Origin of the sequence: Streptomyces iakyrus, from assembly GCF_000717055.1 — a bacterium.
Taxonomy (GTDB): Bacteria; Actinomycetota; Actinomycetes; order Streptomycetales; family Streptomycetaceae; genus Streptomyces; species Streptomyces iakyrus.
In genome coordinates this window covers 1-57260 of the sequence record NZ_JNXI01000034.1, presented here as the reverse complement: position 1 = coordinate 57260, position 57260 = coordinate 1, and the positions used below count along the sequence as shown (strand labels likewise).

Annotated in this window: 48 protein-coding genes and 1 pseudogene (1 of these 49 running past the window's edge); 22 read left to right on the top strand and 27 right to left on the bottom strand. The window is 71.8% G+C overall.

What is annotated here, in order from left to right:
• Positions 1 to 792, bottom strand: the start of a protein-coding gene (locus OO68_RS37880) for an MMPL family transporter (protein WP_033313955.1). The gene continues 1422 nt to the left of window position 1, outside the view; the window shows 792 of its 2214 coding nt (coding positions 1-792); the start codon lies at positions 790 to 792; the stop codon falls past the left edge of the window.
• A 162-nt stretch (positions 793 to 954) separates the two neighbouring features.
• On the opposite strand from OO68_RS37880, the gene OO68_RS37875 reads away from it, so the two are divergent.
• From OO68_RS37875 to OO68_RS37865, 3 genes are all read left to right on the top strand, one after another.
• Positions 955 to 1656, top strand: coding sequence for a TetR/AcrR family transcriptional regulator (locus OO68_RS37875; protein ID WP_033313954.1), 702 nt, complete (start codon positions 955 to 957; stop codon positions 1654 to 1656).
• Between the two features lie 85 nt (positions 1657 to 1741).
• A complete protein-coding gene (locus tag OO68_RS37870) occupies positions 1742 to 1981 on the top strand; it encodes a heavy-metal-associated domain-containing protein (protein ID WP_033313953.1) in 240 nt (79 codons plus the stop codon).
• Positions 1982 to 2166: 185 nt separating this feature from the next.
• A complete protein-coding gene (locus OO68_RS37865; RefSeq protein ID WP_033313951.1) occupies positions 2167 to 4407 on the top strand; it encodes a heavy metal translocating P-type ATPase in 2241 nt (746 codons plus the stop codon).
• 626 nt (positions 4408 to 5033) lie between these two features.
• Here OO68_RS37865 and OO68_RS37860 read toward each other — a convergent pair.
• Together OO68_RS37860 and recD2 are read right to left on the bottom strand one after the other, a co-directional pair.
• Positions 5034 to 6323 carry a citrate synthase gene (locus tag OO68_RS37860; protein ID WP_033313950.1) on the bottom strand — a complete coding sequence of 430 codons (1290 nt, stop codon included), beginning with the start codon at positions 6321 to 6323 and terminating at the stop codon, positions 5034 to 5036.
• A 179-nt stretch (positions 6324 to 6502) separates the two neighbouring features.
• A complete protein-coding gene (gene recD2 / locus OO68_RS37855; protein WP_033313949.1) occupies positions 6503 to 8782 on the bottom strand; it encodes an SF1B family DNA helicase RecD2 in 2280 nt (759 codons plus the stop codon).
• A 540-nt stretch (positions 8783 to 9322) separates the two neighbouring features.
• Between recD2 and OO68_RS46590 the strand changes: the two genes are divergently transcribed.
• Together OO68_RS46590 and OO68_RS37850 are read left to right on the top strand one after the other, a co-directional pair.
• The gene (locus OO68_RS46590; protein WP_157851227.1) at positions 9323 to 9493 is read left to right on the top strand and encodes a hypothetical protein; all 171 of its coding nucleotides are present in this window, start codon (positions 9323 to 9325) and stop codon (positions 9491 to 9493) included.
• An 80-nt stretch (positions 9494 to 9573) separates the two neighbouring features.
• Positions 9574 to 10086 carry a GNAT family N-acetyltransferase gene (locus OO68_RS37850; RefSeq protein WP_033313948.1) on the top strand — a complete coding sequence of 171 codons (513 nt, stop codon included), beginning with the start codon at positions 9574 to 9576 and terminating at the stop codon, positions 10084 to 10086.
• 165 nt (positions 10087 to 10251) lie between these two features.
• On the opposite strand, the gene OO68_RS37845 is transcribed toward OO68_RS37850, so the two are convergent.
• The 7 genes from OO68_RS37845 to OO68_RS37810 all read right to left on the bottom strand — a co-directional run bounded on the left by OO68_RS37845 (position 10252) and on the right by OO68_RS37810 (position 19676).
• A complete protein-coding gene (locus OO68_RS37845) occupies positions 10252 to 10569 on the bottom strand; it encodes a hypothetical protein (protein WP_245237373.1) in 318 nt (105 codons plus the stop codon).
• A 124-nt stretch (positions 10570 to 10693) separates the two neighbouring features.
• Complete coding sequence (locus OO68_RS37840) at positions 10694 to 12880, bottom strand: bifunctional polysaccharide deacetylase/glycosyltransferase family 2 protein (RefSeq protein WP_033313946.1); 2187 nt, start codon at positions 12878 to 12880, stop codon at positions 10694 to 10696.
• A 957-nt stretch (positions 12881 to 13837) separates the two neighbouring features.
• Positions 13838 to 14227, bottom strand: coding sequence for a D-ribose pyranase (gene rbsD / locus OO68_RS37830; protein ID WP_033313944.1), 390 nt, complete (start codon positions 14225 to 14227; stop codon positions 13838 to 13840).
• A complete protein-coding gene (locus OO68_RS37825) occupies positions 14224 to 15126 on the bottom strand; it encodes a ribokinase (protein WP_033313943.1) in 903 nt (300 codons plus the stop codon). The genes rbsD and OO68_RS37825 overlap by 4 nt, the downstream gene beginning before the upstream one ends.
• A gap of 74 nt (positions 15127 to 15200) precedes the next feature.
• Positions 15201 to 17150 (bottom strand): ABC transporter permease/substrate-binding protein, encoded by a 1950-nt coding sequence (locus OO68_RS37820; protein WP_033313941.1) that lies wholly within the window; start codon positions 17148 to 17150, stop codon positions 15201 to 15203.
• A complete protein-coding gene (locus tag OO68_RS37815; RefSeq protein WP_033313940.1) occupies positions 17140 to 18660 on the bottom strand; it encodes a sugar ABC transporter ATP-binding protein in 1521 nt (506 codons plus the stop codon). The genes OO68_RS37820 and OO68_RS37815 overlap by 11 nt, the downstream gene beginning before the upstream one ends.
• Positions 18657 to 19676 carry a LacI family DNA-binding transcriptional regulator gene (locus OO68_RS37810; protein ID WP_033313939.1) on the bottom strand — a complete coding sequence of 340 codons (1020 nt, stop codon included), beginning with the start codon at positions 19674 to 19676 and terminating at the stop codon, positions 18657 to 18659. The genes OO68_RS37815 and OO68_RS37810 overlap by 4 nt, the downstream gene beginning before the upstream one ends.
• Before the next feature lie 228 nt (positions 19677 to 19904).
• Here OO68_RS37810 and OO68_RS37805 point away from each other — a divergent pair, with 228 nt between their 5' ends.
• Both OO68_RS37805 and OO68_RS37800 read left to right on the top strand, forming a co-directional pair.
• Complete coding sequence (locus OO68_RS37805; protein ID WP_033313938.1) at positions 19905 to 20270, top strand: cupin domain-containing protein; 366 nt, start codon at positions 19905 to 19907, stop codon at positions 20268 to 20270.
• 104 nt (positions 20271 to 20374) lie between these two features.
• Positions 20375 to 21022, top strand: coding sequence for a dihydrofolate reductase family protein (locus OO68_RS37800; protein ID WP_033313936.1), 648 nt, complete (start codon positions 20375 to 20377; stop codon positions 21020 to 21022).
• Positions 21023 to 21029: 7 nt separating this feature from the next.
• On the opposite strand, the gene OO68_RS37795 is transcribed toward OO68_RS37800, so the two are convergent.
• Positions 21030 to 21830, bottom strand: coding sequence for an MBL fold metallo-hydrolase (locus OO68_RS37795; protein WP_033313935.1), 801 nt, complete (start codon positions 21828 to 21830; stop codon positions 21030 to 21032).
• 86 nt (positions 21831 to 21916) lie between these two features.
• Between OO68_RS37795 and OO68_RS37790 the strand changes: the two genes are divergently transcribed.
• The gene (locus tag OO68_RS37790) at positions 21917 to 22510 is read left to right on the top strand and encodes a CGNR zinc finger domain-containing protein (protein WP_033313934.1); all 594 of its coding nucleotides are present in this window, start codon (positions 21917 to 21919) and stop codon (positions 22508 to 22510) included.
• Between the two features lie 252 nt (positions 22511 to 22762).
• Positions 22763 to 22963 carry a DUF397 domain-containing protein gene (locus OO68_RS37785; RefSeq protein WP_033313933.1) on the top strand — a complete coding sequence of 67 codons (201 nt, stop codon included), beginning with the start codon at positions 22763 to 22765 and terminating at the stop codon, positions 22961 to 22963.
• A gap of 235 nt (positions 22964 to 23198) precedes the next feature.
• Here the strand turns inward: OO68_RS37785 and OO68_RS37780 are convergent, their stop codons facing one another.
• Both OO68_RS37780 and OO68_RS37775 read right to left on the bottom strand, forming a co-directional pair.
• Positions 23199 to 24002 carry a sugar phosphate isomerase/epimerase family protein gene (locus OO68_RS37780; protein WP_033313932.1) on the bottom strand — a complete coding sequence of 268 codons (804 nt, stop codon included), beginning with the start codon at positions 24000 to 24002 and terminating at the stop codon, positions 23199 to 23201.
• An 11-nt stretch (positions 24003 to 24013) separates the two neighbouring features.
• Positions 24014 to 24979 carry a bifunctional helix-turn-helix transcriptional regulator/GNAT family N-acetyltransferase gene (locus tag OO68_RS37775; protein WP_051814963.1) on the bottom strand — a complete coding sequence of 322 codons (966 nt, stop codon included), beginning with the start codon at positions 24977 to 24979 and terminating at the stop codon, positions 24014 to 24016.
• A gap of 224 nt (positions 24980 to 25203) precedes the next feature.
• On the opposite strand from OO68_RS37775, the gene OO68_RS37770 reads away from it, so the two are divergent.
• On the top strand, positions 25204 to 25776 hold the full coding sequence (locus OO68_RS37770) for a dihydrofolate reductase family protein (RefSeq protein ID WP_033313930.1): 573 nt from the start codon (positions 25204 to 25206) through the stop codon (positions 25774 to 25776).
• A 110-nt stretch (positions 25777 to 25886) separates the two neighbouring features.
• Here OO68_RS37770 and OO68_RS37765 read toward each other — a convergent pair whose 3' ends face one another.
• A complete protein-coding gene (locus OO68_RS37765; protein WP_033313929.1) occupies positions 25887 to 26936 on the bottom strand; it encodes a LacI family DNA-binding transcriptional regulator in 1050 nt (349 codons plus the stop codon).
• Between the two features lie 338 nt (positions 26937 to 27274).
• On the opposite strand from OO68_RS37765, the gene OO68_RS37760 reads away from it, so the two are divergent.
• From OO68_RS37760 to OO68_RS37750, 3 genes are read left to right on the top strand one after another with little or no spacing between them, the layout of a single operon-like run.
• Entirely contained in the window at positions 27275 to 28426 is a 1152-nt protein-coding gene (locus OO68_RS37760; RefSeq protein ID WP_033313928.1) for a Gfo/Idh/MocA family protein, read from the top strand.
• Entirely contained in the window at positions 28423 to 29574 is a 1152-nt protein-coding gene (locus tag OO68_RS37755) for a dihydrodipicolinate synthase family protein (protein ID WP_033313927.1), read from the top strand. The genes OO68_RS37760 and OO68_RS37755 overlap by 4 nt, the downstream gene beginning before the upstream one ends.
• Before the next feature lie 32 nt (positions 29575 to 29606).
• The gene (locus OO68_RS37750) at positions 29607 to 30404 is read left to right on the top strand and encodes a sugar phosphate isomerase/epimerase family protein (RefSeq protein ID WP_051814964.1); all 798 of its coding nucleotides are present in this window, start codon (positions 29607 to 29609) and stop codon (positions 30402 to 30404) included.
• 1369 nt (positions 30405 to 31773) lie between these two features.
• Here OO68_RS37750 and OO68_RS44850 read toward each other — a convergent pair.
• The gene (locus tag OO68_RS44850) at positions 31774 to 32853 is read right to left on the bottom strand and encodes an EamA family transporter (RefSeq protein ID WP_078625726.1); all 1080 of its coding nucleotides are present in this window, start codon (positions 32851 to 32853) and stop codon (positions 31774 to 31776) included.
• A 145-nt stretch (positions 32854 to 32998) separates the two neighbouring features.
• Here OO68_RS44850 and OO68_RS37740 point away from each other — a divergent pair, with 145 nt between their 5' ends.
• The 3 genes from OO68_RS37740 to OO68_RS37730 all read left to right on the top strand — a co-directional run bounded on the left by OO68_RS37740 (position 32999) and on the right by OO68_RS37730 (position 36851).
• Positions 32999 to 33916, top strand: a complete 918-nt coding sequence (locus OO68_RS37740; RefSeq protein WP_033313972.1) for a LysR family transcriptional regulator — start codon at positions 32999 to 33001, stop codon at positions 33914 to 33916.
• A 332-nt stretch (positions 33917 to 34248) separates the two neighbouring features.
• Positions 34249 to 36072, top strand: a complete 1824-nt coding sequence (locus OO68_RS37735; RefSeq protein WP_033313922.1) for a glycoside hydrolase family 3 protein — start codon at positions 34249 to 34251, stop codon at positions 36070 to 36072.
• A gap of 113 nt (positions 36073 to 36185) precedes the next feature.
• Positions 36186 to 36851: a hypothetical protein gene (locus tag OO68_RS37730; protein ID WP_033313921.1), complete on the top strand. Its 666-nt coding sequence runs from the start codon at positions 36186 to 36188 to the stop codon at positions 36849 to 36851.
• 28 nt (positions 36852 to 36879) lie between these two features.
• Here OO68_RS37730 and OO68_RS37725 read toward each other — a convergent pair whose 3' ends face one another.
• From OO68_RS37725 to OO68_RS37710, 4 genes are all read right to left on the bottom strand, one after another.
• Positions 36880 to 37425 (bottom strand): DUF4760 domain-containing protein, encoded by a 546-nt coding sequence (locus tag OO68_RS37725; RefSeq protein WP_051814961.1) that lies wholly within the window; start codon positions 37423 to 37425, stop codon positions 36880 to 36882.
• A gap of 97 nt (positions 37426 to 37522) precedes the next feature.
• The gene (locus OO68_RS37720; protein WP_033313918.1) at positions 37523 to 38959 is read right to left on the bottom strand and encodes a S28 family serine protease; all 1437 of its coding nucleotides are present in this window, start codon (positions 38957 to 38959) and stop codon (positions 37523 to 37525) included.
• 94 nt (positions 38960 to 39053) lie between these two features.
• Positions 39054 to 39326 (bottom strand): RidA family protein, encoded by a 273-nt coding sequence (locus OO68_RS37715; protein ID WP_078625725.1) that lies wholly within the window; start codon positions 39324 to 39326, stop codon positions 39054 to 39056.
• A gap of 18 nt (positions 39327 to 39344) precedes the next feature.
• Complete coding sequence (locus OO68_RS37710) at positions 39345 to 39734, bottom strand: hypothetical protein (RefSeq protein WP_033313917.1); 390 nt, start codon at positions 39732 to 39734, stop codon at positions 39345 to 39347.
• A gap of 46 nt (positions 39735 to 39780) precedes the next feature.
• On the opposite strand from OO68_RS37710, the pseudogene OO68_RS44845 reads away from it, so the two are divergent.
• A pseudogene (locus OO68_RS44845) lies at positions 39781 to 40005 on the top strand (hypothetical protein); the annotation flags it as partial.
• Here OO68_RS44845 and OO68_RS37705 read toward each other — a convergent pair.
• Entirely contained in the window at positions 39933 to 43676 is a 3744-nt protein-coding gene (locus tag OO68_RS37705) for an ABC transporter ATP-binding protein (RefSeq protein WP_106974526.1), read from the bottom strand. The pseudogene OO68_RS44845 and the gene OO68_RS37705 sit on opposite strands and share 73 nt — an antisense overlap.
• Positions 43677 to 43817: 141 nt before the next feature.
• Here OO68_RS37705 and OO68_RS37700 point away from each other — a divergent pair, with 141 nt between their 5' ends.
• Positions 43818 to 44183: a hypothetical protein gene (locus OO68_RS37700; protein ID WP_033313916.1), complete on the top strand. Its 366-nt coding sequence runs from the start codon at positions 43818 to 43820 to the stop codon at positions 44181 to 44183.
• A gap of 12 nt (positions 44184 to 44195) precedes the next feature.
• On the opposite strand, the gene OO68_RS37695 is transcribed toward OO68_RS37700, so the two are convergent.
• Entirely contained in the window at positions 44196 to 45158 is a 963-nt protein-coding gene (locus OO68_RS37695; protein WP_033313915.1) for an esterase-like activity of phytase family protein, read from the bottom strand.
• A gap of 160 nt (positions 45159 to 45318) precedes the next feature.
• Complete coding sequence (locus OO68_RS37690) at positions 45319 to 46170, bottom strand: serine hydrolase (RefSeq protein ID WP_033313913.1); 852 nt, start codon at positions 46168 to 46170, stop codon at positions 45319 to 45321.
• Between the two features lie 315 nt (positions 46171 to 46485).
• Between OO68_RS37690 and OO68_RS37685 the strand changes: the two genes are divergently transcribed.
• Positions 46486 to 47139, top strand: coding sequence for a DUF7691 family protein (locus OO68_RS37685; RefSeq protein ID WP_157852816.1), 654 nt, complete (start codon positions 46486 to 46488; stop codon positions 47137 to 47139).
• Between the two features lie 189 nt (positions 47140 to 47328).
• On the top strand, positions 47329 to 47931 hold the full coding sequence (locus OO68_RS37680) for a hypothetical protein (RefSeq protein WP_033313910.1): 603 nt from the start codon (positions 47329 to 47331) through the stop codon (positions 47929 to 47931).
• A 25-nt stretch (positions 47932 to 47956) separates the two neighbouring features.
• On the opposite strand, the gene OO68_RS37675 is transcribed toward OO68_RS37680, so the two are convergent.
• The 3 genes from OO68_RS37675 to OO68_RS37665 are packed head-to-tail and all read right to left on the bottom strand — an operon-like array spanning position 47957 to position 52133.
• On the bottom strand, positions 47957 to 49642 hold the full coding sequence (locus OO68_RS37675; RefSeq protein WP_033313909.1) for a thiamine pyrophosphate-binding protein: 1686 nt from the start codon (positions 49640 to 49642) through the stop codon (positions 47957 to 47959).
• Positions 49639 to 50619, bottom strand: a complete 981-nt coding sequence (speB, locus tag OO68_RS37670) for an agmatinase (RefSeq protein WP_030838119.1) — start codon at positions 50617 to 50619, stop codon at positions 49639 to 49641. The genes OO68_RS37675 and speB overlap by 4 nt, the downstream gene beginning before the upstream one ends.
• 56 nt (positions 50620 to 50675) lie before the next feature.
• The gene (locus OO68_RS37665; protein WP_033313908.1) at positions 50676 to 52133 is read right to left on the bottom strand and encodes a sodium:solute symporter family protein; all 1458 of its coding nucleotides are present in this window, start codon (positions 52131 to 52133) and stop codon (positions 50676 to 50678) included.
• A gap of 121 nt (positions 52134 to 52254) precedes the next feature.
• Here OO68_RS37665 and OO68_RS37660 point away from each other — a divergent pair, with 121 nt between their 5' ends.
• The gene (locus OO68_RS37660) at positions 52255 to 53733 is read left to right on the top strand and encodes a helix-turn-helix domain-containing protein (RefSeq protein WP_209442663.1); all 1479 of its coding nucleotides are present in this window, start codon (positions 52255 to 52257) and stop codon (positions 53731 to 53733) included.
• Between the two features lie 182 nt (positions 53734 to 53915).
• Positions 53916 to 54704, top strand: a complete 789-nt coding sequence (locus OO68_RS37655; RefSeq protein WP_033313904.1) for a phosphatase — start codon at positions 53916 to 53918, stop codon at positions 54702 to 54704.
• A gap of 84 nt (positions 54705 to 54788) precedes the next feature.
• Here OO68_RS37655 and OO68_RS37650 read toward each other — a convergent pair whose 3' ends face one another.
• Positions 54789 to 55664 (bottom strand): acyl-CoA thioesterase, encoded by an 876-nt coding sequence (locus tag OO68_RS37650; RefSeq protein ID WP_033313902.1) that lies wholly within the window; start codon positions 55662 to 55664, stop codon positions 54789 to 54791.
• Between the two features lie 35 nt (positions 55665 to 55699).
• Entirely contained in the window at positions 55700 to 56857 is a 1158-nt protein-coding gene (locus OO68_RS37645; RefSeq protein WP_033313900.1) for an acyl-CoA dehydrogenase family protein, read from the bottom strand.
• Between the last annotated feature and the right edge of the window lie 403 nt (positions 56858 to 57260).

Below are 57260 nucleotides of genomic sequence, written 5' to 3'. Positions count from 1 at the left end.
GCGATACCGGCGGACGATGAAGAGCGCGTAGTCGATGGCGAGGCCCAGACCGAGGGCCGTGGTGAGGTTGATCGCGAACACGGAGACGTCCGTGAGCTCGGTGAGGCCGCGCAGGACGGCGTTCGTCCCGAGGATGGCGACGATGCCGATGCCGAGGGGCAGCAGGGCCGCGACGGCGCTGCCGAAGACCATCACGAGCAGCACCAGCGTCACGGGCAGGGCGATGAGCTCGGCCCGGGTGAGGTCCTCCTGGATGATCGCCTGCATCTCGTGCCGCACGGCGACCGGGCCGCCGATGCCGGCCTCCACCGGCCCGTGCGTGCCGCGATAGTGGGGTGCGATGCGCTCCAGCGTCTCGCCGGCGGTCTTCTCGTCACCTGTGATGCGGGCGGCTATCAGCGCCTCGTGCCCGTCCTCCGCGCGCAGGGCCGGGGTGCGGGACTGCCAGTAGGAGCCGACTCCGGTGACGCCCCGCTCGCCCGCGAGGCGCTCGGCGAGCCGTTTGGCCTCGGCGGCGACGGCCGGGTCGTCGACGGAGGCCTCGCCCGCGTCGATCAGGAGCAGAAGGTTGGGCTGGGAGCCCGGGAACTCGCGCTCCAGGGCCTTGGTCGCGTAGGTGGACTCGGCGGCCGGATCCTCCCAGCCGCCGGCACCCAACCGGTCGGCGACGCCGCTGCCGGCCAGCACCGCGAGCGCGGTGATCACCAGCGCCACCAGCAGCGACAGCCTGGGCCGGGCGGTGACGAAACGGGTCCAGCCGCCGACGCGCGGTGGTGTGTTGACTTCGGTCATCGTGCGGTGTCCCCTTCACCGTGACCCGTGTCCAGGCGCAGCCTGACAGCACGGGGCTGCCATAGACTGACAAACACGAGAGATCGCTCGCATTTCTGCCGACTCCAGAATGCGAGCGACCACTCGCGTTTGTCAATCGCGTTCTGAGACCTGGGGATACGCGTGCCCGAGAAGACCGAGAAGCCCGCACCGGAGACCGGAGAGGCGACGGCCGCCGAAGCGGCGACGACCGGCGAAGCGGCGACCACCGGCGAAGATCGGCCGCGGCGGCGGCAGGCCCGCGGTGAGCGGCGAATCGCCCAGCTGCTCGAAGCCGCCGCCCGGGTCTTCGCCACGACCGGCTACACGGCCGCCAGCACCAACGCGATCGCCCGCGAGGCCGGCGTCTCCCCCGGGACGCTGTACCAGTTCTTCCCGAACAAGGAAGCGATCGCGATCGAGCTGGGCAGCCGGCTCATGCACGAGATGCGGCAGTCGTACGACGAGGTCCTCACCCCGATCACCTCCGACACGACCCCGCTGGAGGAGGTGATCGCCGGGACCGTCGACCGCTTCATCGAGTTCAACTGCCGCCACCCTGCCTTCTTCGTGCTGATGCACGGCCCCGACATCCCGGGCCGCATCGCCGAGGAGCACGACGCCCTGCACGCGACGCTGGTGGCCCGCGTCGAGACGATCCTGGCCCCGTTCGCACCCGACGCGCCCCAGGCGGCCGTCACCCGCACCGCCCAGATGTGCGTCGGCATCTACAAGGCCGGCCTGGAGCTGATCCTGGCCCACGAGGGCGACGAGCGGGAGGCGTACGTGCAAGAGCTGAAGGGTGCCCTCGTGCGCTACCTGGAGCCGCTCATGGGGACGTCGTGAACTGATACCCCCTAGGGGTACAGTGGGATGTGCGGGTCCCTCAGCGGACCCCACAGCCCCACATGCCTCGACGAGGAGTAACGACATGACCGCCCAGACCGACACCACGGGCCCCGTCACCACCGTCTTCAAGGTGAGCGGCATGAGCTGCGGACACTGCGAGGGCGCGGTCTCCGGCGAGATCTCCCAGATCTCCGGCGTGAGCTCGGTGACGGCCGTCGCCAAGACCGGCGAGGTCACCGTCGTCTCCGCGACCCCGCTCGACGAAGAGGCCGTACGCACCGCCGTCGACGAGGCCGGCTTCGAACTGGCCGGCCGGGCCTGAACCACCCGGGTCCGGCAGGCGACGGAGCCTGAGCCACCCGGGTCCGGCCCGCAGCCGGGCCCGACCCCACCCGGGTGCGGCAGCCGGCAGGTCTGAGACGCGCCGGCCCTGGCACTCGTACCCGTGTACGGGCCGTACGGCCCGTTCCGCTTCCCGGGCGCCCGCATCTCCTGGAGTCAGAGGACATGACCAGCACCACCGCCCAGGCACCGGCCGACCGCGAGCCGGCCCTCGCCGAGGTCGAGCTGCTCATCGGCGGGATGACCTGCGCCTCCTGCGCGGCCCGCGTCGAGAAGAAGCTCAACCGCATGGAGGGCGTCTCCGCCACGGTGAACTACGCGACGGAGAAGGCCCGGGTCGCCTATCCCGCGGGCATCGAGGTCGCCGATCTGATCGCCACCGTGGTGAAGACCGGGTACACCGCCGAGGAGCCCGCGCCCCCGCGGGAGGAGGCTCCCGACGCCGAGACGGAAGACCCCGAGCTGTCGGCGCTCCGCCGGCGCCTCACCGTCTCCGCCGTCCTCGCCCTGCCCGTGATCCTCCTGGCCATGGTCCCGGCGCTCCAGTTCGACAACTGGCAGTGGCTCTCGCTCACCCTCGCCGCACCGGTCGTCGTCTGGGGCGGGCTGTCCTTCCACCGGGCGGCCTGGACGAACGCCCGGCACGGCGCCGCCACCATGGACACGCTGGTCTCCCTCGGCACCCTGGCCGCGTTCGGCTGGTCCCTGTGGGCACTGTTCCTCGGCGACGCGGGCATGCCGGGCATGCGGCACCCCTTCGAACTCACGGTCACGCGCGGGGACGGCGCCCCTTCGATCTACCTGGAGGTCGCTTCCGGCGTCACCGTGTTCATCCTGCTCGGCCGCTACCTGGAGGCCCGCTCCAAGCGCCGCGCGGGAGCCGCGCTCAGGGCGCTGATGGACCTGGGCGCCAAGGACGTGGCCGTCCTGCGGGACGGGCGCGAGGTGCGGATCCCGGCGCAACGGCTCGCCGTCGGCGACCGGTTCGTCGTACGGCCCGGCGAGAAGATCGCCACCGACGGCACGGTCGTCGAGGGCGCCTCCGCCGTGGACGCCTCGATGCTGACCGGAGAGTCGGTGCCGGTGGACGTGACGGCCGGGGACGCGGTCACGGGCGCGACGGTCAACGCGGGCGGACGGCTGGTCGTCGAGGCCACGCGGGTCGGCGCCGACACCCGGCTCGCGCGTATGGCGAAGCTGGTGGAGGACGCGCAGAACGGCAAGGCCGAGGTGCAGCGGCTCGCCGACCGGATCTCCGGGATCTTCGTGCCGGTGGTGCTGCTGATCGCCGTCGCCACGGCCGGGACGTGGCTCGGGCTGACGGGCGACGGCGTCGCCGCGTTCACCGCCGCCGTCGCCGTCCTGATCATCGCCTGCCCGTGCGCGCTGGGCCTGGCCACGCCGACCGCGCTGATGGTCGGCACGGGGCGCGGCGCCCAGCTCGGCATCCTCATCAAGGGCCCGGAGGTCCTGGAGTCCACGCGCCGGGTCGACACGGTCGTCATGGACAAGACCGGCACCGTCACCACGGGCCGGATGACCCTCCAGGAGGTCCACCTGGCCGAGGGAGCCGACGAGAAGGAGGTGCTGCGGCTCGCGGGCGCCGTCGAGCACGCCTCCGAGCACCCCGTCGGCCGTGCGATCGCGCTGGGCGCCGCGGAGAGCGCCGGGCGGCTCCCGGAGGCCGAAGCGTTCGAGAACGTGCCCGGGCGGGGCGTACGCGGGCGCGTGGAAGGCCGTGACGTCGCCGTGGGACGGCTCTTCGACGAACTGCCGCCGGAGCTGGCCCGCGCGCGGGACGAGGCCGAGCGGGCCGGGCGTACGGCGGTCGTGGCCGGCTGGGACGGGACGGCGCGGGCCGTGCTGGCCGTCGCGGACGCGGTCAAGGAGACGAGCGCCGAGGCGGTGCGCGAGCTGCGCGCCCTGGGACTGACGCCGGTGCTGCTGACCGGGGACAACCGCGTGGTGGCCGAGACGGTGGCCGCGGCCGTCGGCATCGAGCAGGTCGTGGCCGAGGTGCTGCCCGAGGACAAGGTCGCCGCGGTACGGCGGCTGCAGGCCGAGGGGCGGGTCGTCGCCATGGTGGGCGACGGCGTCAACGACGCGGCCGCGCTCGCCACCGCCGATCTGGGCCTGTCCCTGGGAACCGGCACGGACGCGGCGATCGAGGCGGGCGATCTGACGCTGGTCCGCGGCGATCTGCGGGTGGCCGCGGACGCGATCCGGCTGTCGCGCCGGACCCTGGCCACGATCAAGGGCAATCTCGTGTGGGCCTTCGGCTACAACGTGGCCGCGCTGCCGCTGGCCGCCGCGGGACTGCTGAACCCGATGATCGCGGGGGCCGCGATGGCCTTCTCGTCGGTCTTCGTCGTCACGAACAGTCTGCGACTGCGGACATTTCGGTGAAGGCGCCCGAATTCAGCCTAAGTTCACGGCGAACGCGATTTGACCCCCTCTGGAGTCCCGGGCCCGGCTCACATAAGCTCTTCACAAGGCTCGCGCATCATCCTTACGCTTGGGCCTCGAACGGCATACCCGGGCTCTTGCGCATCTAACGGACATACGCAAGAGACGCAGATCACAGTGATGTGAACGTAACCATCGAAGGGGTTCGAAGGTCTAAGTTGACGATGTCAGGGAGCGTCTTGGGGGGCGCCGTCTGACATCTGGAGATGTCTTGGGGGACATTTCCGGAGATGCGTTGCCGGGGCACGTACACCGGGAAGCTTTGAGCGGCCCTCCCGGGCGTGCGCTGTCCCGGCAGATCGCACACCACCGCAGTACCGCAGTACGACGAGTTCTGCTCGTTCTGCTCAACAGCGATTCAGGCGCTGTCCTCACAGACGCCCGGCCGGATCCCGTGGGGGGAATCCGTACCGGGACTGGGAAGGCGCCCTGGACGTCGGCCCGTGGGGGGACCGACGCCGGGGCGCCTTCTTCATTGCGTAAGAAATCCCGTGAGAGATCACGCGAAGGCCCCCGCACCCGGCAAGCGGTATACGAGGGCCGAAGCGGTGTCGCGGCTGTGCGGCTCAGCGCTCCTCGACGGGAACGAAGTCGCGCTCGACCACGCCCGTGTAGATCTGGCGCGGGCGGCCGATGCGGGAGCCGGGCTCCTTGATCATCTCGTGCCACTGGGCGATCCAGCCCGGCAGCCGGCCGAGGGCGAACAGGACCGTGAACATCTCGGTCGGGAAGCCCATGGCCCGGTAGATCAGGCCGGTGTAGAAGTCGACGTTCGGGTAGAGGCTGCGCTGGACGAAGTAGTCGTCGGAGAGCGCGTGCTCCTCCAGCTTCAGCGCGATGTCCAGCAGCTCGTCGGACTTGCCGAGCGCGGACAGCACGTCGTGCGCGGCGGCCTTGATGATCTTGGCGCGCGGGTCGAAGTTCTTGTAGACCCGGTGGCCGAAGCCCATCAGGCGGACGCCGTCCTCCTTGTTCTTCACCTTGCGGATGAAGGAGTCGACGTCGCCGCCGGAGTCGCGGATGCCCTCCAGCATCTCCAGCACCGACTGGTTGGCGCCGCCGTGCAGCGGGCCCCACAGGGCGTTGATGCCGGCGGAGATCGAGGCGAACATGTTCGCCTGCGAGGAGCCCACCAGGCGGACCGTGGAGGTCGAGCAGTTCTGCTCGTGGTCCGCGTGCAGGATCAGCAGCTTGTCGAGCGCGGACACCACGGTCGGGTCCAGCTCGTACTCCTGCGCGGGGACCGAGAAGGTCATGCGGAGGAAGTTCTCGACGTAGCCGAGGTCGTTGCGCGGGTAGACGAACGGGTGGCCGATCGACTTCTTGTACGCGTACGCGGCGATCGTCGGGAGCTTGGCGAGCAGCCGGATCGTGGAGAGGTTGCGCTGGCGCTCGTCGAACGGGTTGTGGCTGTCCTGGTAGAACGTGGACAGGGCCGAGACGACCGAGGACAGCATGGCCATCGGGTGGGCGTCGCGCGGGAAGCCCTTGTAGAAGTTCTTGACGTCCTCGTGCAGCAGGGTGTGCTGCGTGATGTCGTTCTTGAACACCGAGAGCTCGTCGACGGTCGGCAGCTCGCCGTTGATCAGCAGGTAGGCGACCTCCAGGAAGGTGGAGCGCTCGGCCAGCTGCTCGATCGGGTAACCGCGGTACCGCAGGATGCCCGCTTCGCCGTCCAGGTACGTGATGGCGGATTTATAGGCGGCCGTGTTGCCGTAACCGCTGTCCAGCGTCACCAGACCGGTCTGGGCGCGGAGCTTTCCGATGTCGAAGCCCTTGTCACCGACGGTGCTGTCGATCACCGGGTAGGTGTACTCGCCGTCGCCGTACCGCAGTACTACAGAGTTGTCGCTCACGTCTTCCCTCACCGACGTTGTGCCTCATCTTCGAGGTTGCCCTGACTGTCTCTACCATCCCCCACTTGGCTCAGGAGAGTGCACTCGGGGTCGACCATCGGGCCTATTGACGGCACTGAGTGCCGCCAACTTGCTCATCCTGCCCCCTGGGTCCCCCTTCCGGAAGTGTCTTGTGACCTTCACGACTCATTTGATCGATCATTTTTTGCGGAACCGAGCCGGAAGTCGAGGGCCGTGCACCGCCGGCCCGCCGAAATCGTGCGCACCGCCTGGCCGATCGCCTTGCGCGAACCGACGAGGACGACCAGCTGCTTCGCCCGGGTGACCGCCGTGTAGAGCAGGTTCCGCTGGAGCATCATCCAGGCGCCCGTGGTGACCGGGATGACGACCGCCGGGTACTCGCTGCCCTGGGAGCGGTGGATCGTCACGGCGTACGCGTGGGCCAACTCGTCGAGCTCGTCGAACTCGTACGGCACCTCCTCGTCCTCGTCCGTGAGCACCGTCAGGCGCTGGTCGACCGGGTCGAGCGAGGTGACCACGCCGACGGTGCCGTTGAAGACACCGTTCTTGCCCTTCTCGTAATTGTTGCGAATCTGGGTGACCTTGTCGCCGACGCGGAACACCCGTCCGCCGAATCTCTTCTCGGGCAGGTCGGGGCGGCCCGGGGTGACGGCCTGTTGCAGCAGGCCGTTGAGGGTGCCCGCGCCGGCCGGGCCGCGGTGCATGGGGGCGAGGACCTGGACGTCACGGCGGGGGTCCAGCCCGAACTTGGCCGGAATGCGGCGGGCGGCCACGTCGACGGTGAGCCGGCCGGCGGCCTCGGTGTCGTCCTCGACGAAGAGGAAGAAGTCCTTCATGCCGTCCGTGACCGGGTGTTGACCGGCGTTGATCCGGTGCGCGTTCGTCACCACGCCGGACTGCTGGGCCTGCCGGAAGACCCGGGTGAGGCGGACCGCGGGGATCGGGCCGCCGTCGGCCAGGAGGTCGCGGAGCACTTCCCCCGCACCGACGCTGGGCAGCTGGTCCACGTCCCCCACGAAGAGCAGGTGTGCCCCCGGCGGGACGGCCTTCACCAGCTTGTTGGCGAGCAGCAGGTCCAGCATGGACGCCTCGTCGACCACCACCAGGTCGGCGTCCAGCGGGCGGTCCCGGTCGTAGGCGGCGTCGCCGCCGGGCTTGAGCTCCAGCAGGCGGTGGACGGTAGAGGCCTCGGCGCCGGTCAGCTCGGACAGGCGCTTGGCGGCCCGGCCGGTGGGGGCGGCGAGCACGACCTTCGCCTTCCTGGCACGGGCCAGCTCCACGATGGAGCGGACCGTGAAGGACTTGCCGCAGCCGGGGCCGCCGGTGAGGACGGCGACCTTCTCGGTCAGTGCCAGCTTGACGGCGGCCTCCTGCTCGGGCGCGAGATCGGTGCCCGTGCGCCCCTTAAGCCAGCTCAGCGCCTTGTCCCAGGCAACGGTCCGGAAGCCCGGCATGCGGTCCTCGCCGGTGCGCAGGAGGCGCAGCAGCTGGGCGGAGAGGGAGAGTTCGGCGCGGTGGAAGGGGACGAGGTAGATCGCGGTGACCGGCTCCCCGCCGTCGGGGCCGGGGACCTTCTCCCGTACGACGCCGGGGTCCTCGCCGTCCTCCGGGGGCTCGGCCAGCTCCGTCAGGCACTCGATGACCAGGCCCGTGTCGACCTGGAGCAGCTTCACCGCGTCCTTGATCAGCTGCTCCTCGGGGAGGAAGCAGTGGCCCTGGTCGGTGGACTGGGACAGCGCGTACTGCAGGCCGGCCTTGACGCGCTCCGGGCTGTCGTGCGGGATGCCGACGGACTGGGCGATCTTGTCGGCGGTGAGGAAGCCGATGCCCCAGACGTCGGACGCGAGCCGGTACGGCTGGTTCTTCACGACCGAGATGGAGGCGTCGCCGTACTTCTTGTAGATGCGCACGGCGATGGAGGTGGAGACCTCGACCGTCTGGAGGAAGAGCATGACCTCCTTGATGGCCTTCTGCTCCTCCCAGGCGTCGGCGATCTTCTTCGTGCGCTTGGGGCCGAGGCCGGGGACCTCGATGAGGCGCTTGGGCTCCTCCTCGATGATCCGGAGGGTGTCCATGCCGAAGTGCTGCGTGATCCGGTCGGCGAAGACCGGGCCGATGCCCTTGACCAGGCCGGAGCCGAGGTAGCGGCGGATGCCCTGGACGGTGGCCGGCAGGACCGTCGTGTAGTTCTCGACGTGGAACTGCTTTCCGTACTGCGGGTGGGAACCCCAGCGGCCCTCCATGCGCAGGGATTCGCCCACCTGCGCGCCGAGCAGCGCGCCGACGACCGTGAGCAGGTCGCCGGCGCCTCTGCCGGTGTCGACCCGGGCGACCGTGTAGCCGTTCTCCTCGTTGGCGTACGTGATGCGTTCGAGTACGCCTTCCAGCATGGCCATACGCCGCTCGCCCGCCTGGGCGGCCCCCGCCTGATCGGTCATGATCCGACGGTACCGCCCGGGTACGACAGTGCGGCGGGGCGGAACAGGCGGGCGGCGGTCCTCGCATAAAGCGACCGGTCAGTATGCGCCGAGGCTTCACCTTTCACGGCCAATTCACACAAGAGCGCGAAGCTTTACAGTTCAAGCATCCGGACCGCCCCTTTTGTGATCCTTTCCCGTGGAAGAATTCAGGGGTTCGTCGAAAGGGGGGGCGGATTCGATTCCGGAGCGACCGTGATGCCGATGCGTTCCCCTGGCCCGAGCGGCCCTCTGCGCGCGTACACCGCGGGCACCCTCCTCGTAGCCCTGTGCGCGGTCGGCACATTGACGCTGCTCGCGATGGCCCCCGCGATCTCCGGCGATCACACGGTCGTGGCTCCGGGGGCTTCCGCTCCGAACGGGAACACCCCCGGCTCTCCCCCGCCGCACCGGGAACCCGCGCCGGAATACCGCCCGCTCCCCAGTCCGGGGCCGGGCTGATTCCGACCCGGGCCCTTTCCTTCTCCCCGCCCCGATATCCCGATACGACGACGAGGAACGATGTCACCCCAGGCCCAGAGCGTCGCCCTGTGGATCATGTCCCTGGCCATCAACATCACGGCGGCGTGCGCGGGGATCGTCTGGGGCTGGGAGGCGTTCGCCCAGTTCCTGCTGCCGGCGTTCGGGTCGGTGGTGGGGGCGTCGATGGTGAGCTACAGCCTGCGGCGGTGAGGGCGCGGGCAGCCGCCTCGTCGATCCGCCGGGCCAAGTCGATTGCCGCCCCGCGATCTCCTTGGGTAGCGTCCCCCGGCATGCCCCCGACGCTGCGCACCCCGCGCCTGCTTCTCGACGCCTACGGGCCGGGCGACGAAGAGAGCTTCGTCGCGTTGTTCCAGGACACGCGGGTGTCCCGGTGGATGGGTGACGGGCCTGCCGCCGAGGCGGAGGACCGGGCGCTGTTCGGGCGGATCTTCAGCAAGGTGTACGCGGGGGATCTGTTCGACGTGTGGGCGGTCCGGCGTGGAAGGCTCCTGGTCGGGCACGCGGAGATCAAGCGGACCGAAGAGGTCGATGGTCACGAGATCGTCTATGCCCTGGCGCCCGAGGTCTGGGGCAGCGGGCTCGGAACGGAGCTGGTGGAGGCGCTCGTGCGTCATGGCTTCGAGTCGCTCGGACTGAGCGAAGTGCACGCCACCGTCGCCGCGCAGAACAAGGCCTCGCTGCGCCTGCTGGACAAGATCGGGTTCGAACACGCTCGGGACATCGTCGAGGACGACGGCGCTGTCACGCGTGTGCTGACCCGCCGTCTCCCGGGGCGCTCGTAGAGACGTACGGCCACGGCGCCGCCCGGCGGCTCTCCGCGCCGAGGAGGGCGGTGCGGGCCGGTACAGGAGGGAGCCCGGGCTCCCTCGCCGTACTCGGACCGCCGGGCGAGGGCACCGGCCGCCCGCACCGCTTCGGCTGCGCGGCCGAGGCGCGACGTCAGCAGGTCACGGGGCCAGCACGGGCCGCAGGACGCCTCTGGTCTCGCCCTCCTCCCCCGCCGCCGTGCCGCCGTCGCACGGGGTCTCCTGTGCCTGCATGCGCTGGGGCCCGAACAGGACACTCCAGACGATGTCTTCGAGGCCCTGCCTCTGCACGCGCGTCGACTGGCACGAGGAGGTCTGGCCTTCTTGGCGGTCGGGCGGCGCGGAGGTATGGGCCGCGACGGGGGCGGCGGAGGTCAGGGCTGCTGCGAGGACGATGACGGTCGCGCCGGCCGAGTGCGCGAGGGAACGGTGCACGGAGTGCAGTCGCGGAGTTCTCATGATCACACCCTGAGCGCAAAAGTACGCAAGAGGAAGGCTGACGGCCCCTGGGGCGGGCAACTCAACCCGATCGCGCGATGAGCCGGGGCTCGGGCGGGTGGCGCCGCTCGCCCGCAAGGGCGGTTCACGCCCGGCGGGTGGAGGGCTGAGGGGGCAGCGTCACGTCTCCGCTGCGTTTGAGTCGCTGCCAGGGCAGTCGGTAGCCGTTGATCGCGGTCAGGCAGGCCTGGGCGAGGACCAGATACATCACCTGGCGGTAGACGACCTGCTGGAGGGGGAGCGCCCACAGGGGCCGGAGCCGCTCGCCGTCGAGGTGGAAGGCGTACGCGGCGCACAGGGCCTGCACTGCCAGCATGCCGCTCCAGGCCAGGACGGTGGTGAGCGCGTCTCCGAACACCAGGCCGTACAGGGCCAGTATGTCGATCAGCGGGGAGAGCAGCGGGGTGAGGATCTGGAAGACGGCCAGCAAGGGCAGACCGAGGCGGCCGAAGCGGCCCGCGTGGCCACGTTCGAGCAGCGCGTGCCGGTGCTTCCACGCCGCCTGCATCGTGCCGTAACTCCAGCGGTAGCGCTGGCGCCACAGTTGCCGCAGCGTGGCCGGTGCCTCGGTCCAGGCGAGTGCGTCCGGCGCGTAGCGGACCTCCCAGCCGGCCCGGTGCAGGGCCATGGTGATGTCGGTGTCCTCGGCGAGGGTGTCCGCACTCATCATCCCGGCGTCCCGCAGCGCCTCGACGCGGAACGCCCCCACGGCACCGGGAATGGTGGGCAGGCAGCGCAGCAGGTCGTACATACGGCGGTCGAGGTTGAAGCCCATGACGTACTCGATGTGCTGCCACCGGCCGAGCAGACGCCGCCGGTTGCCGACCTTGGCGTTGCCCGCGACGGCGCCGACGCGGGGGTCGGCGAACGGCTGGACGAGGCGGCCGACGGTCGAGGGGGCGAAGACGGTGTCGGCGTCCAGCATGACGACGATGTCGTGCGAGGCCCGGAGGACACCGGTGTTGAGAGCGGCGGGTTTGCCCCCGTTGGGCTGCCGGATGACGGTGACGTTCTCGAGGGCGAGGGACCGCGCGATGTCCGCGGTGCCGTCGTGGGAACCGTCGTCCACGACGATGATCTCGACGGGGTGGTCGCTCGCGGCGAGCGAACGGAGTGTCTTGGGGATGCACAGCTCCTCGTCGTACGCGGGTATGACGACGCTGACGGGCCGGGTGACGGGTCGGTGTGGGCCGGTCTGCGGGCGCCGGTGCCGACCGGCGTGGGCGCGGGCCAGGACGAGCAGGAGCACACACCGTGCGAGGACGAGCGAACCGACCACCAGCAGCAGCAGGCTGACGGCCGAAACCGCTGCCCCCGACACGGTGACAGCGGCCACGAAGATGCGGCCCTGCCACAGTTCCCCTGTTCCGACGGGGCTGGCGAGACTGTCGGCGCCGACGAGATCGGCGAGGGTGGTGAAGCGGTAGCCCTGGGCTTTCAGCCGGGGGATCAGGATCCTGAGAGCTTCGACGGTCTGTGATCTGTCCCCTCCCGCGTCGTGCAGGAGGACGACCGCGCCCCTGCCCGGCGCGTCGGGCATGGCCGCGTCGGCGATGGCCCGGGCGCCCGGACGCCGCCAGTCGTTGGTGTCCTGATCGATGAACGCCAGGAGGTAGCCCTTCGCTCCCAGACGCCGGGTCACGGTCCAGGCCGGGGCGTCGAGGGCGGAGGTGGTCGAGGAGTAGGGCATCCGCATCAGCGACGTGTTGATGCCTGCGGCCCCGGCGAGGGCGAGTTGGGTCAGCGCCAGCTCACGGTCGACGGCGCTCGCCGACTGGGTGGTCAGGTCCCGGTGGGAGAAGGTGTGCACACCGACCTCGTGGCCGGAACGGATCACGCTGCGCAGAACTCCCGGGTGCCTGACGGTCTGTTGCCCGGTGACGAAGAAGGTGCCGGGCGTGCCGTAGTGGTCGAGAACGGCCCGTATGCGGGGTGTCCAGGTGGGGTCGGGGCCGTCGTCGAAGGTCAGGACGATGGTCCTGGCCGGTGTGCGATAGGTCCGCAGGTGATCGCCGGTGGTGTCCACTACCGGGCCGCCGCCGCCGATCCTGCTGGGGACGCCGCTGGTGGAGCGGCCGCTGCGCCCTTCCTGGTCACCGGCGAAGCCGCGCGTGGTGTACCCCTCGACCAGGAGGACCGAGGCGACGAAGGCCAGCAGGACGAGGGGAACGACGATGCGGAACCGATGCCGGGGCGACAGGGGTGCTCGCGTCCGCCGCGGGCCGGGCGGCCTCGGTGCGGGGCCGGGTGACCGGTGCGGGCGCCGCCGCATCAGGGGGCCTCGGCCACCGGTGGGCCGGAGGGCGGGGGTGTGACACCGGACGGCGCCGAGGGGCCGGTCGCCGGCCCGGTGGGCGCGGGGGCCGGTGGCGGCGTCTGCACCGGGGGCTCGGGTGCCGGTGGGGCAGTGGTCGGCGGAGCGGGAGAGGGCGGAGGCGGGGCGGGCGCGGTGCCCGTGCCCGGTGTGGGGGCGGGCGCGGTGCCCGTACCCGGTGTGGGGGCGGGCGCGGGAGCAGCAGGGTCACCGGTAACGGGCTGCTCCGGTGGCGTGGTTGGTGCCTGCGGTTCTGCTGTGTCAGGAGGTGCCGGGGGGTCGACGGGTGGGTCCCCCGGTACGAGGGGCGGAGCGACGGGAGGGCCGGGTGCGGTGAACTGCGGAATGAGCAGGTTGCTCGGGCCGGCGGGTTCCAAGGGGTCCGACGCGGGTGGCCCGCCGGGTGCCGGGGGCGTCCGGTCGGGGGTGCGGGGGCCCGGTGCGGCGGGCGCCGCGATGTCGCCGGGCAGGATGGCCCCCGGCGCGAAGGGCGTTGCTCCCATCAGGCTCAGGCCCAGCACCGCCATGTACGTGGCGGCACCGGCGGCCAGCCCGTAACCGGTGCGCCGCAGGTACCGCGCACGCCGACCGGAGGCGTCGACGAACACAGGGAGGCTCGGACCGCCTGACGATTCCTGTCCCGAATGCCCGCTTTTGGGACGAAGAAGCACCATGGCGTTCAGCGTACGCCGCTGCGGCCCGGGAGAGTTCCTCAAGAAACCGGCAAGAATTTCTTACTCAGCCGTGCAACCCTTCCCGTCCCCCGCGGGTCGTACTTGGTGTCAGGACCTTTGGGGGAGGGGATCTGGGGGGATCGCGGGGGTTCCTGACGGGAGGGGAAAGGCCGAGGGGGCCCGGTCGACGGACCGGGCCCCCTCGAAACCGTTCCGGGGCGGCCGCTGCCGTCCAGGGGCTTCAGAAGAAGACACCGCATCGCAGCAGGACGTTCGCGTACGGCCGTGCCTCGCCCGTGCGGACGATCAGGCGGGCCCCCGCCGAGAGCTCCTTGAGCCGCTCGTGCGACACCAGGCGCAGCCCGGGGAAGTGCCCCTCCAGCAGCGCCGACGCCTCCGGGTTGGCGTCCCGCAGCTCCTGCGCCGCCGTCGCACCCTCGACCACCAGCTCGGCCAGCAGCCCGTCCAGCACCTCGGCGAACGCCGGCACCCCGGCCCGGAAGGCCAGGTCCACCACCCGGGGGCCGTCGGGGATGGGCATGCCCGCGTCGCACACCAGCACCCCGTCGCCGTGACCGAGTTCGGCCAGCGCACCGGCGAGGTGGCGGTTCAGTATCCCGGCCTTCTTCATGAGCCGGCGACCTCCGCCGCCGTCGGGAAGGACGCCTGCGCGCCCTCCTTCGTCACGGTCGCGGCACCCACCCGCACCGCGTACGCCGCCGCCTGGGCCAGGGACTCACCCGCACCCAGCCGCCAGGCCAGCGCGGCGGTGAAGGAGTCGCCGGCGCCCGTCGTGTCCACCGCGTCCACCTGCACGGCCGGGACGCGCGAGACGCCCTCCGCCGACGCCACCAGCGCGCCTTCCGCGCCCAGCGTCACCACCACCGACTTCGGGCCCTTGGCGAGGAGGATCCGCGCCCAGTCCTCGGGGGAGTCCCCGACGGCGGAGTCGCCCAGGATCACCTTCGCCTCGTGCTCGTTCACGATCAGCGGGTCGCAGGCCGCCAGCACCTCCCGCGGCAGGGGCCGCGGCGGCGAGGGGTTCAGCACGAAACGGCTCTCCGGTGCCAGGCTCCGTACGGCCTCCACGACCGTCTCCAGCGGGATCTCCAGCTGCGCCGACACCACCCGGGAGCCCTGGAAGAGGCACCCGGCGGCCCTGACGTCCTCCGGGGTGAGGCGGCCGTTCGCGCCGGGCGAGACGACGATGCTGTTGTCCCCGGACGGGTCGACCGTGATCAGCGCGACGCCGGTCGGCGCGCCGCCCACCAGGACACCCACCGTGTCGACGCCGGCCTCCCGCTGCGAGTCCAGCAGCAGCCGGCCGTGCGCGTCGTCGCCGACCCGGGCCAGCAGCGCCGTACGGGCACCGAGCCGGGCGGCGGCCACCGCCTGGTTGGCGCCCTTGCCGCCGGGGTGGACGGCCAGGTCGGAGCCGAGCACGGTCTCGCCGGCACCGGGCCGGCGCTCCACTCCGATCACCAGGTCGGCGTTGGCCGACCCCACGACCAGGAGGTCGTAGTCGTACATGAGTTGCTCCCCACGTGAGTGACATGGCCGGGCGGTGCGCCGGCTGTGGGTGACCGCCCGGCCGTTCCCCGATGTCAGCCGCTGAAGCCGGCCACGTTCTCCTTGGTGACCACCTTCACCGGCACCTTCACCGTCTCCTCGACCTTCTCGCCCTTCAGGGCTCGCAGGGCGTTGTCCACGGCGATCTTCCCGAGCTGGGACGGCTGCTGCGCCACCGACGCGTACAGGGTGCCGCCCTCGACCGCCTTCAGTCCGTCCGGCGTGCCGTCGAAGCCGACGACCGAGACCGACGTGCCGGCCTTGGAGCCCAGGGCCTTGATCGCGCCGAGCGCCATCTCGTCGTTGGCGGCGATGACGCCCTGGACGTCCGGGTGGGCCTGGAGCAGGTTCGACATGACGTCGAGGCCCTTGGTGCGGTCGAAGTCGGCGGGCTGCTGGGCCACGACCTGGATGCCCGGGAAGGCCTTGAGTCCGTCGGCGAAGCCCTGCGCCCGCTCCCGGGCCGCGGACGTGCCGGCCTGGCCCTGGAGGATCACGATCTTGCCCTTGCCGCCCAGCTTGTCGGCGATGGTCTTGGCGGCGAGTTCACCGCCGGCCACGTTGTCGGAGGCGACGAGGGCGTCCACCGACGCCTTGTTGACGCCCCGGTCGACCGCGATGACCGGGATCTTCGCCTGGTCGGCGGCCTTCACGGAATTGCTCGCGGCGTCCGAGTCCACCGGGTTGACGATGATCGCGCCGAGCCCGGAGCTGGTGAAGTTCTGCAGCTGGTTGGCCTGCTGGGAGGCGTCGTTCTGGGCGTCGGTGACGGTCAGGTCCACGCCCCGCTTCTCCGCCTCGGCCTCGGCACCCGCCCGGATCTGCACGAAGAAGGGGTTGTTGAGGGTCGACAGCGACAGGCCCATCTTGGGGCTGCTCGCGGCGGAGGAGCCGTTGTGCAGGAAGGACGTCGCGCCGACGATCGCGACGGTGACCGCGGCCGCGAGCCCGTACGTCGCCGCCTGCCTGCCCTTGCCTCCTCCGGAGGCACCGGCCACCGGGGTCGCCCCCGCCTTGCGCCGCAGGGTGTCGAACAGCACCGCGAGCGCGATGACGACACCGATCACGACCTGCTGCCAGAACGCCGAGACGTTCAGCAGGTTCAGCCCGTTGCGCAGCACGGCCAGGATCAGCGCGCCGATGAGCGTGCCGGACGCCTTGCCGGTGCCGCCCGCGAGGGAGGCGCCGCCGATGACGACGGCGGCGATCGCGTCCAGCTCGTAGCCGTCGGCGGCCTGGGGCTGCGCGGAGGAGAGGCGGGCGGCGAGGACGACACCGGCGACGGCGGCGAAGACGCCCGAGAAGGCGTAGATGGCGAGCTTCTGCTTCTTGACGCGCAGGCCGGACAGCCGCGCGGCCTCCTCGTTGCCGCCGATCGCGTACATCGAGCGGCCGATGTAGGTCCGGCCGAGCACGAAGGCCGCGATCAGGCCCATGAACACCATCACCAGGACCGGCACCGGCAGCCAGCCGCCGAGCGTGTCGCCGAGGTGGGAGACGGAGCCGGGGAAGGCGATCGGGGAGCCCTCGGAGATGACGAGGGACAGGCCGCGGGCCACGGACAGCATGGCCAGCGTGGCGATGAACGGCGGCAGCTTGCCGTAGGAGATCAGGATGCCGTTGACCAGGCCGCAGACGATGCCCGTCGCTATGGCGAGGAGCACGGCGAGGAAGACCGGGACGCCCGCCGAGGTGGCGCTCCAGGCGAGGACCGTGGCGGACAGCGCGGCGACCGAGCCGACCGACAGGTCGATGCCCGCGGAGACGATCACGAACGTGACACCGAAGGCGAGGATGGCGGTCACGGCCGCCTGCACGCCGACGTTGAGGAGGTTGTCCGTCGTCAGGAAGTCGCCGGACAGCGCCGACATCGCGATGACGAGGACGATGAGCGCGGTGAGCGCGCCGTTGTCGAGCAGGAGGCGGCGCAGGCCTCCCGAGGCGCCACCCGCGCCCGTCGTGCTCTTGAGCGTGTCAGTGGCCACGGGAGGCCTCCTTGTCCGTGCCGGGGTTGCTTACTGCGAGTGCCATGACGGCGTCCTGGGTCGCCTCGTCGGCGGAGAGTTCACCGGCGATCCGGCCCTGTGCCATGACCAGCACCCGGTCGCTCATGCCGAGCACCTCGGGAAGGTCGCTGGAGATCATCAGGACGGCCGCGCCGGCGGCGGTGAGTTCGTTGACGAGCTGGTAGATCTCGACCTTGGCGCCCACGTCGATGCCGCGGGTCGGCTCGTCGAGGATCAGCACCTTGGTGTCGGCGAGCAGCCACTTGCCGATGACGACCTTCTGCTGGTTGCCGCCGGAGAGGGTGCGCACGTGCTGGCCGAGTCCGGCCATCCGCACGCCGAGCTGCTTGGCGATGCGTTCGGCGGCCGCGCGCTGCCCCTTGAGGTCGACGAGCCCACCGCGCGTGGCCGACCGCAGGGTCACCAGGCCGAGGTTCTCCTCGACGGAGGCGTCCAGCACCAGGCCCTGGCCCTTGCGGTCCTCGGGGACGAGCCCGATCCCGGCGGTCATCGCCGCGTTGACGTCGTACTTGACGACCGGGGCGCCGGACACCTTCACCGTGCCCTTGTCGTACGAGTCGGCCCCGAAGACCGCGCGGACGACCTCGGTACGGCCCGCGCCGACCAGCCCGGCGATGCCGACGACCTCACCGGCGCGCACCTCGAAGCCGACGTCGTGGAAGACGCCCTCCCGGGTGAGTCCCTCGACGGTGAGCAACGCGGCGCCCCGGTCGGCGCGTTCACGCGGGTACTGCTGCTCGATGGAGCGGCCGACCATGAGCCGGACGAGCTCGTCCTCGGGGGTGGAGGCGGGGACCTGCCCGACGCTCTTCCCGTCGCGGATGACGGTCACCCGGTCGCCGAGTGCGGCGATCTCCTCCAGGTGGTGGGTGATGAAGACGATGCCGACGCCGTCCTCGCGCAGCGTGCGCACGATCGCGAAGAGCTTGTCGACCTCCTCGGAGGTGAGCACGGCGGTCGGCTCGTCCATGATCAGCACGCGGGCGTCCAGGCTGAGCGCCTTGGCGATCTCGACCATCTGGAGGCGTGCGATGCCGAGTTCACGGACCCGGGCGCGGGGGGACACGCTCACGCCGACCCGCTTCAGCAGGACCTCGGCGTCGGCCTCCATCCTCTTCCGGTCGATCATCCCGAACCGGCGCGGCTGGCGCCCGAGGAAGATGTTCTCGGCGACCGTCAGATCGGGTACCAGGTTGAACTCCTGGTAGATCGTGGCGATCCCGAGCCGCTCGGAGTCCTGCGCGCCCTGGATGCGCGTCTCCTCGCCGCCGACCAGGATCCGCCCGGCGTCGGGGGTGTAGGCGCCGGAGAGCATTTTGATGAGGGTGCTCTTGCCGGCACCGTTCTCACCGAGCAGGACGTGCACCTCGCCCCGGCGCAGGTCGAAGTCGACGCCGTCCAGCGCGACCACGCCCGGGAAGGTCTTCCGTATGCCCTCGATGCGCAGCAACTCGTCCGCGTTGCTCACGTCGTGCTCCTTTGCACTGGGGTGGGGTCCTCGCCGCACGAGCGGCGTACGACGAGCCGGGCGGGGAGGGTCACGGACTGGCCGGGCCGTCCCTCGATGCGGTCGACCAGGGCCCGTACGGCGGCCCGGCCCAGCTCGCCCGTGGGCTGGGCGATCGCGGTGACCGGCGGATCGGTGTGCACGAACCACCGGATGTCGTCGAACGCGGCCAGCGCGAGGTCGTCGGGTACGCGCAGGCCTCGCGCGCGGACGGCGTCCAGGGCGCCGAGCGCCATCAGGTTGTCGGCGGCGAAGACGACCTCGGGCGGCTCGGCCAGGTCGAGGAAGCCCTCGGTGACCAGCCGGCCGCTCTCGGCCTGGAAGTCGCCCTGCCCTATGTAGGCGTCGGGCAGGTCGAGTCCGTACGCGGCGAGCGCCTCCCGGAAGGCCTCCACGCGCTCGCGGCCGGTCGTGGTCGCCGCAGGGCCCGCGATGATGGCGAGCCTGCGGTGCCCGAGCCCGTGCAGATGCGCCACGAGGTCCCGTACGGCACCCCGCCCGTCCGACCGCACCACCGGCACGTCGACGCCCGGGATCCAGCGGTCCACGAAGACCATGGGCGTCCCGGCCCGCGCGGCGTCCAGCATCAGCGGCGAGCCGCCGTCCGTCGGGGAGACGAGCAGTCCGTCGATCCGCCGGTCCAGCAGGGTGCGTACGTGGTGGTCCTGGAGGTCCGGCCGCTCGTCGGCGTTGCCGATGATGACGCTGTAGCCGAGGGCGCGGGCCTCCTCCTCGACGGAGCGGGCCAGCTCGGTGAAGTAGGGGTTCATCACGTCGCTGATGACCAGGCCGAGGGTGTGGGTCTGGTCGGTGCGCAGGGAGCGGGCGACGGCGTTCGGGCGGTAGCCCAGGGTCTCGACGGCGGCCAGTACGCGGGTGCGTGCGTCGGCGCTGACCGACGGGTGGTCGTTCAGGACGCGCGAGACCGTGGCGACGGAGACGCCGGCCTCCGCAGCGACGTCCTTGATGCTGGCCACCGCCGCTCCACCTCCTCGTGGATCAGTCGGGGAGCACGGGGTGCGCGCTCGTGGAATCGATTACATCGACGGGAGCATGGAATCGATTACACACGGCCGAATCAAGCCCCCGGCGGTACCTCTTGACCGGATCGTGATGTCGCGGGGCGCGGCCCGGCGGGCCAGGCTGGAGGTACGGGGGTTTCCTGTGGGGCGTTCGAGGCCCTGGCGGGCCGGAGCGGAGGAACCATGACGGCGGCGACCCGGAACGACGTACCCGTCGCCCTCGAAGGCGACGGCGTGGAACTGCGCATGATGCCGATCGGCGGCGGCCTGTCGGTGGGCTACATCACCCTCCCCCAGGGCACGGACATGGGCCCGGCCCTCAAGGGCCTGCCCGACGACGCCTGCCAGTGCCCGCACTGGGGCTACCTGCTCAAGGGCCGGATCAGGATGCGCACGGCAGCGGGCGAGGAGGAGTACGAGGCGGGGCAGGCGTACTACTGGGGCCCCGGCCATGTACCGGTGGCGCTGGAGGACAGCGAGCTGGTGGAGTTCTCGCCGACCGAGGACTTCCAGCAGGTGATCGACCACGTGGTGGCGCAGGCCGGCTGAAGCAAGCCGCGGTCTTCGATGCGCCGGGCCCGCGCCGATGAGTTTCGCCGGTCCGGGCGGTCTCTCTTGCATCGATCTCTTGCATTGATCACAGGAGGAGCGCCGTGACCCAGCTGCTGCGCGTACAGAACTTCAACGTCTCGAGTGACGGATTCGGTGCCGGTGAGGGCCAGAGCCTGGAGCGGCCGTTCGGCCACGCCGACCCGGGGACGATGTTCGCCTGGGCCGGCGCGACGGCGAGCTGGCCGAACCGCACCGACCCGGGCGGGAGCCGGGGCCTGGACGACTACCTGGTGCGCGACTTCCACCACAACATCGGCGCCGAGATCATGGGCCGCAACAAGTTCAGCCCGCAGCGCGGCCCTTGGGAGAACCACGACTGGCAGGGCTGGTGGGGCGACGAGCCGCCGTTCCACACGCCGGTGTTCGTGATGACGCACCACGAGCGCCCCTCGTTCACCCTCTCCGACACGACGTTCCACTTCGTGGGCGGGGATCCGGCCGAGGTCCTGGCCCAGGCGCGCAAGGCGGCCGGGGGCAAGGACGTACGACTGGGCGGCGGGGCGGCGACCGTCCGGGAGTTCCTGGACGCCGACCTGGTGGACACGCTGCACGTGGCGGTCTCGCCCGGCGTGGTGCTCGGGTCCGGCTCACGGCTGTGGGAGTCGCCCGAGGAACTGCTCGACCGCTTCCACTGCGACGTGGTGCCGAGTCCCAGCGGGGTGGTCCATCACCTCTTCTGGCGCAAGTGACGCCAGGTCAGGCGCCCTTGCCCCAGTCCAGCCGGTCGGCGAGACCGGCGGCGGTGAAGGCGGCCTCCAGCGCGTCGCCGCCTTCGGTGAAGTGGGCCCAGCTGTCGTAGTGGACGGGGACGACGCGGCGGGCACCGAGGATCCGGGTGGCCTCCGCGGCCATACCGCTGTCCAGGACGAGGACCTGGTTGTCGAAGAGGACGGGGAAGCGGGGCGCGCCCGCGAAGAGCACGGCCGTGTCGACGGGGGCGAAGCGGCCGGCGATCGCCCGGACCGCGTCGAGTGAGGCGTTGTCGCCGCTGACGTAGACGGTGGGCAGGCCTTCGCCGGTCAGGACGAAGCCGACGACCTGGCCGGTGAACGGCTCGACCTGCTCGCGGGGACCGGGGCCGTGCACGGCCGGGACCCCGGTCACGGTGACCGTGCCGCCGCCGGGCCGGTCCACTTCGACGGACTCCCAGTCGGCCAGGCCCCTGACCTTGTCGCCCAGGCTCTCGCGCAGGCGCCCCCCGCCGCCGGGCGTGGTCAGCGTCAGCGGTATGCCGGCGAGCAGGGCCCGGCCGGAGGTGTCCAGGTTGTCGGCGTGCTCGTCGTGGGAGAGCAGGACCACGTCGATGCGGCCGAGGTCGGCGGGGCTGCCGGCGGCGGGGGCGGTCTTGGTCAGGAGCGGGCCCCCGGGACGGGGGTAGTCGCCGGGCGCGTCGAAGGTCGGGTCGGTCAGGAAGCGCAGGCCGCCGTATTCGAAGACGGCGGTCGGGCCGCCGAGGACGCGGATGGGGAAGTCGGCCGTCACGGGCAGGGAAGACATGCAGCACCTCACGGATAGACGCGATTCAACCGTGAGAAGACCGTAGCCGCTTCTCACGGATACAGGCAACCCGTACCATGAGAAGCATGGAGGAGTCCGTGACCGAGCAACCCGCCCCGCCGCCCGCGCAGGGCGAGGAAGAGCACCCCTCCCTGGCCCTCGCCAACACCGCGATCGCCATGCCCGGCGGGCGCACGTTCGACCTCCTGGGCACGCCCGCCCAGACGAACCACTGGCTGGCCCAGCGAGGCCTCGCCCCGGTCGACGCCGGTATGCGGGAGATGTGCGCGGCCCAGCTGCGGTCCCTGCGCGAACAGGTCAGGTCCCTGTTCGCCGCCCGCGTCGACGGCGTACCCGCCCTGCCCGCCGCGGTGACGGCGGTCAACGACGCGATGACCAGGGTTCCGACGGCCCCGCTGCTGCGGTGGGACGACAGGACCGGCCCCTACCGGACCACCCCCCACCCCACCACCGCGATCGTCGACCTCGCGCTGGCGACCCTCGCCGCCGACGCCGCGGATCTGCTCACGTCCCCCGCGGCCGAACGCCTCACGGCCTGCGGCTCCCCGCCGTGCAGCCGCTTCCTGCTCCGCCACGGCCGCCGCCAGTGGTGCTCCACCCGCTGCGGCGACCGCGCCCGCGCGGCCCGGGCGTACGCCCGCCGCACCGAGCAGCGCTGACACCGTCCCGGTCATGGCCGGGCCCTGCGGGCGAGCCGCGCGCCCCTGCTCTCCGCGACCCTTGGCCGATGGACGAACGCCGCATGCTTCGAACGCCGGTGGCATACGTCGACGCGTACGAGACGGGACGTCTGATGGACGATCCGGCTCTGGTGAGTGCCTGTCAGACCGCTTACGCTCTGGCTCTGAGCGACGCGTTGTCGCAGCAGGAGTCAGTGGGCCTAGTCAGGGCGGCAGCAGAGGATCACGCGCATGATCAGCAGTGAGTACACCGGGTGGTTCAAGTCCAGCTACAGCGGCGGCAGCCAAGCTGAGTGCCTCGAAGTCGCCCCCGGCCACCCCGGCGTCCCGGTGCGGGACAGCAAAGCCGCCCATGGTCCCGCCCTGGTCTTCTCGCGGAGCGGCTGGGACGCGTTCGTCAGCGCCGTCAAGGACGGGCACATCAAGGGTTAGGCAGGCTGCGTGAGACCCAGGGGCGGGTAGCTCTCGCCGCCCACGCGTTCGGCCGCCTCGATGTAGTCGGCGAGGGCGTCCCGGGACTGGGCGAGGCTCGCCAAAGTGACCGACGCCTCCGGCAGGACGCGACAGCACCCCCTGACCTGCACGGATACTGTCGCCGGCCTGCCGGCCCGGGCGGCCGCCGACGGTCCTGGCGAGCGGGACCGCCCGGTCCGCCCGGGGCCGGGCGTCACGCCGACTCGTTCAGCAACCTGCTCAGGTGCTCGCGCCCCGGTCCCAGGAGGTCGGGCAGCGGCGCCGCGTCCTCGTACCAGCGCTTCTCGTACTCCCAGCAGAGCCAGCCGTCCCAGCCGTGGCGGGAGAGGACCTCGACGCATTCGGCGAGTGGGAGGACGCCCGCGCCGAGGGGCAGGGGGGTCGTGTCGTCGGGGGAGGCGATGTCCTTGACCTGGACGTAGCCGAGGTGCGGGGAGAGGGCCGCGTAGGTCTCGGAGGGCTGTTCGCCGCCGAGCCAGGTGTGCATCACGTCCCAGAGGGCGCCGACCTGGCGGTGGCCGACGAGGCCGAGGATCCGCATCGCGTCGGCGGCGGTGCGGTGCGAGTCGTGGGTTTCGAGGAGGATGCGGACGCCCAGGTCGTTGGCGTGTTCGGCGGCCGTGCCCAGGCGGCGGGCGGCCGTCGCGTCGGCCTCCTCGGGGGCCTGGACGTCGAGGTCGCCGCCGGGGAAGACCCGGACGTACGGGGCTCCCAGGTCGTGGGCCAGGTCGACGAGGGCACGGATCTCGGCCAGGACGGGCTCGTCGTCGCCCGGCGCGGCGACCTGTGCGTAGCCCGCCAGGCCCAGGAGCTCTACGCCCGCTCCCTTGAACTCGGCCGCGACGTCCGCCCGTTCGGCGGGGCCGAGGCCGGTGTGGACCGGTTCCTCGGGATGGGTGCGCAGTTCCACGCCGTGATAGCCGTGGGCGGTCGCGAGGCGCAGGACGTCGGGCAGGGGCAGGCCAGGGACACCGAGGGTGGAGAACGCCAGCTTCATGTGGACGGAATCTACCCGGCACCCCCGCCTGCGACTCCCCTCCGTCCCCCGGGTGTTGCGTGAAGATCCAGTCGCCAGTCCTGGCCGACCAGATCCCGGCCGAAAGAGTGGTGCGGTTTCTCCGCGACAAGGACGAAACCGTGGCGCCGGTAGATGCGGCGGGCCGCGGCGAGGACGTCGTTCGTCCACAGGACGACCTCGCGGTAGCCGGCGTCGCGCGCGAAGCCGACGAGCGTCCCCACCAGGCGGTCGCCGATGCCGAGGCCGCGCGCGTCCGGCTCGACGAGCAGGAGCCGCAGCCGGGCGGCGCCGGACGCGTCGTCCCGGACACACATCACGCAGCCCACCGGCCGGCCGTCCAGCTCGGCGATCCACGTCCGCTCCCGGCGCGGCTCGTGGTCCTCGGCGTAGTCGGCGACGATCCGCGCGACCAGGCCCTCGTAGTCGGCGTTCCAGCCGTACTCGGCGGCGTACAGCGCGGCATTGCGCTGGACGATCCAGCCGAGGTCGCCGGGGGCGGGCTCGCGCAGGACCACGTCCTCGGGGCGCGGGACGCGGCTCTCGCCCAGGATCGTCCGGACGGTCCGCATGGCCTCCGCGAGCCGCGGCCGGTCCTCGGCGCTGACCGTGTCCAGCATCTCCCCGACCGCCTGCCGTGCCCGCTCGTCGAGCAGGGCGGCGGCCTCCCGGCCGGGTGTGGTGAGCGTGACGCTGCGACGGCGCGGGTCCGTCTCGGAGGGGCCGCGCTCGACCAGCCCGTCCTGCTCGAACTTGTTCAGGATGCGCGTCAGGTACCCGGCGTCCAGGTGCAGCTGGGCCCGCAGGTCGGCGGCGTCGGTACGGGGCGCGTGCGCCAGCTCGTAGAGGACGCGGGACTCGGTGAGGGTGTAGGGGGCGTAGAGCCGGCGGCCGTAGTCGAGGGCTCCGATGACGTTCGTGTAGAAGCGGTTGAAGGAGCGGATGTCCTGGACGGTCATGGTCTCGACCCCGATATTTGACTCAGTCAGAGATATCTGGGGTCGAGCTTAGACGTCCGGGACGCCGGAGACCAGGACGAGATGCCGCGGCCGGGCGACGGCCGATGAGTTTCTCCGGGTTCCGCGGTCAGGAAGGGTGTTCGTGCGTCGCAGCCGCAAGTGATGTGGAAGCGTGCAGGGACGAATCCGCCGAGCACCCGTCACGAGATACCGAGGAACCCGACATGCGCACCCTGATCAGCACCGCTTTCATCTCGCTCGACGGCGTCGTCGAGGCCCCGGGCGGCGAGCCCGGTTACCGGAACTCCGGGTGGACCTTCAAGGACGTCGAGTTCCTCCCCGAGGCGTACGAGATCAAAGGCCGGGAGCAGGAGGAGGCCACCGCGCTGATGATGGGCCGCCTCAGCTATGAGGCGTTCAGCCCGGTATGGCCCGACATGGAGGAATTCGCCGACTACAACGTGATGCCGAAGTACGTCGTCTCCACCACCCTCGCCGAGGAGAACCTGGTGTCGAACTGGGGCGAGACGGTGATCCTGCGCTCGCTCGACGAGGTCGCCGCGCTGAAGGAGACCGAGGGCGGCCCGATCATCGTCCACGGCAGCGCCTCACTCAACCAGGCCCTTTCGGACGCCGGCCTGATCGACCGCTACCACCTGCTCGTCTTTCCGCTTCTGCTCGGCGCGGGCAAGCGGCTCTTCAGCGCCACGGACAAGGACACCCAGAAGCTGCGGCTCGTCGAGCACGAGGCCTACGCCAACGGGATCCAGAAGAACGTCTTCGACGTCGTTCGCTGACGCGGGGACGTCCGGGCCGAAGCGGGGGCGCAGGGGCATGGGGACGGCAGGCCTCGCACCGCCCCCGCCTCCAGGCCCCGGCTGCCAAGAGGCTCTCCAGGCCCCGGCTGCTAAGAGGCCCGCGGCACCCCGGAGGACCCGCGCACCATCAACTCGCCCCGCACCGAAGCGATCCCCCCGGGCGGCGCCTCCTCGCGGCCCATGGCGATCCGTCCGGCCCGGGCACCCGCCTCCGCCAGCGGCAGCCGCACGGTCGTCAGCGACGGCACCGCGTCGATGCTGAACGGCAGGTCGTCGAAGCCCGCCACCGACACGTCCTCCGGGATCCGCAGGCCCGAGTCGCGCAGCGCGGCGCAGGCCCCCAGTGCGACGGAGTCGTTCGCCGCGACGACCGCCGTCAGCGACGGGTCACGCCGCAGCAGCTCCAGCGTCGCCTCGTAGCCGGACCGCCGGTCGTAGCGTCCGTGCACCGTCCACCGGGGGTCCTCCTCGATGCCGTGCGCGGCCAGCGCGGCCCGGTGCCCTTCCAGCCGGTGCCGCGTGGTCGTCCGCTCCTCGGGGCCCGCGATGTAGCCGAGCCGCCGGTGCCCGAGCCCGATGAGGTGCTCGGTCAGCTCCTGCCCGCCACCGCGGTTGTCGAAGGTCAGCGCGATGGCCCCGGTGTCCGGCGCCGGCGGGCGTCCGCACAGCACGACCCGTGTCCCGGCCTCCCCCAGCTTGCGCACCTTGGCGTCCATCGCCGCCTGGTGCGCCGCGTCCTCGATCGCCCCGCCGGTCAGCACCACGGCCGCGGCCCGCTGCCGCTGAAGCAGCGTGAGGTAGGTCAGCTCCCGTTCGGGTGAGCCGCCCGTGTTGCAGACCACCGCGAGTCTCTCCCCGCCCGCACGGCCGCCCGGCCCGCCGATCTCGGCCTGGATGGCGCTCGCCATGATCCCGAAGAACGGGTCGGCGATGTCGTTCACCAGGATCCCGACCAGGTCGGAGGTGGCGGCGGCCAGGGCGCTCGCGGGCCCGTTGAGCACGTAGTCCAGCTCGTCCACGGCCTTCAGCACCCGCTCGCGGGTGGAGGCCGCCACGGGGTAGTTCCCGTTCAGCACGCGCGACACCGTCGCGGGTGAGACCTGGGCGCGGGCCGCCACGTCCGCCAGGGTCACCGTCATCTCGTCGTCCTCCGGTCGCGCATCTCGTCTCGTCTCCGCCCTCGTACACACCCGGACCACCGGACATGGTTCCGCACGGATCAGCAGGTCGACCGCCCCCGCCCCGGCGAACCAATGGCCAAGGTTCCGAGCAGACCTTAAGCCCCCGACCCCCTGTTGTTCGCCCCCTCGAACAACTCGTCCTGGTCACGGTCTTGTCCGGACCGCGGTTCAGAGGCTAGCTTCTCCGTATATAGAAAGCGCTTGCTGCAACGCTCACCAGTTAGCCGGCGGCTCCCGGGCCGGCTGTGACGGGTGGGGCGTACGCGGCGCCGCGACCGCGTACGAAGGGAACGACGTTGACACGCAAGACGGTGCGAATCGCCATGAACGGCGTGACCGGGCGCATGGGCTACCGCCAGCACCTGGTCCGCTCCATCCTCGCCCTCCGCGAGCAGGGCGGCCTCGACCTCGGCGACGGCACGGTGCTGTGGCCCGAGCCGATCCTGGTGGGCCGCCGGGAGCACGCGCTGAAGGCGATGGCCGAGCAGCACGGGCTGGAGCACGTCTCGACGGACGTGGACGCGGTCCTCGCCGACGAGACGGTGGACATCTACTTCGACGCGCAGGTCACCTCCGCCCGTGAGCAGGCCCTGAAGAAGGCCATCGCGGCCGGCAAGCACATCTACACCGAGAAGCCCACCGCCACCGGCCTCGACGGCGCCCTGGACCTCGCCCGGCTGGCGAACGAGGCCGGCATCAAGCACGGCGTCGTCCAGGACAAGCTGTTCCTCCCGGGCCTGCTGAAGCTGAAGCGCCTGATCGACGGCGGCTTCTTCGGCCGGATCCTGTCCGTGCGCGGCGAGTTCGGCTACTGGGTCTTCGAAGGCGACTGGCAGGACGCCCAGCGCCCGTCCTGGAACTACCGCTCCGAGGACGGCGGCGGCATCGTCGTCGACATGTTCCCGCACTGGGAGTACGTGCTGCACGAGCTGTTCGGCCGGGTGAAGTCCGTCCAGGCGCTCACCGCCACGCACATCCCGCAGCGCTGGGACGAGAACGGCAAGCCGTACGACGCCACCGCCGACGACGCCGCCTACGGCATCTTCGAGCTCGAAGGCGGCGCGATCGCCCAGATCAACTCCTCCTGGGCCGTGCGCGTCAACCGCGACGAGCTGGTGGAGTTCCAGGTGGACGGCACGGAGGGCTCGGCGGTGGCCGGACTCAGGAACTGCCGTGCCCAGCACCGCAGCGCCACCCCCAAGCCGGTCTGGAACCCGGACATCCCCGCCACCGAGGTCTTCCGCGACCAGTGGCAGGAGGTCCCGGACAACGCCGAGTTCGACAACGGCTTCAAGGCCCAGTGGGAGCTGTTCCTGCGGCACGTCTACGCCGACGCGCCCTACCACTGGGACCTGCTGGCCGGTGCCCGCGGTGTCCAGCTCGCCGAGCTGGGCCTGAAGTCCTCGGCGGAGGGCCGCCGTCTCGACGTGCCGGAGATCGCGCTGTGACCATCCGACTTCCCGGCGCCGACGGGGCGTTGCGGACCTACGAGCCCCGCACCGAGCCCCTGGCCGTGACCGCCGGGACGCCCTTCACCTCCCGCACGGTCTTCTCGGCCGCGCACGTCGTCGCCGACCCGTTCGCGGACGTCTCCCCCGACTCGCCCGCCGCGGTCGACTGGGACGCCACCCTCGCCTTCCGCCGCCACCTGTGGTCGCACGGTCTCGGCGTCGCCGAGGCCATGGACACCGCCCAGCGCGGCATGGGCCTGGACTGGGCTGGCGCGGCGGAGCTGATCCGCCGGTCGGCGGCCGAGGCCACGTCGGTCGGCGGCCGCATCGCCTGCGGCGTGGGCACCGACCAGATCGCCTCCGGCTCGCTCGCGGAGGTCCGCGCGGCCTACGAGGAGCAGCTCGCCCTCGTCGAGGAGTCCGGCGCGCAGGCCATCCTGATGGCGTCCCGGGCGCTCGCGGCGGCGGCCTCCGGGCCGGAGGACTACCTGGAGGTCTACGGCCACCTGCTGCGCCAGGCCGCCGAGCCGGTGGTCCTGCACTGGCTGGGCCCGATGTTCGACCCGGCCCTGGAGGGCTACTGGGGGTCGGCCGACCTGGACGCGGCGACGGACACCTTCCTGGACGTGATCGCCGCCCACCCGGACAAGGTCGACGGCATCAAGGTCTCCCTGCTGGACGCCCAGCGCGAGATCGACATCCGCCGCCGGCTCCCGAAGGGCGTGCGCTGCTACACGGGCGACGACTTCAACTACCCCGAGCTGATCGCGGGCGACGAGCAGGGCTTCAGCCACGCGCTGCTCGGCATCTTCGACCCGCTGGGCCCGCTGGCGGCGCAGGCGGTCCGGGTCCTGGACACCGGCGACGTGCGGGGCTTCCGCGATCTGCTCGACCCCACGGTCGGGCTCTCCCGGCACCTGTTCCAGACCCCGACCCGCTTCTACAAGACGGGCGTGGTCTTCCTGGCCTGGCTGGCGGGCCACCAGACGCACTTCACGATGGTCGGCGGCCTGCAGTCGGCACGCTCGCTGCCGCACTTCGCGACGGCCTACGAACTGGCCGACGGACTGGGGCTGTTCCCCGACCCGAAGCTCGCGGAGGAACGGATGAAGACGCTGCTGAGCGTGTACGGGGTGAACCAGTGAGCGGGTCCCTGGAACGCTTCTCCATCAACCAGATGACGGTGAAGCAGCTGTCGCTGCCGGAACTGGCCGACGGCTGCGCCCGGCTGGGCATCCGCAACGTGGGGCTCTGGCGCGAGCCGGTGCAGGCGTTCGGCCTGGAGGCCACGGCGAAGCTGGTGCGGGACGCCGGGCTGACGGTGACGACGTTGTGCCGGGGCGGGTTCTTCACGGCGATCGACCCGGCGGAGCGCGCCGAGGCCCTGGCCGACAACCGCCGCGCGATCGACGAGGCGGCGACGCTGGGCACGGACACGCTGGTCCTGGTCTCGGGCGGGCTTCCCGCGGGCTCGAAGGACCTGCACGGCGCCCGCGAGCGCATCGCCGACGCCCTGTCGGAACTGGGCCCGTACGCGGAGCGGCACGGCGTCCGGCTGGCCATCGAGCCGCTGCACCCCATGTACGCCTCGGACCGCTGTGTGGTGTCGACCCTGGCCCAGGCCCTCGACCTCGCCGAACGCTTCCCGGCGCACCAGGTCGGCGTCACGGTCGACACCTACCACATCTGGTGGGACGACACCGCCCCCGCGCAGATCGCCCGGGCTGGCGCGGGCGGCCGTATCCACACCTTCCAGCTCGCCGACTGGACGACTCCCCTCCCCGAGGGCGTCCTCACCGGCCGCGGCCAGATCGGCGACGGGTCGATCGACATGCGGGAGTGGCAGGACCACGTGGAGGCGGCCGGCTACACCGGCGCCATCGAGGTGGAGCTGTTCAACGACGCCCTGTGGGCACGGGACGGCCAGGAGGTCCTGGCCGAGACGGCGCGGAGGTTCACCGAACACACCCGCTGACCCGGCTCGGCGCCAGGCCGCTGCCCCGCCCCGCCGGCCACGGGGCGGGGCAGCGGCATGTGCGGGCCCGCGCGGGGCGGAAACGAGCGGCGAGTGCAGGGCACCACGCAACCGGATCAGGGCGGGTACGGCGGCCGGCGCACCCGGGGGAAAGGGGGCGGGCGCAGGGCACCGCTCAGGCACGGAGCAGGGGCGGATGCGGGGGCACGCGTACCCGCGGAGGGGCGGATGCCGGGGGCCCGCCCATCCGCGGAGCGGGGTGGCGCGTGTCCGGGCGGTCCCCCGGCCGTTCCGGATGCACCCGTCCCCCGGGCGTGACACGCTTTTCCCAAGGACTCGGCCGGTCGTAGTGCTCTCTTCCCCTCGCATCCTGATTCGGAGAGCAGCCATGGCTGACTTCCTCGTCAACACCACCAGGTCCGGCGACCAGCTCCAGCCCGCCGTCGACGGCTTGTTCGGCACGCAGTTCCTGGAGCTGTGGTCGGACGACAGCGAATTCGTCATCAAGGGACAGTTCCTGGCGGACGACGGCGACAAGCTCGGGAGCGAGTTCGCGGTCAGCACCCAGCCGGCGGACGGGCCCGGGGTGCGGCCGCTGTGGCCGTCCGTGCTGTCCGCCGGGATCAGCGGCCAGTTCGCCGTATGGCTGGAGACGCCGTTCGGCCTGCCCGGCCCCAGCCCGTCCGTGAAGCTCCAGCGGTTCACCGAGGGCCGCAAAGCCGGTCCGGAGACGCTCGTCACGGCCGACGCGGATCCGAAGGTCCGGCCCTGCCTGGCGTTCATGATCGACGGTGGCGTGCTGGTCACCTGGGCGAGCCCGCGGCCCGACCGGCGCATCCGCGCACGGCGGTTCCATTCGGACGGCAGCCCTGCGACACCGGAGTTCACGGTCAGCACCACCGAGGGCTTCCACGAGAGGCCCGCCGCCTCGATCCTCACCAACGGCAACGTGGTCGTCGCCTGGTCGACCGATCCCTCATCGGCCGGCGGCGGCCGGCTCACCCTGCGGTTCTTCGACTTCGAGGGCCATGCCCTGGGCGGGGAGATCCAGCCCGACGTCGGCGGCTTCACAGGGGTCAACGCGATCACCCTGCTCGACAGCGGACGGTTCGTCGTCGCGCACATCGAGCGCATCCAGCCCAGCGACCTGGGCAAACCGCAGACCACGGTCGCGGCGAGCATCTTCCAGCCCGACGGCACCGAGACCCTCGACATCACGGCCGGCAACCCCCGGGGCTTCACCCGGAGTTCCCCGGCGCTGTCCCGGCTGCCCGGCGGGCGCTTCCTGATGGCGTGGGTCGAGGAGAGCGCGGACACCCACGACACCGTGCCGACGGTGATGGCCAAGGTCTGCTCCGAGAGCCAGGGTTCACTCGGCGACCCGGTGCGGGTCAGCACGGCCGCCCCCGGGACACGGTCCCACACCTGCACCGCGACGGCCTTCGGCAACGGCCCGGAGAGCGCGATCGTCACCTGGGCCGACGACAGCCACCTCGACGGCGACACGGGCTTCGGCGTGCGGGCCCGCACGTTCCACGTCAGCCCGCCCGGGGTGCTGGTCGAGGCGTCCTAGGGTCGGCCGCCGGGTGCCGGGGCTCCGCGGGGTGAGGGAGGCCAGCCCCACCCCGCCCACCAGCAGCGCCGCCGCGCACCACCGCAGCGGGCTCACCGGCTCGTCGAGGAACAGGAACGCCGACGACATGCCGAAGACGGGGACCAGGAGCGAGAACGGCGCGACCGTGGAGGCGGGGTGGTGGCGCAGGAGGAAACCCCAGGCGCCGAAGCCGAAGACCGTGGTGATCCAGGCGACGTAGAGGACCGTGCCCGCGCCCTGCCAGTCCAGGGCGCGCAGGGCCGCCAGGTCGCGCGAGGGGCCCTCGGTGAGGAGGGAGAGGGCCAGCAGGGGCAGGACCGGGACCGTGCTGACCCAGACCATGAAGTTCAGGGCGTCGGGCGGAGCGGCCTTGCGGGTGAGGACGTTCGAGGCGCCCCAGCACGCCGCCGCGCCGACGACCAGGGCGAACGCGCCGAGCGGGCCCGAGGCGCCCTCGTCGACGGCCGCCACGGCGATGCCGGCCAGGGCGGTCAGCATGCCCAGCAGGCGGATGCGGGAGGGCCGTTCGCCCAGGGTCAGGGCCGCGATCGCCGCCGTGAACACCGCCTGGATCTGCAGGACCAGGGAGGACAGACCGGCCGGCATGCCCGCGTCCATGCCGACGAAGAGCAGGCCGAACTTGGCGACGCCCAGGACCAGGCCGACCGCCACGATCCACTTCCACGCCACCTTCGGACGGCCCACGAGGAACACGGCCGGGAGCGCCGCCGCGAGGAAGCGCAGGGCGGAGAAGAGCAGGGGCGGGAAGTGGTCAAGGCCGATCTCGATGACCGTGAAGTTGACGCCCCAGACGGCGGCGACCAGGACGGCGAGGGCGAGGTGTGACGGGCGCATGCGGTGAGCATCGCGTCCCGCGACCGTGAAGCACCAGCGATGATAGCTGCATGGTTGGATGAAGCGTCGCTAAGCAATAGCTCGCTGAGCACAAGCATTGCCGGGCAGAGCCCCGGACGACCGGCTCGGCAGCAAGGAGGACCCCGTGCTCGATCTCCAGCGGCTGCGCGCCCTGCACGCCGTCTCCGTGCACGGCACCGTCGGCGCCGCCGCGCTCGCGCTCGGGTACACGCCCTCCGCGGTGTCCCAGCAGATCGCCAAGCTGGAGCGGGAGACCCGGACCGTGCTGCTGGAGCGGGAGGGGCGGGGCGTGCGGCTCACCGACGAGGCCAGGCAACTGGTGGCGGCGGCACAGGAGTTGCTGGCCATCGTGGAACGCGCCGAGACCGAACTGGAGGAGCGCCGGGGCCGGCCCGCGGGGCGGCTGACCGTCGCCGCGTTCCCGTCGGCGGCACGCGGGCTGATGCCGGGCGTACTGGCCGAGCTCGGCCGCAGGCATCCCGCCCTGGACGCCCGGCTCTCCGAGGTCGATCCGCATCTGTCGGTCGACCTGGTGGCGAAGGGCGCCGTCGACCTCGCCGTGGCGCACGACTGGGACATCGCGCCGCTGCCCGCCCCGCCGGGTCTGGAGCAGGCGCTCATCGGGGACGACCTGTGCGATCTGCTCGTCCCCGAGGGGCATCCCTTCGCCGGGCGGGCCGCCGTGCGGCGCGAGGAGCTGGGCGGCGAGCGGTGGATCTGCCAGCCGCCGGGGCGGGTCTGCCACGACTGGCTGCTGCGGACGCTGCGCACGGCCGGGCACGAGCCGGACATCGTCCACCAGGCCGACGAGAACCCCACCCTGGTGGCCCTGGTCGCGGCCGGGCTCGGGGTGGCGCTCATCCCGCGGCTGGGGCGCGGGCCGCTGCCCGCCGGGGTGGTGGCGGTGGCGCTCGACCCGATGCCGGTGCGGCGGCTGTACGCGCTGTGGCGGACGGGGGCTGCGCGGCGTCCGGCCATCGCGGAAACCGTACGGGTGCTCGGCGAGCTGTGGCCGGAAGTGGCGGCTCGTCCGCCCCGCTGACCTCCTGGTTCACCTGCGTACCGACTTGCGGAAATCCGGGCCGAGTCGGGAACCCGGACCGGACCGTCCCCGTCCAATCGCAGGCCACCGGAGAGTCACCACGGTGCGGTGTCGGCCCTCGCCACTGGCTGCGATCGCTGACCACCCTCTCCGCCGTACCGCGGCCGGCGGCACCCGCCGCCATCGGCGCGTCCCCCTCCAACCGCGCCGGTGGCGGCCCCTCGGCGGTTACCGTGCATTCCCTTGACTGGCAGAAACTTCCCGGATATTGGTGACCTCTTGGAAGTTTCCTTCAGCGGATCCGCATCGGATCACCTCCGGAAGGAGCGCACGTGCACGACACCGGCACGGGAAACACGGCTCAGCCCTCCAGACGCACCCTCCTCGCCGCCACAGCCGGCGTCACCGCCGCCCTCGCGGCCGCCGGGCCCGCGCGCGCCGCCGCCCCGGACGACAGCCGGCTGCGCGCCCTCGTCTCCCGCATGACGCTGGAGGAGAAGGTCGGCCAGCTCTTCGTGATGCGGGTCTACGGCCACTCCGCCACCGCCCCCGACCAGGCCGACATCGACGCCAACCTCAAGGAGATCGGGGTCCGTACGGCCGCCGAGCTGGTGACGAAGTACCGGGTCGGCGGCATCATCTACTTCGCCTGGGCCCACAACACCCGCGAACCGCACCAGATCGCGGACCTGTCCAACGGCATCCAGAAGGCGTCCCTGGAGCTGCCGCGCGGGCTGCCGGTGCTCATCTCCACCGACCAGGAGCACGGGATCGTCGCCCGGATCGGCAAACCCGCCACGCTCTTCCCCGGCGCCATGGCCGTCGGCGCGGGCGGGTCGCGGTCCGATGCGCGCACCCTCGGCCGGATCGCGGGCGCCGAGCTGCGGGCGATGGGGATCCGGCAGGACTACTCGCCCGTGGCCGATGTGAACGTCAACCCGGCCAACCCGGTCATCGGCGTACGGTCCTTCGGCGCCGACCCGCGGGCCGTGTCCGCGCTGGTGGCCGCCGAGGTCGCCGGGTACCAGGGGTCGGGCGTCGCCGCGACCGCCAAGCACTTCCCCGGGCACGGCGACACCAACGTCGACAGCCACACCGGCTTCCCCACCATCCCGCACAGCCGGGAGCTGTGGGAGAGGCTGGACGCCCCGCCGTTCCGGGCGGCGATCGCCGCGGGCATCGACTCGATCATGACGGCCCATCTGATGGTCCCGGCCCTCGACGACTCCGGCGACCCGGCCACCCTCTCCCGCCCCATCCTCACCGGCATCCTGCGCGAACGCCTCGGCTACGACGGGGTCGTGGTCACCGACTCCCTCGGCATGGAGGGCGTACGCACCAAGTACGGCGACGAGCGGGTGCCGGTGCTCGCCCTGAAGGCGGGCGTGGACCAGCTCCTCAACCCGCCCGACCTGGACCTCGCCTGGAACGCCGTCCTCACCGCCGTGCGCGAGGGCGAGCTCACCGAGGCCCGGCTCGACGAATCGATCCTGCGGGTGCTGCGGCTGAAGTCGAAGCTGGGGCTGTTCCGTTCGCCGTACGTCAGTCAGGCCGGTGTGGACCGGGCCGTCGGCACCCGGGCGCATCTGGCGGCGGCCGACCGGATCGCCGAGCGGACGACCACGCTGCTCGTCAACGAGGGGCGGCTGCTGCCCCTGTCACGGCGCCGGTACCGCAAGGTGCTGGTGGTCGGCGCGGATCCGGCCTCGCCGTCGGGCACGACGGGGCCGCCCACGGGCGTGCTCGCCGGCGCGCTGGGAGACCTGGGCTTCACCGCCACCGCCCTGTCCACCGGCACCGCGCCCTCCGCGGCGACCATCGCGAAGGCGGTCGCGGCGGCGCGGGACGCCGACGCGGTGGTCGTGGCCACGTACAACGTCACGGCGGGCAGCGGTCAGAAGGCGCTGGTGGAGCAGCTCGTGGCCACCGGCAGGCCGGTCGTGGCGGTGGCGGTCCGCAACCCGTACGACGTGGCCCGGCTGCCGTCCGTGCGGGCCTGCCTGGCCGCCTACTCCTGGACGGATGTCGAACTGCGGGCCGCCGCACGGGTGATCGCGGGGCGGGTGAAACCGCGTGGGAAGCTGCCGGTGGCGGTGCAGCGGGCGGATGATCCGGAGCAGGTGCTGTACCCCATCGGCTACGGACTGTCGTACTAGACGTACGCCACGGCTCGGGCGCACCACCCCCAACGTGCGCAAACCGCCCCATGTGCCTGGCGTGCGCCCGCGACGGCGGGTCACGCTGGGCGAGCACACTCGGGGGGTCGGCGATGCGTGAGAGAAGTTCCGTGGGGGTGGTCTGGGGACTGGTGGCGCTGCTCGGCACGCTGCTGACCGGCTGCCAGAGCCCGTCGGGCGGCGTGGCGGAGGACGGCCGGCTGGGGGATCCCGCGACCGGCAGGACCGGGCGGACCGCCACGGCGTCACCGGTGCCGACCCGGCCCTCCGGATACGGGGCGGTGTTCCTCGCGGTCGGCGAGTGCAGCTCGTTCGGCACGACGAGCTTCACCGAGGTGCCGTGCGCCGGGGAGCGGGCGGCGGCCCGGGTCGTGGCACGGCACGACGGCACCGTGCGGGACGGGCCGCGCTGCCCGGCGACCACCGACTTCGTGCTGCACATCAGCGAACAGCGCCCCGCGTCCGACGAGGACGGCGACGGGGCGGTCCCGCGGGGCTACGCCTGCATGCGCAACCTCCAGCCGCCGCACCCCGGCGACCCGGGCGGCGGGGGCGGGCCCCGCACGATCGTCGGCGACTGCGTCTACAGCTCCGGCGACGGGCAGGTCCGCGAGACCGCCTGCGACGGCGAGGGCGAGCGCGAGCCGCAGTACAAGGTGGTCCGCGCGGTCACCGACCGCGCCGACTGCCCCGGCCCGACGGCCCTGTACGTCCGGCTGGGCGGGAAACAGCCGGTGGGGTGCGCCCGGCCGCTGTGAGGTGCGGGGGCGTGGGCCGGCGCCCGCGTCACCCCAGGAGCCTGTTGCGCGGGAGTCTTCGCCGGGCCTCGGCCATCTGGTCGCGGACGTGCTGCGGGGGGAGGTCCGCCGCCAGCCGGGCCAGTTCCTCGAAGGTGGACAGGTACGTTCCCGTGCTGCCCTCGCCCCGCAACTCCCTCTCCCGCTCCACGAACGGCCGGACGGCTTTCCACACCGAGACGATCCGGGTGCGCAGGACCGTGACCAGCAGCGTCTGGTCGAGCAGTCCGAAGACGGCGAGGTTGGCGAACGACTGGTAGTAGTACACGACGCTGCAGAAGGCCGTCTTGGCCTCCGGCGGCAGCCCCCGTACTCCGCCCTCCGGGTCGTGCTCGGCCCCCAGGCGGGTGCACACGTAGTCGTGCTGTTCATGGAACTCGGCGGACCGGAACTCCCGGAGCAGATCGATCAGCACCGATATGTGGTTGGCGTGCTTCGCGATGCGGGCCTGCCGTGTGCTGAACACGATGGAGGTCACCACTGCGACGACGGCGATGGCCGTGGTCACGACGTTGAAGACGACAGAACTGTCCATCAGGTCACCGTACGGAGCATTCACCGCGCGCGCAGGGACATGCAAACCGCCCCTCGGCCGGCAGGCCGAGGGGCGGTCGTGTCCGGCTCGCGGGCGGTTACGGACGCAGCGTCATCTCACGCTGGACGTCCCGCTTGTCGAGCTTGGCGTCGAACTTCGCCAGCGGCTTGGCCGCCTGCGGGTCCGCCTGCACCGAAGAGGAGGCGACCCCGGCCCAGTCGAGGATGCGGGCGGTGGCGAGGGCCTTCTGCTCGGGCACGAGGCCCGCGACGTTGGCGCCGTGGTTCATGCCGGGGGCGGTCATGACGTAGGAGTCCTTCGCGCCCTTGCCGACGCGGAAGGGCTCCGCGCTCCACGGGTCGTTCTGGCCGTTGACGAAGAGCATGTGGCGGGCGTTGTGGCGGACCCAGGTGTCGATGTCCCGCATCGCCGACGGCTGGAACTTCATGGGGATGTCCCGGGGGACGAAGTTGCGCGGCGGCTGGTAGCCGTAGCGGATGTACTGCTTCTCGATGTGCGGGAACTGGATGGTCGGCGCGCCGAGCTGGGTGCCGGCCTGGTAGTAGTACGGCGTGTAGTTCGACAGGCCCTGGTCGGCGTAGGCGGAGAAGCCGGAGATCGTGTCGACGGAGTCCCAGATCTCGTCGTCGGTGGCGTTCTTGGCGTCGGCCGGGATCTGGTCGCAGTCGGACAGCAGGCTGTACTGCCAGAAGCCCCACACGTAGTCCAGGACGGTCGCCTCGTAGGCCTTGTCCAGGCTGCCGATGGTGGTGAAGGTGAGGCCGTTGTCCTGCGCGAAGGCCGCGTACTTCTTCTCCAGCGGCTCGCGGCGCACCAGTGCCTCGCGCTGCACGGCGTTCAGGCGGTCGCGGCACTCCTTGGTGCCGACGCGGGCGAAGAAGCGGTCGTAGGCCGAGTCCTCCTTGTTCACCACGTCGTTGGGGGCGACGTAGGCGACCACGCCGTCCATGTCCCGCGGGTAGAAGCGCTCGTAGTAGGTGGCGGTCATGCCGCCCTTGGAGCCGCCCGTGGAGATCCACTTCTTGCCGTAGATGCCCTTCAGCGCCTTGAAGACGCGGTGCTGGTCGCTGGCGGCCTGCCAGATGTCCAGCTTGGACCAGTCGGCCGGCTGAGGCCGGGACGGGGTGAAGAAGCGGTACTCCAGGGAGATCTGGTTGCCGTCCACGATCTGGGTCGGCTCGCTGCGGCGGGGCGTCGTGGAGACGTTGTAGCCGCTGGTGAAGAACACCGTCGGGCGCGCCACGTCCTTGTGCAGCACGGTGATGCGCTGCTGGAACGTGCCCTTGGACGGCTTGCGGTGGTCGACCGGCTGCGTGTAGTTCAGCACGAAGAAGCGGTAGCCGGTGTACGGCTTCTCCTCCACCAGGCTCATGCCCGGTATGGAGAGCAGCCTCTCCTTGATGTCGGTGGTGCCGTCGGTGCCGGCGGCGTCGGCGGCGGTGGCCGCTCCCGCCGTGCCCAGTGTGCCTATGAGCACCGTGAGCGCCAGCAGCCATCTGAGCGCCTTGCGCATGCGCACTCCCCTGTGAGACAGATGTGCGCCGGAAGCTAGCGGACCAACTCACCGGAGCACCAGGGGACATAGGGAAAACCCTGTGTGCGCCCGCCTATGGGCGTGCGTCGAGACGCACGAGCGCGCCGATCTCCACGAGTTGGTCCGGCAATGCCAAGTCGGAAACGCCCATGACCGTGCTGGCGGGCCGGTGCTCCCCGAAGTACTCCGCGTGGAGGCGGGCCGTCGTGTCGAAGTTCTCGCGCAGGTTTCTCACCAGCACCGTGGTCTCCGCTACCTGGCCACGCTCGGCCCCGAACCGCTTCAGCACCAGGTCCAGATTCTCCAGCGTGGTCCGGACCTGCAGCTCGAAGTCGCCCGCGCCCACGAAGTCGCCGTGACGGGGTCAGCAGAGGATCCAGCCGGGGTTGTACTTCCCCTGGCCGACCCGGCCCTTGAGCCAGACGCAGCGGCGCCCGGCGTGCACGGTCACCGGGCCCGCGTGATAGGCGTACTTGCCGGCGTCGACGACCGGCCGGTTGCCGCGCGCCTGCACGCTCACCGACATCGTGCGCTTCACACCGGGCTTCTTGGTGAGGGTCACGGCGCAGACGTAACCGCCGCGCTTGTAGACGAGCACGGTGCCGGTGGAGAACGGCAGGGTGCGGACCTTCCGGCCGGGACAGTACGCGGAGGCGGCCTGCGCCTCGCCCGGCGCCGCGACGGCAAGCAGCCCGGAGGCGGTCAGCACGGCCAGCCCGAGCGCGAGCCGCCGGCGTATCGCTCCACTGTGCACGGTTGCGTCCTTCCCGTACCCCTACTGCACCCATCGTCGTACTGCTGTACGGACGCAAGACGTAGGGCCGACCGAGACCTGGGAGCGCCTGCGCGACCTCGGCTGCGACGCGGTCCAGGGCTGGCTGGTCGCCGCCGCGATGCCCCCGGACGAGACCACGGCCTGGCTCCGTGACCGCGGCCCGCGGGGGAACAACCGTCAGCCGCGCCCGGCGCCGACCGGCTCCTCCGGCTCGGCGGCGCCGATGAACGTCCGCCACAGCTCCGCGTAGCGGCCGCCGCGGGCGAGCAGTTCCTCGTGCGTGCCGTCCTCGGCGACCCGGCCGTGGTCCATGACGACGACCCGGTCGGCGCGGGCCGCGGTGGTGAGGCGGTGGGCCACGACGAGGGTGGTGCGGCGGCCGGCGATGCGGTCGGTGGCCTGGTTGACCTGCGCCTCGGTGGCCAGGTCCAGGGCGGCCGTCGCCTCGTCGAGCAGCAGGACGTCCGGGTCGACCAGCTCGGCGCGGGCCAACGCGATCAGCTGGCGCTGTCCGGCGGACAGGTTGCGGCCCCGCTCGGCGACCTCGTGGAGGTAGCCGCCCTCCAGCGTGGCGATCATGTCGTGCGCGCCCACCGCGCGGGCCGCGGCCTCCACCTCGGCGTCGGTGGCGTCGGGGCGGCCGTAGGCGATGGCGTCGCGGACGGTGCCCTGGAAGAGGTACGCCTCCTGCGGGACGACCCCGAGACGGTGCCGGTACGAGGTGAGGTCCAGGTCCCGCAGATCGGTGCCGTCGACGGTGACCCGGCCGCCGGTCGGGTCGTAGAAGCGGGCCACGAGCTTGACGAGGGTGGACTTGCCCGCGCCGGTCTCGCCGACGAAGGCGACGGTCTGCCCGGCCGGGATGCGCAGGTCGACGCCGCCCAGGGCCGCCTCGCCCTCGTCGGCGGCGCCGTATTCGAAGTGCACGTCCTCGAAGGCGATGTCGCCCCGCAGGGACGTGACCTCCAGGGGCTCGTCTGCGGACTTCGTCGACGTCGGCTCCCGCAGCAGCTCCTGGATGCGGCCGAGCGACACGGTCGCCTGCTGGTAGCCGTCGAAGACCTGCGAGAGCTGCTGCACGGGCGCGAAGAACAGGTCGATGTAGAGCAGGTAGGCGACCAGGGAGCCGATCGCCAGCGTCCCGGCGTCGACCCGGGCCCCGCCCACGATCAGCACGGCCGCCGCGGCCACCGACGACAGGAACTGCACGAACGGGAAGTACACCGAGATCAGCCACTGGCCCCGGATGCGGGCCTCGCGGTAGTCGGCGCTGCGTCCGGCGAACCGCCGCTCGCCGTCCCGCTCGCGCCGGAACGCCTGCACGATCCGCAGCCCGGACACCGACTCCTGGAGGTCGGCGTTGACCACCGACACGCGTTCGCGGGCCAGCTCGTAGGCCTTCACGCTCGCGCGGCGGAAGAAGTACGTGGCGATGACCAGCGGCGGCAGCGTCGCGAAGACGACCAGCGCCAGCTCCACGTCGATGACCAGCAGGGCGACCATGATGCCGAAGAAGGTGACGACCGAGACGAAGGCCGTGACCAGGCCCGTCTGGAGGAACGTCGACAGCGCGTCGACGTCGGTCGTCATCCGGGTCATGATCCGCCCGGTCAGCTCGCGCTCGTAGTAGTCGAGCCCGAGGCGCTGGAGCTGGGAGAAGATCTTCAGCCGGAGCGAGTACAGCACCCGCTCGCCGGTGCGCCCGGTCATCCGGGTCTCACCGATCTGGGCCGCCCACTGCACCGCGACCGTCAGCAGCCCCAGCAGGGCCGCCGCCCACACCGCGCCGAGTGCGGCCTGGGTGACGCCGGAGTCGATGCCGTGCCGGATCAGCACGGGCAGCAGCAGGCCCATGCCCGCGTCGGTGGCGACCAGGGCGAGGCTGACCAGCAGCGGCAGCCCGAAGCCGCGCAGCAGCCGGCGCAGGCCGTAGGACGCCTCGGGGCGGACCGCCTGCGACTCGTCGATGTCCGGGACGTCGGTCGCCGGGGGCAGCGCCTCGACCTGGGCGAGCAGCTCGGGGGTCGCCGGGCTCTCGGCGAGGGCGGTGTCCTTGCGCTCGCGGTCGCCGGTCCACAGCCGGGGGGTGACCCCGCGCTCGGCGTCGAACTCGGCGTCGAGTTCGTCCCGGACGGAGGTGTCCTCCCGGGGGCAGGCCGGCTGGGTGTGGCCCGGGGAGACCGCGCCCAGCTCGTCCGGGTCGGTGAGCAGGCGCCGGTAGAGGGCGGACCGCTCCTGGAGTTCCTCGTGGGTGCCGAGGTCGGCGAGCCGGCCGCCGTCCAGGACGGCGATACGGTCGGCGAGGTTCAGGGTGGAGCGGCGGTGGGCGATCAGCAGGGTCGTACGGCCCCGCATGACGCCCTTCAGCGCCTCGTGGATCTCGTGCTCCACGCGGGCGTCCACGGCGGAGGTGGCGTCGTCCAGGACCAGCAGGCGCGGGTCGCTGAGGATGGCGCGGGCGAGGGCGACGCGCTGGCGCTGGCCGCCGGAGAGGGTGAGGCCGTGCTCGCCGACGGTGGTGTCGTAGCCCTCGGGGAGCTCCGTGATGAAGCGGTCCGCCTGGGCGGCGCGGGCGGCCTTCTCGATCTCCTCCTGGGTGGCGTCGGGGCGGCCGTAGGCGATGTTGTTGCGGACGGTGTCGGAGAAGAGGAACGAGTCCTCGGGGACGAGGCCGATCGCGGCGCGCAGCGACTCGGTGGTCAGCTCGCGCACGTCGTGCCCGCCGACCAGGACGGCCCCGCGGGTGACGTCGTAGAAGCGCGGCAGGAGCAGGGAGACGGTGGACTTGCCGGAGCCGGAGGAGCCGACGACGGCGAGGGTCTCACCGGGGCGGATCTCGAAGGACAGCCCGTCGAGGACGCTGCCGGCCGCGCCGGGGGCGTCGTCGTAGCCGAAGGAGACGTCGTCGAACTCGACCGTCGCGGGGGCGTCGGCGGGCAGCTCCTTGTGGCCGTCCTCGATCGACGGCTCGGTGTCGATCAGCTCCAGGACGCGCTCGGTGCCGGCCCGGGCCTGCTGGCCGACGGTGAGGACCACGGCGAGCATCCGGACGGGACCGACCAGCTGGGCGAGGTAGGTGGAGAAGGCGACGAACGTGCCGAGCGTGATGTGCCCGCGCACCGCCAGCCAGCCGCCGAGGGCCAGCATCGCGACCTGGCCGAGCGCGGGGACGGCCTGCAGGGCCGGCGTGTAGACGGAGTTCAGGCGGATGGTGCGCAAGCGGCCCGCGAACAGCCGGCGGCCGACCTCCCGGAGCTTGCCGGTCTCCTGTTCCTCCTGCCCGAAGCCCTTCACCACGCGGACGCCGCTCACGGCGCCGTCGACCACGCCCGCGACGGCGGCGGCCTGCGCCTGGGCGTACCAGGTGGAGGGGTGGAGCCGGGTGCGGCTGCGCTTGGCGATCCACCAGATGGCGGGCGCCACCGCCAGGGCGACCAGGGTCAGCGGCACGGACAGCCAGGCCATGATCACCAGGGAGATCAGGAAGAGCATGAAGTTCCCGATGGTCATCGGGAGCATGAAGAGCAGGCCCTGGATGAGCTGGAGGTCGCTGGTGGCGCGGCCGACGACCTGGCCGGTGGACAGCTCGTCCTGGCGGCGGCCGTCGAGCCGGGTGATCGTGCCGTACATCTCCGTCCGCAGATCGTGCTGGACGTCGAGGGCGAGGCGGCCGCCGTAGTAGCGGCGGACGTAGGTGAGGACGTAGACGACCAGCGCGGCGGCGATGAGGAGACCGGCCCAGGTGGTCATGGACCTGGTGTGGTCGCTGATGACGTCGTCGATGATCACCTTGGTGATCAGCGGGACGAGGGCCATGACGGCCATGCCGGCCAGCGAGGAGCCGAGGGCGAGTACGACGTCCTTCGGGTGGCGCCACGCATAGGCCCACAGTCGTCGTGCCCATCCCCGTTTCGGTGTCACACCGGTGCCTTCCAGTCGTCCTGCTCTGCCGGAAGGCGACAACGCCCGGCCCACCTGATTTCATCCCGCGGCGCCACCTCCCCGACCAGGGGACGAGGAACACCCGACCGAGGACCTAGGACCGGGCTAGGGTCTGCCGTCGTGGTGCCCATACTCGCCCGGGTGTCGCGGCGGCCCCGCTTCGCGCGCACCGAGACCATGGTGGCCCTGGCAGCCGCCCTCTGCTGGCGGCTGCTCGCCTTCGCGATGTACGCCGAGGGCTACGACCTGGACCCGAGCGCGCCGCGCCAGATGTCCGGGGACGCGGAGATCGCGCGTCTGGCCCTGCTCCTCGCCGTCTCGGTCGCGGTGACCTGGTCGCTGCGCCTGCTGCCCTGGCCGCCGCTGCGCACCGCGGTGGACGGACTCGCCGTCGTGCGCCTCGCCGCGGTGCTGCTGCTGTCGGCCGTGATGGTGCTTGCCCTGCTCACCGGGGTCCGGGTGCCGCTGCTGGGCTGGGAGATGTGATCACGCCTACGGTCAGACCCGTACGCGCAAGAAGTAGAAGCGGGTCGTCTGGGCCGCGTTCTGGTTGTCGTCGCTGACCAGCAGGACCTTCAGGGTGTTTCTCGTCCTGCCCATGATCGTCATGCCCTCGATGTTGTCCAGAAGGGGGTTCGGCTGGGGCTGCTTGGCCGTCGCTCCGAGTGACGGGCAGGTGAGGAGGTCGGTGAGCAGGGTCTTCTCCATGGCGTGGCGCGGGTCGGCCAGGTAGAGGCGGACCGTGTTGCCCACGCCGGCGGTGAAGCCGCGTTCCAGGACCAGGAGGCGGCCGTCGGGCGTGGCCTGGATCTCGGGGACGCCGAGGCCGGGATCGGTGCGGTAGGCGTACCGGGCGGCGGGCCGGAAGTGGCTCCCGTGGCGGGTCCAGGTCTGGAAGCGGACGGTGTCGGCGGGATCGCCGGCGAGGGGGTACTCCATGGAGGCGACCAGGGTGCGGCCGCCGGGCAGCAGGGTGAGGCCCTCGAAGGTGCCGTTGGGCTGGCCGCGGCCTGCCGGGCTCACGCGCAGGTCGTCCGGAACGGGGAGGCGGTCGAGGATCTCGCCGGTGCGGGAGTAGCGGCGGACCGACGGCTCGGTCTCGGAGGTGACGAGGTACGTGCCGTCACGGTCCACGACCAGGCCCTCGGAGTCGAGCGCGGCTCCGGTCTCGTCGGCGAGAGGGGTCACGGACCGGGGGCCGAGGGTCTTCGCGTCCAGGCGGAACAGCGAGGAGCGGTCCGACAGGGCGGCCAGGGAGCCGTCCCGGTCCACGGCCAGCGCGGAGAGGTTGCCGACGAAGGTGTCGTCGTACGTCGTCTTGTCGAGCGCGTCGGAGAAGCGGTCGATGGAGACGGACGGCGAGCAGGCGTGGGACGTGGCCTGGGCGGGTCCGGCGGCGGTCAGGCAGGTGACCGCCGCCAGGCCTGCCGTGAGGAGGGCGAGGTGGCTTCTCAGGGGCATGGGCGTCACCGTAGGGCGGGCCGGTGACGCCGGGTGGGCGGCAAGGTGAAGGTCGGCCGTTCCGGTGAGCCGGCCACCTGGGCGGCTACTCGCCCCGCCTTGCGGGTGTTTGCCCGGTTATGGAAACGGGAGGCTCCTGGACGCCCTCGGCCAGGGCCCGTCAACTGGCCGCCAGATCCTTGTGGATGACCTTGGCCACGGCCTGGATGGTGGCGATGCCGTAGTTCATCGTGCTGTTGCCGTGGGACAGCACCGTCATCACGTAGTCGTGGCCGCCGCCCTTGAACGCGCCGACGCTGTGCACCCGCCAGCCGTTGGTGGAGCGCTGCAGCCAGCCGTTCTTGACGGCCACGGTGACGCCCGAGGGCACTCCGTACGGGGTGCCCCAGCGCTGGGACGAGACGACCTGGCCCATCAGTTTGATGATGTAGGCGCGGGAGTTGTCGCTGAGGACCGCGTTCTTGGCGGTGAGGAGCTTCAGCAGCTTCTGCTCGTCGGTGACGGTGATCTGGGTCAGACCCCAGTAGCCGTTCGCACCGGGCTTGGTCTGCGTCATGCCGGCGGCCGCGAGGAAGTTCTTGATCTTCGTCATGCCGAGCTGCTTCCACAGGGTGGTGGTCGCCGCGTTGTCCGACTTGGTGATCATCGCCTTGGCGAGGGTGTTCTCGCGGTCGGTGAGGTACCGGCCCGACTTCTTCGCGTCCCACAGCAGCGTGGCGAGGACGGTGACCTTGACGACGCTGGCCGAGTCGTAGGCGGAGCTCGCGCGCAGGGTGCAGGTGGTGTTGGTGCTGCGGTCGTAGAGGCCGACGGCGACCGTGCCCTTGCGGGTGGCGAGCGCGGCGGTGATGTCCTTCTTCAGCTTGGCGGCGAGGCCGGCCTTGGCGGACGTGCAGGTCACGGCCGGAGCGGCGGCGGAGGCGGGCGTGGCGGTGGCGACGAGCGGCACGAGGACGCCCGTACCCACGGCCGCCGCCAGCACTCTCGCGCGGCGGGATATCCCAGAAGTCATGCCCCCCTTGACACTCGGACCCGGTCGAAAGGTTGCATGGACGACGAGAGCTTGTACGAGTCGTTACCGGGGGCCGCCCACATCCACATGCGGCGCACGGCTTCGGCACAGCGGCCTCCCACCGGAGCACCATCGCCACGTTGACCGCTTCGCCGAAGCCCCGCTCCGGGCCGCCGAGTTCCGGTCGGCCCCGCCCAAGCGCGCTCTCGGCGCGCCGCGTTGCCCCTCGGGCCGATCCGCCATAACTCCGCATGATCGAACGGCCCCCGACTTCTCGGTCCGGGGCCGTTCCCGCGTCCCCGATCATGGACACCGGTGTCCGGCGAACGGGTGAAGGGAAACGCAGCGGTGGGCTACTGCCTGGAGATGAGCACCGGCGACATGAGAACGGTGGTGCGGCTGCTCACGGCGGTGGAGCGGACCGAGCAGCAGGAGCGCACGCTGGCCAGGGTGCGCACGGAGTGCGAGCGGACCGACGCCCGCTTCCGGGAGCAGAGCATCGACCTCGACGTCTCCATCAGCCGGGCCCTGGACGAGCTGATCGACGGCACGCCGAGCACCGATCTCTGCCCCGCCTACAGCTACGCCTTCTACCAGGCCGTCGCGGCGCACTTCTCCGACCCCACCGACCTCGGCGCCTGGCGCCGCCCGGCGTGGTTCTACGCCATGGACGACGAACTGGCCCGGCACGGCGTGCCGTCCGACCTGCTCCCGGGCTCGTTCCTGTTCAGCGGTCCGCCGCTGCGGCTGCCCCACCCCGGTGACGCGGTGCCCGCGATCGGCACCCTGCCGGCCCAGCGGGCCGCCGCTCTGGCCGATGCCTACGAGTCCGTACTCGGCCGCCTCGACCCCGAATTCCGTGGCGCGGCCCGCCGGTTCATCGACGCCATGCGGTTCGAGGCGGAGGAGTGGGAGAGCGCCCGGAAGCTCGGGAGGAATCCGGACACGCTGCTCTTCTGGTTCCACTGATCGCTGCCGGACCACTGCCGGAACTCTTGACGCCGCCTTTCCCACCGGGATACTTGCGGTCGACAGCGCGCCGACTGCCGTGTCAGACAAGGGCTTTGTGTGGACGGCGGCGCCACTTGTACGAGATCCCGAACGTCGTGCGAAGTTTCGCAAGTTTCGTGACGACCACCCCCACTGGAGGATCCGCACATGAGCCCACGCAAGGCACTCGTCGCCGCCCTGGCAGCCGCACTGCTGGCCGGTCCCGGCGTCGCCCGGGCCGCCACGGTCCAGGCTCCGCCCGCCCCCGCCCGGGAACGCGCCGCGGCGGCCACCATCACCTGGTCCCTCGTCCGCGCGAGCAACCCCACCGCGGACCAGCGCTCGGCCTACGACCAGATCACCAAGGCCATGAACGCGGCGGTGGCCCGCTACAACAACCTCAGCGACCTGGGCAAGACCATCACCGTCCGCTACGAGCCGGGGGTCCCCACCGCCGACGGCAACATCAACGGCACGATCCGCTTCGGCAGCAACCGCAGCTACATGAACGAGCGGACGGCGCTGCACGAGATCGCCCACACCATCGGCGTGGGGACGAGCTCGGGCTGGTCCCGCCTGGGCGGCAGCGGCACCTGGACCGGCGGACAGGCCACCGCGCTCGTCAAGCAGTACGACGGCTCGGGCGCCAAGATCTCCACCGGCGGCGGCCACTTCTGGCCCTACGGCCTGAACTACGACAACGAGTGGTCGGGCACGGCGGCCGACCGCCACATCCACATCGTCGCCGCGATGGTCCGCGACGGCCTGTAGACGGCAGCACGGAACCGGCCGTCGCTCATCCCAGGTGCGTCGGCGCGAACATCCGCAGCACGGCCGGGAGCAGGACCACCGAGGGCCCGGGTGCCTCCAGCGCCTTCGCGAGGTCCTGCTCCAGGTTCTCCGGGGTCGTCCGCACCCCGGGCACGCCGAAGGACTCCGCGAGAGCCACGTAGTCGGGCCGGGTCAGCTCCGTCGCGGTCGCCTCCCCGAACGCGTCGGTCATGTACTCGCGCAGGATGCCGTAGCCGCCGTCGTCGACGATCAGCCAGGTGACGTCCAGGCCGTACTGGCGGGCCGTCGCCAGCTCGGCGATGGAGTACAGGGCCCCGCCGTCGCCGGAGACGGCGAGGACCGGCCGGGTCGGGTCGGCCGCCGCCGCGCCGAGGGCCGCCGGGAAGGCGTAGCCGAGGCCGCCCGCACCCTGGGCGGAGTGCATGTGGTTGGGGCCCTTGGCGTCGAAGGCCGACCAGGCCCAGTAGGCCAGGATCGTCATGTCCCAGAAGGACGGGGAGTCGGCCGGGAGCGCCTTGCGGACGGACGCCAGCACGTCCTGTTCCAGGGTGAGTTCCTGGGCGGCGATGCGGTCGGCGACCTTGGCGAGCAGCTCCCGTACGCGCTCCGGGGCTTGTGGGTCCTGTCGTTCGGACACCGTCTCCAGCAGCGCCTGGAGCGCGAGGCGGGCGTCCGCGTGGATGCCCAGCGCCGGATGGTTGGACTCCAGCTTGCCGAGGTCGGCCTCGATCTGGACGACCCGGCCCCGGGGCTTGAACGTGTGGTAGTTCGAGGAGAGTTCGCCGAGGCCCGAGCCGACGACCAGGAGGACGTCGGCGTCCTCCAGGAAGTCGGTGGTGTGCCGGTCCTCGATCCACGACTGGAGCGACAGCGGGTGCGTCCAGGGGAACGCACCCTTGCCGCCGGGGGTGGTGACGACCGGCGCCCGGAGCCGCTCCGCCAGTTGCTTGAGCTTGCCGGAGGCGTCCGCCCGGACCACTCCGCCGCCCGCGATGATCGCCGGACGGGCGGCCCTGGACAGCAGGTCGGCGGCCACGGCGGTCAGTTCGGGGCGCGGCGGCAGCTCCTCGGGGAAGGCGTCGCCGCCCGTGACGACCGGAATCGCCGTCTCGGCGAGGAGGACGTCCTGCGGGATCTCCACCCACACCGGCCCGTGCGGGGCGCTCAGCGCCGACTTCCAGGCCGCCTCGATCGCCGAGGGGATCTGCGACGGGGTGCGGACACTGTGGACGGACTTGACCACGCCCCGGAACGAGGCGGCCTGGTCCGGGAGTTCGTGGAGGTAGCCGTGCCGGCCGCCGCCGAGGCCCGCCGTCGGGATCTGGCTGCTGATCGCCAGGACGGGAGCGGAGGCCGCCGCCGCCTCCTGGAGCGCGGCGAGCGAGGTCAGGGCGCCCGGCCCCGTCGACAGCAGCAGCGGCGCGGCCTCACCGGTGATCCGGCCGTACGCGTCCGCCGCGAACCCGGCGTTGTTCTCCACCCGCAGGCCGATGTACCTGAGGTCCGAGCGGCGCAGCGCGTCGAACATGCCGAGGGCGTGCTGGCCGGGCAGACCGAAGACGGTCGTCGCGCCAAGACCGGCCAGTGTCTCCACGACCAGGTCTCCGCCGGTGCGGCCGGGAGGAGGGTTCAGGGCGGCCTCCCTCTGGGCGGGCGTGGGGCGGAGCACCAGGTCGTGGTCGTGAGTCACTTCGCTTCCGAGTCCTTCCGGGCCGCGGCGATCTGGCGCGACATGATCGTGGTCAGTTCGTAGGCGGTGTGGGAGGCCGCCACCGACGTGATCTCCGCGTGGTCGTACGCGGGGGCCACCTCGACGACGTCCGCCGACACCAGGTTGCAGGATGCCAGGCCGCGCAGGATCTCCAGCAGTTCGCGGGAGGTCATGCCGCCGGCCTCGGGCGTGCCGGTGCCGGGGGCGTGGGCCGGGTCGAGGCAGTCGATGTCGATGGAGATGTACAGCGGGCGGTCGCCGATGCGCTGGCGGAGCTGGTCGGCCACCTCGTCGGCACCGCGCCGGTAGACGTCGGCCGAGGTGACGATGCCGAAGCCCATCTTCTCGTCGTCGGTCAGGTCCTGCTTGCCGTAGAGCGGGCCGCGGGTGCCGACGTGGGACAGGGCGGAGGTGTCGAGGATGCCCTCCTCGACCGCGCGGCGGAACGGGGTGCCGTGCGTGTACTCGGCGCCGAAGTAGGTGTCCCAGGTGTCGAGGTGGGCGTCGAAGTGCAGCAGGGCGACCGGGCCGTGCTTCTTCGCGACCGAGCGCAGCAGGGGCAGCGCGATGGTGTGGTCGCCGCCGAGGGTCATCAGGCGGGCGCCGGTGCCGAGCAGGTCGTCGGCGGCGGCCTCGACGGTCTCGACGGCCTCGTTGATGTTGAACGGGTTCACGGCGATGTCGCCGCCGTCCGCGACCTGGGCGAGGGCGAACGGGGAGGCGTCCTGCGCCGGGTTGTACGGGCGCAGCAGCCGGGACGCCTCGCGGATGGCGTTGCCGCCGAAACGGGCACCCGGCCGGTACGAGACGCCCGAGTCGAACGGCACGCCCACGACCGCGACATCGGCCCGGCCGACCTCGTCCAGCCGGGGCAGCCGGGCGAAGGTCGCCGGTCCCGCGTACCGGGGAACGCGGGAGGAGTCGACGGGCCCGCGCGGAGTCTCGTTGCTGCTCATGAAGAAATGCCTTCTTTCCTACGCTTCATCGCGTATGTACTGCTTGCCCTATGACTTTACCGGGGCGCCGGGACGGGTTCGGACGCGAGTTCGGGAGACCGCCCGGCGAGCCGCTCGCGCCAGGCGGTGAGTACGGCGGCGTCGGTGGCGGGGGTGGCCAGGGAGACGGCCAGGTAGGCGGCGAGGGAGGCGAGCAGGCCGTAGTAGACGGGCTCGTTGGCGAGGATGCCGTACGTCGCCATGAGCACGATGACCGCGAGTCCGCCGGCCACGACGGAGGCCAGGGCGCCGTGGACCGTGCCCCGCTTCCAGACCAGGCCGCCGAGGATCGGCACCAGCAGTCCGCCGACGAGGAGGTTGTAGGCGACGGTCAGGGCCTCCACCACGTTGTCGATCGCGATGGCCGTGGCGATCACCGCGAGGCCCATGAGCAGGATGAAGGCGCGGTTGCCCCGCACCTCGTCGCGCTCCGCCTCGGCGGCCCTCCCCCGCAGCCGGGACCAGATGTCGTTGTTGGCGACGGTGGCACAGGCGATCAGCGCGCCCGAGGACGTCGACATCACGGCGGCGAGGGCGGCGGCCAGCACCAGGCCGCGCACCCCGACGGGCAGTTCGTCCTTGACGATGGTGGCGAAGGCGTCGTCCGCGCTGCCGAGCTTCGGGTACAGCACCCTGGCCGCGGTCCCGATGACGGCACCGGCGAGGGCGTAGGCGAGGCAGTAGGTGCCGGCGACGGTCCCGCCCCACTTGGCGGTCCGGTCGCTGCGGGCGGTGAAGACGCGCTGCCAGATGTCCTGCCCGATGAGCATGCCGAAGGTGTAGATCAGCACGTAGGTGAAGATCGTCTCGCCGCCGATGCCCAGCGGGTCGAAGTACTCGGTGGGCAGCTGCGCCTTCATCTCGCTGAACCCGCCTGCCTTCACGACGGCGATGGGCAGCAGCAGGAGCAGCACGCCGACGGTCTTCACGACGAACTGCACCATGTCGGTCAGGGTGATCGACCACATGCCGCCGAGGGTGGAGTACGCGACGACGATCGAGCCGCCGAGGACGATCGCGACCGTGCGGTGCATGTCGAACAGGACGTCGAAGATCGTGGCGTACGCGATGGTCGAGGTGACCGCGAGCATCAGCGTGTACGCCCACATGACGACACCGGAGATGATCCCGGCGCGACCGCCGCCGTACCGGAGGTCGAGCATCTCGGAGACGGTGTAGACCTTCAGCCGGGCGATGCGGGCGGAGAAGAAGACGGACAGGACGAGCAGGCCGAGGCCGATGGTGAAGACCATCCAGGCGCCGGACAGGCCGTACTGGTAGCCGAGGCCCACGCCGCCGATGGTGGAGGCGCCGCCGAGGACGATCGCCGCCATGGTGCCGGAGTAAAGGGACGGGCCGAGCCGGCGGCCCGCCACGAGGAACTCGCTCTTGGAGCGGGCGCGGCGCATGCCCCACCAGCCCATCGCCAGCATGCCGGCCAGGTACACGACGATGACGGTGTAGTCGACGGCCACGGGGCCTCCTTCGATCGGTCTCGCCGATGGGGACGAGCACTGACCCTAGGTGGCCGGAAAGCGACTGCGAAGTGTACGTTTCATCCATGTGAGCCGGTTCCGTATGGAGGGAACGCACACCATGCCGGACCCGGCGGTCCCGCCCACCCCGCCCGTACCGCTGACCGCGCTGCTGGCCCGCGAGGACCTGGCCCTGCGGCAGCTCGCCGGGCCGCCCGCCGAGGACGTCGTCATTCACTGGGTGCACACCTCGGAGATGGCGGACCCGTACCCCTATCTGCTGGGCGGTGAGCTGCTGCTCAGCGCCGGGGTGCACATCCCGGACGCGGCGGGGCCGGGGACCTCCTACTTCGACGACTACGTCTCCCGGATCGTGGCGGCGGGCGGCGCCGCCCTCGGCTTCGGGGTGGCACCCGTGCACGACACGGTGCCGGAAGGGCTGGTCGCGGCCTGCGCCTCGCAGGGCCTGCCCCTGCTGGAGGTGCCGCCCCGGACCACCTTCTCGGGCGTGGCCCGCGCGGTCTGGCAGCTGATGGCCCGGGCCCGCCTGGCCGAGCTCCGCCACGTCACCGAGGCCCAGCAGAGCCTCGCCGCCGCCGCGTCCCGCCCCGACCCGGTCCCCTCGGTGCTCCGGCAGCTCGCGGGGCGACTGGGCGGCTGGGCCGTGCTGTACGGCCCGGAGGGCACCGAGATCGCCTCGACGGGACGAAAGCCCGGTGACGAGGTACGGGCGGCGCTGTCCCGCCTGGCGGCGGTGGTGGGGCCGGCCCGCGCAGCGGGGGCGCCGGCCCCGTCCTCCGCCACCGACTCCGTCGCCGGTCTGCACCTGGCCGCCTACGGTCTGGGGGCCGGGCACGGGTTCGTGCTCGGCGTCGTCGCCGCGCAGCGGACCCCCGGCGACCACACCGTCGCCTCCGTCGCGGCCGTCCTGCTGTCGTTGCTGACCGGCGAGCAGCAGAGCGGCACCGGTGCCGCCCGCTCCTCCGCGCTGGTGCGGCTGCTGCTGGGCGCGCCGCCCGAGGAGGTCGCGGGGTTGCTGGGCGACGGGCCGTGGCTCGTGGTGCACGCCCGGCCCGACGGGGACGGCGCCCCCGACCCCGTCGCGGCCTCCGCGCTGGGTGCCGCGCTCGGGTCCGCCCTGGTCGACCCGGCGGGCGATGCCGTACGCGTCCTGGTCCCGGCCGGCCGGGCACCGGACCCGCTGCCCGGCTGGACCCTGGGCGTCAGCGCCGCCGTCGCCCCGCACGACTGGCCCACCGCGGACACGCAGGCCGCCCGCGCCCTGGCCCGGGCCCGCGCCACCCGCTCCCCCCTGCAGCGGCACAGCGCACGCCCCGCCCTAGCCGACCTGGTCCCGTCGCAGGAGGCAGCGGTCCACGCCCGCGCCGTCCTCGCCCCCCTCACCGCCCACCCCGCCCTCACCGAGACCCTGCGCACCTGGCTGTCCCTGCACGGCAGCTGGGACCGCACGGCCGTCGCCCTGTCCGTGCACCGCAACACCGTGCGGCAACGCGTCGCCCGCTGCGCGACCCTGCTGGAGACGGACCTCGACGACCCAGACGTACGGATGGAACTCTGGTTCGCGTTGCGGCATGTGTGAGCGGCTGCGGCACGTCCGAACCGCTGCGGCGACGGCTGGAGCACCGTCTGAACAGTCACGGCACGTGCGAGTGGCCACGGCGCGTCTGAGTACGTGAGCGGGGCCGCGCTGAGTACGTGACGCACGTCCCAGCGCTCGATACGCCAGGGACGCCCCCCGTCGGCTGCCTCACAATGGATGCCATGCCGATATCCGGGACACCCAGCCGCGCCGAACTCGTCGAACACCTCGTCAGGACGCGCATCGCGGGCGACGTCGCCACCCCCCGCGAGAACAACCTCTCCCACTACCGCAAGCTGGCGAACGGCGACCGCCACTACTGGCTCGGGCTGGAACTCGGCGACCGCTGGAGCGACGAGCAGGACGTCCTCGCGGTGATGGCGGAGCGGGTCGGCGTGAACGACGACCCCGGATACCGGTACGGCCAGGACACCATCGACCCGGAGCTGACCGTCGACGGTCTGGAGCGGATGGCCGGACGGCTGCGCAAGGCCGCGGACGGGCAGCAGCGCGTCCTCTTCGCCACCGGCCACCCCGGCGGCCTCCTCGACGTGCACCGCGCGACCGCGTCGGCGCTGCGCGCGGCCGGCTGCGAGATCGTCGTCATCCCGGACGGACTGACGACGGAAGAGGGCTACGTCATGCAGTTCGCGGACGTGGCGGTCCTGGAGCACGGCGCCACCCTGTGGCACACCCACTCGGGCGAACCGATGAAGGCGATCCTGACGGCCCTGGAGCGCGGGGGCCGCCCGCTGCCCGACCTGGTGGTGGCCGACCACGGCTGGGCGGGGTACGCCGGACAGCACGGCGTGGACTCCGTCGGCTACGCCGACTGCAACGACCCGGCCCTCTTCATCGGCGAGGCGGAGGGCACCGTGCAGGTGACGGTCCCCCTCGACGACCACGTGGTCAGCCCGCGCCACTACGACCCGATGACGGCGTACCTGCTGGCGGCGGCGGGGCTGGACTGACCGACAGGCCCGGGCCGGCCGGGCTCGTCGTCCCCTCGCCGAGGTCGGTACGGCAAACGCCGGGCCGGCCTCGACGCATCCCCGTCAGCGGGGGACGCGCACCACGCCTTCCTGGATGACCGACACGGCGAGCCGGCCGTCCTGGGTGTAGATGCGGGCCTGGCCGAGACCGCGGCCGCCGGACGCCGAGGGGGACTCCTGGTCGTACAGCAGCCATTCGTCGGCGCGGAAGGGCCGGTGGAACCACATGGCGTGGTCCAGGGAAGCCCCGACGACGTCGCCGACCGCCCAGCCGCCGCGGCCGTGCGCGAGCAGGACCGAGTCGAGCAGGGTCATGTCGGAGACGTAGGTGGCGAGGACGATGTGCAGCAGGGCGCTGTCGACCGGTCCGTCGAGCTTGCCGTTGGTGCGGAACCACACCTGGGAGTGCGGCTCGCGAGGCTGCCCGAACCGCCCGTAGGGCGGCTCCTCGACGTAGCGCAGGTCGATGGCCTCACGGGCGGCGAGGAAGTGCTCGACGACCTTGGGGTCGAGGTGGTCGTAGCCGCGGAAGCGCTCCTGAGAGGTGGGCAGCGCCGCCGGGTCCGGGGCGGGCGGCATGGGCGTCTGGTGGTCCATGCCCTCCTCGTGCTCCTGGAAGGACGCGGACAGCGAGAAGATCGGGCGGCCGTGCTGGACCGCGATCACCCGGCGGGTGGTGAAGGAGCGGCCGTCGCGGATGCGCTCGACGTTGTAGACGATGGGCGCGCCGGGGTCACCCATGCGCAGGAAGTACGCGTGGAGCGAGTGGGGCGGCCGGTCCGCCGGGACAGTCCGCCCGGCGGCGACCAGCGCCTGGGCCGCGACCTGGCCGCCGAAGACCCGGGGGACCACGGCGGACCGGGACCGGCCGCGGAAGATGTTCTCCTCGATCGGCTCGAGGTCGAGCAGATCGAGGAGATCCTGAAGTGCCTGGCTCATGAAGTCAGTTGTATACGCCAGTGATTGCGGGGGCCTTACAGGCCCATGTCCTTGGCGATGATCGTCTTCATGATCTCGCTGGTGCCGCCGTAGATGCGGTTGACGCGGTTGTCCGCGTACAGGCGGGCGATCGGGTACTCGTTCATGAAGCCGTAGCCGCCGTGCAGCTGGAGGCAGCGGTCGATGACGCGGTGGGCGACCTCGGTGCAGAACAGCTTCGCGGAGGCGGCCTCGGCGGGGGTGAGCTCACCGGCGTCCAGAGCCTCGGTCGCGCGGTCGGCGACGGCCTCGGCGGCGTCCACCTCGGCCTGGCAGGCGGCCAGCTCGAACTTGGTGTTCTGGAAGGACGCGACCGTCTTGCCGAAGACGGTGCGGTCCTGGACGTACTGCTTGGCGAACCGCACGGCGGCCTTGGCCTGGGCGTAGGCGCCGAAGGCGATGCCCCAGCGCTCGGAGGCCAGGTTGTGGCCGAGGTAGTAGAAGCCCTTGTTCTCCTCGCCGAGGAGGTCCTCGACGGGCACCTTGACGTCGACGAACGCCAGCTCGGCGGTGTCGGAGGTCTTCAGGCCGAGCTTGTCGAGCTTGCGGCCGACGGAGTAGCCCTCGGACTTGGTGTCCACGGCGAAGAGGGAGATGCCGTGGCGGCGGTCCTCGGCGGTCGGGGCGGCGGTGCGGGCGCAGACGATCATGCGGTCGGCGTGCACGCCGCCGGTGATGAAGGTCTTGGCGCCGTTGAGGACGTAGTGGGTGCCGTCCTCGCTGAGCTTGGCGGTGGACTTCATGCCCGCGAGGTCGGAACCGGTGCCCGGCTCCGTCATCGCGATGGCCCACATCTCCTCGCCGGAGACGAACTTCGGCAGGAAGCGCTTCTTCTGCTCGTCGGTGGCGAGCATCTTGATGTACGGCAGGGCGAGCAGCACGTGCACACCGGAACCGCCGAAGGCGACGCCCGCACGAGCGGTCTCCTCGTAGAGGACAGCCTCGAACTTGTGGCTGTCCAGGCCCGCGCCGCCGAACTCCTCCGGGACGTTGATGCCGAAGATGCCCAGCTCACCGAGCTTGTAGTAGAAGTCGCGGGGCGCCTGGCCCGCCGCGAACCACTCGTCGTACACGGGTACGACCTCGGCCTCGATGAAGGCGCGAAGGGTCTCCCGGAACGCCTCGTGATCCTCGTTGAACACCGTACGGCGCACGCCGCCACCTCCAGGACTCCGCATGTCTAAGCGCTTGCTCAGCCAAAGATACCGGCGAGTATCGAGACGCGTCCAGGGTGAAGCGGGGGCGGGCGGGGTAACGCTCGTCACGCCGGGTGGGGGTGGCGGCGGGAGGGCGAAGTCTCGGGGACGCAGGGGGCGAAGCCCCCGCGGGGGTCCGGGGCGGAGCCCCGGGGGCGAGGCCGGCCTCCCGGCCGACAGCTACGGACAGGAGGGTCCCCGGGGGGCACAGGGGGCGAAGCCCCCGCCGGGGCCAGGGGGCCCGGGCCCCAGGGCATGCCCGGCCTCCCGGCCGACAGCTACGGGCAGGTGGGCGGGAAGCCCCCGCCGGGGTCCGGCGCCGAGCCCCGAGGCGAGGCCGGCCTCCTGGCCGAAAGTGACG

Bases quoted from the DNA above. Each gene is read 5' to 3' on its own strand.
- OO68_RS37690 (WP_033313913.1), bottom strand. From the start codon at position 46,170: ATGACTTCTGGGATATCCCGCCGCGCGAGAGTGCTGGCGGCGGCCGTG.
- recD2 (WP_033313949.1), bottom strand. From the start codon at position 8,782: ATGACCGATCAGGCGGGGGCCGCCCAGGCGGGCGAGCGGCGTATGGCC.
- OO68_RS37725 (WP_051814961.1), bottom strand. From the start codon at position 37,425: ATGGACAGTTCTGTCGTCTTCAACGTCGTGACCACGGCCATCGCCGTC.
- OO68_RS37865 (WP_033313951.1), top strand. From the start codon at position 2,167: ATGACCAGCACCACCGCCCAGGCACCGGCCGACCGCGAGCCGGCCCTC.
- speB (WP_030838119.1), bottom strand. From the start codon at position 50,619: ATGAGCAGCAACGAGACTCCGCGCGGGCCCGTCGACTCCTCCCGCGTT.
- OO68_RS37775 (WP_051814963.1), bottom strand. From the start codon at position 24,979: ATGACCGTCCAGGACATCCGCTCCTTCAACCGCTTCTACACGAACGTC.
- OO68_RS37780 (WP_033313932.1), bottom strand. From the start codon at position 24,002: ATGAAGCTGGCGTTCTCCACCCTCGGTGTCCCTGGCCTGCCCCTGCCC.
- OO68_RS37655 (WP_033313904.1), top strand. From the start codon at position 53,916: ATGCCGATATCCGGGACACCCAGCCGCGCCGAACTCGTCGAACACCTC.
- OO68_RS37795 (WP_033313935.1), bottom strand. From the start codon at position 21,830: ATGTCTTCCCTGCCCGTGACGGCCGACTTCCCCATCCGCGTCCTCGGC.
- OO68_RS37730 (WP_033313921.1), top strand. From the start codon at position 36,186: ATGCGTGAGAGAAGTTCCGTGGGGGTGGTCTGGGGACTGGTGGCGCTG.
- OO68_RS37785 (WP_033313933.1), top strand. From the start codon at position 22,763: ATGATCAGCAGTGAGTACACCGGGTGGTTCAAGTCCAGCTACAGCGGC.
- OO68_RS37790 (WP_033313934.1), top strand. From the start codon at position 21,917: ATGGAGGAGTCCGTGACCGAGCAACCCGCCCCGCCGCCCGCGCAGGGC.
- OO68_RS37870 (WP_033313953.1), top strand. From the start codon at position 1,742: ATGACCGCCCAGACCGACACCACGGGCCCCGTCACCACCGTCTTCAAG.
- OO68_RS37770 (WP_033313930.1), top strand. From the start codon at position 25,204: ATGCGCACCCTGATCAGCACCGCTTTCATCTCGCTCGACGGCGTCGTC.
- OO68_RS44850 (WP_078625726.1), bottom strand. From the start codon at position 32,853: ATGCGCCCGTCACACCTCGCCCTCGCCGTCCTGGTCGCCGCCGTCTGG.
- OO68_RS37695 (WP_033313915.1), bottom strand. From the start codon at position 45,158: ATGCCCCTGAGAAGCCACCTCGCCCTCCTCACGGCAGGCCTGGCGGCG.
- OO68_RS37805 (WP_033313938.1), top strand. From the start codon at position 19,905: ATGACGGCGGCGACCCGGAACGACGTACCCGTCGCCCTCGAAGGCGAC.
- OO68_RS37720 (WP_033313918.1), bottom strand. From the start codon at position 38,959: ATGCGCAAGGCGCTCAGATGGCTGCTGGCGCTCACGGTGCTCATAGGC.
- OO68_RS37660 (WP_209442663.1), top strand. From the start codon at position 52,255: ATGCCGGACCCGGCGGTCCCGCCCACCCCGCCCGTACCGCTGACCGCG.
- OO68_RS37825 (WP_033313943.1), bottom strand. From the start codon at position 15,126: ATGTACGACTACGACCTCCTGGTCGTGGGGTCGGCCAACGCCGACCTG.
- OO68_RS37850 (WP_033313948.1), top strand. From the start codon at position 9,574: ATGCCCCCGACGCTGCGCACCCCGCGCCTGCTTCTCGACGCCTACGGG.
- OO68_RS37845 (WP_245237373.1), bottom strand. From the start codon at position 10,569: ATGAGAACTCCGCGACTGCACTCCGTGCACCGTTCCCTCGCGCACTCG.
- OO68_RS37680 (WP_033313910.1), top strand. From the start codon at position 47,329: ATGAGCCCACGCAAGGCACTCGTCGCCGCCCTGGCAGCCGCACTGCTG.
- OO68_RS37840 (WP_033313946.1), bottom strand. From the start codon at position 12,880: ATGCGGCGGCGCCCGCACCGGTCACCCGGCCCCGCACCGAGGCCGCCC.
- OO68_RS37765 (WP_033313929.1), bottom strand. From the start codon at position 26,936: ATGACGGTGACCCTGGCGGACGTGGCGGCCCGCGCCCAGGTCTCACCC.
- OO68_RS37650 (WP_033313902.1), bottom strand. From the start codon at position 55,664: ATGAGCCAGGCACTTCAGGATCTCCTCGATCTGCTCGACCTCGAGCCG.
- OO68_RS37750 (WP_051814964.1), top strand. From the start codon at position 29,607: ATGACGGTGAAGCAGCTGTCGCTGCCGGAACTGGCCGACGGCTGCGCC.
- OO68_RS46590 (WP_157851227.1), top strand. From the start codon at position 9,323: ATGTCACCCCAGGCCCAGAGCGTCGCCCTGTGGATCATGTCCCTGGCC.
- rbsD (WP_033313944.1), bottom strand. From the start codon at position 14,227: ATGAAGAAGGCCGGGATACTGAACCGCCACCTCGCCGGTGCGCTGGCC.